Origin of the sequence: Bacillus sp. 165 (assembly GCF_017742235.1) — a bacterium.
In the GTDB taxonomy this organism is placed as follows: domain Bacteria; phylum Bacillota; class Bacilli; order Bacillales; family Bacillaceae_G; genus JAGHKQ01.
Genome location: NZ_JAGHKQ010000010.1, coordinates 1 through 57,671, shown reverse-complemented (window position 1 = coordinate 57,671; position 57,671 = coordinate 1). Strand labels below are relative to the sequence as shown.

General features: G+C 37.5%; 50 protein-coding genes, 10 tRNA genes, 1 pseudogene, 1 riboswitch and 2 other annotated features. Of the genes and pseudogenes, 10 read left to right on the top strand and 51 right to left on the bottom strand.

All coding sequences use genetic code 11. The features are described 5' to 3' along the window. Positions 1 to 152: 152 nt before the first annotated feature. The 3 genes from J7Q84_RS14270 (at position 153) to J7Q84_RS14260 (ending at position 4,372) form a co-directional block, all read left to right on the top strand. On the top strand, positions 153 to 1,409 hold the full coding sequence (locus tag J7Q84_RS14270) for a VanW family protein (RefSeq protein WP_209095233.1): 1,257 nt from the start codon (positions 153 to 155) through the stop codon (positions 1,407 to 1,409). A gap of 262 nt (positions 1,410 to 1,671) precedes the next feature. After that, positions 1,672 to 2,712: an LCP family protein gene (locus J7Q84_RS14265; protein WP_481747558.1), complete on the top strand. Its 1,041-nt coding sequence runs from the start codon at positions 1,672 to 1,674 to the stop codon at positions 2,710 to 2,712. Between the two features lie 193 nt (positions 2,713 to 2,905). Then, positions 2,906 to 4,372, top strand: coding sequence for a nicotinate phosphoribosyltransferase (locus J7Q84_RS14260; RefSeq protein ID WP_209095231.1), 1,467 nt, complete (start codon positions 2,906 to 2,908; stop codon positions 4,370 to 4,372). A gap of 108 nt (positions 4,373 to 4,480) precedes the next feature. On the opposite strand, the gene J7Q84_RS14255 is transcribed toward J7Q84_RS14260, so the two are convergent. From J7Q84_RS14255 to J7Q84_RS14230, 6 genes are all read right to left on the bottom strand, one after another. After that, the gene (locus tag J7Q84_RS14255) at positions 4,481 to 5,722 is read right to left on the bottom strand and encodes a sensor histidine kinase (RefSeq protein WP_209095230.1); all 1,242 of its coding nucleotides are present in this window, start codon (positions 5,720 to 5,722) and stop codon (positions 4,481 to 4,483) included. Between the two features lie 11 nt (positions 5,723 to 5,733). Beyond that, positions 5,734 to 6,405 (bottom strand): response regulator transcription factor, encoded by a 672-nt coding sequence (locus J7Q84_RS14250; protein WP_209095229.1) that lies wholly within the window; start codon positions 6,403 to 6,405, stop codon positions 5,734 to 5,736. Positions 6,406 to 6,472: 67 nt separating this feature from the next. Further along, positions 6,473 to 7,612, bottom strand: coding sequence for an ABC transporter permease (locus J7Q84_RS14245; RefSeq protein WP_209095270.1), 1,140 nt, complete (start codon positions 7,610 to 7,612; stop codon positions 6,473 to 6,475). Next, on the bottom strand, positions 7,593 to 8,315 hold the full coding sequence (locus J7Q84_RS14240) for an ABC transporter ATP-binding protein (protein ID WP_247739285.1): 723 nt from the start codon (positions 8,313 to 8,315) through the stop codon (positions 7,593 to 7,595). Before J7Q84_RS14240 ends, J7Q84_RS14245 begins: the two co-directional genes overlap by 20 nt. A gap of 5 nt (positions 8,316 to 8,320) precedes the next feature. Beyond that, a complete protein-coding gene (locus J7Q84_RS14235) occupies positions 8,321 to 9,550 on the bottom strand; it encodes an efflux RND transporter periplasmic adaptor subunit (RefSeq protein WP_209095228.1) in 1,230 nt (409 codons plus the stop codon). A gap of 19 nt (positions 9,551 to 9,569) precedes the next feature. Further along, positions 9,570 to 9,794, bottom strand: coding sequence for a hypothetical protein (locus tag J7Q84_RS14230; protein ID WP_209095227.1), 225 nt, complete (start codon positions 9,792 to 9,794; stop codon positions 9,570 to 9,572). Between the two features lie 249 nt (positions 9,795 to 10,043). Here J7Q84_RS14230 and msrA point away from each other — a divergent pair, with 249 nt between their 5' ends. Beyond that, a complete protein-coding gene (gene msrA, locus J7Q84_RS14225) occupies positions 10,044 to 10,574 on the top strand; it encodes a peptide-methionine (S)-S-oxide reductase MsrA (protein ID WP_209095226.1) in 531 nt (176 codons plus the stop codon). A gap of 389 nt (positions 10,575 to 10,963) precedes the next feature. Here msrA and J7Q84_RS14220 read toward each other — a convergent pair whose 3' ends face one another. The 7 genes from J7Q84_RS14220 to J7Q84_RS14190 form a co-directional block, all read right to left on the bottom strand. Next, positions 10,964 to 12,331: an amino acid permease gene (locus J7Q84_RS14220; RefSeq protein WP_209095225.1), complete on the bottom strand. Its 1,368-nt coding sequence runs from the start codon at positions 12,329 to 12,331 to the stop codon at positions 10,964 to 10,966. Between the two features lie 111 nt (positions 12,332 to 12,442). Next, positions 12,443 to 12,671, bottom strand: a binding site (T-box leader). A 42-nt stretch (positions 12,672 to 12,713) separates the two neighbouring features. Continuing rightward, positions 12,714 to 12,940: a binding site (T-box leader), on the bottom strand. Between the two features lie 233 nt (positions 12,941 to 13,173). Then, the gene (locus tag J7Q84_RS14215) at positions 13,174 to 14,262 is read right to left on the bottom strand and encodes a nitric oxide synthase oxygenase (protein ID WP_209095224.1); all 1,089 of its coding nucleotides are present in this window, start codon (positions 14,260 to 14,262) and stop codon (positions 13,174 to 13,176) included. 279 nt (positions 14,263 to 14,541) lie between these two features. Beyond that, the gene (locus tag J7Q84_RS14210) at positions 14,542 to 14,859 is read right to left on the bottom strand and encodes a DMT family transporter (protein WP_209095223.1); all 318 of its coding nucleotides are present in this window, start codon (positions 14,857 to 14,859) and stop codon (positions 14,542 to 14,544) included. After that, a complete protein-coding gene (locus J7Q84_RS14205; protein WP_209095222.1) occupies positions 14,856 to 15,191 on the bottom strand; it encodes a DMT family transporter in 336 nt (111 codons plus the stop codon). The genes J7Q84_RS14210 and J7Q84_RS14205 overlap by 4 nt, the downstream gene beginning before the upstream one ends. A gap of 210 nt (positions 15,192 to 15,401) precedes the next feature. After that, positions 15,402 to 15,504, bottom strand: a riboswitch (guanidine-I (ykkC/yxkD leader). 66 nt (positions 15,505 to 15,570) lie between these two features. After that, positions 15,571 to 16,038 (bottom strand): PepSY-associated TM helix domain-containing protein, encoded by a 468-nt coding sequence (locus J7Q84_RS14200; protein ID WP_247739280.1) that lies wholly within the window; start codon positions 16,036 to 16,038, stop codon positions 15,571 to 15,573. A gap of 149 nt (positions 16,039 to 16,187) precedes the next feature. Beyond that, positions 16,188 to 17,504: a hemolysin family protein gene (locus tag J7Q84_RS14195; protein ID WP_209095221.1), complete on the bottom strand. Its 1,317-nt coding sequence runs from the start codon at positions 17,502 to 17,504 to the stop codon at positions 16,188 to 16,190. A gap of 80 nt (positions 17,505 to 17,584) precedes the next feature. Beyond that, positions 17,585 to 17,992, bottom strand: coding sequence for a MerR family transcriptional regulator (locus J7Q84_RS14190; RefSeq protein WP_209095220.1), 408 nt, complete (start codon positions 17,990 to 17,992; stop codon positions 17,585 to 17,587). A gap of 334 nt (positions 17,993 to 18,326) precedes the next feature. On the opposite strand from J7Q84_RS14190, the gene J7Q84_RS14185 reads away from it, so the two are divergent. Beyond that, on the top strand, positions 18,327 to 19,574 hold the full coding sequence (locus J7Q84_RS14185) for a DUF445 domain-containing protein (RefSeq protein ID WP_209095219.1): 1,248 nt from the start codon (positions 18,327 to 18,329) through the stop codon (positions 19,572 to 19,574). 158 nt (positions 19,575 to 19,732) lie between these two features. On the opposite strand, the gene J7Q84_RS14180 is transcribed toward J7Q84_RS14185, so the two are convergent. From J7Q84_RS14180 to J7Q84_RS14160, 5 genes are all read right to left on the bottom strand, one after another. After that, positions 19,733 to 20,302, bottom strand: a complete 570-nt coding sequence (locus J7Q84_RS14180) for a manganese catalase family protein (RefSeq protein ID WP_209095218.1) — start codon at positions 20,300 to 20,302, stop codon at positions 19,733 to 19,735. A gap of 14 nt (positions 20,303 to 20,316) precedes the next feature. Then, the gene (locus tag J7Q84_RS14175) at positions 20,317 to 20,580 is read right to left on the bottom strand and encodes a spore coat protein CotJB (RefSeq protein WP_209095217.1); all 264 of its coding nucleotides are present in this window, start codon (positions 20,578 to 20,580) and stop codon (positions 20,317 to 20,319) included. A 6-nt stretch (positions 20,581 to 20,586) separates the two neighbouring features. Further along, a complete protein-coding gene (locus J7Q84_RS14170; RefSeq protein ID WP_348519863.1) occupies positions 20,587 to 20,790 on the bottom strand; it encodes a spore coat associated protein CotJA in 204 nt (67 codons plus the stop codon). Between the two features lie 228 nt (positions 20,791 to 21,018). Next, on the bottom strand, positions 21,019 to 22,641 hold the full coding sequence (locus tag J7Q84_RS14165; protein ID WP_247739279.1) for an MDR family MFS transporter: 1,623 nt from the start codon (positions 22,639 to 22,641) through the stop codon (positions 21,019 to 21,021). Between the two features lie 56 nt (positions 22,642 to 22,697). Beyond that, complete coding sequence (locus J7Q84_RS14160; RefSeq protein ID WP_209095215.1) at positions 22,698 to 23,138, bottom strand: MarR family winged helix-turn-helix transcriptional regulator; 441 nt, start codon at positions 23,136 to 23,138, stop codon at positions 22,698 to 22,700. A 227-nt stretch (positions 23,139 to 23,365) separates the two neighbouring features. On the opposite strand from J7Q84_RS14160, the gene J7Q84_RS14155 reads away from it, so the two are divergent. Beyond that, a complete protein-coding gene (locus J7Q84_RS14155) occupies positions 23,366 to 23,548 on the top strand; it encodes a gamma-type small acid-soluble spore protein (protein ID WP_209095214.1) in 183 nt (60 codons plus the stop codon). A gap of 106 nt (positions 23,549 to 23,654) precedes the next feature. Here the strand turns inward: J7Q84_RS14155 and J7Q84_RS14150 are convergent, their stop codons facing one another. The 5 genes from J7Q84_RS14150 to J7Q84_RS14130 form a co-directional block, all read right to left on the bottom strand. Beyond that, positions 23,655 to 23,903, bottom strand: coding sequence for a spore coat protein (locus J7Q84_RS14150; protein ID WP_209095213.1), 249 nt, complete (start codon positions 23,901 to 23,903; stop codon positions 23,655 to 23,657). A 13-nt stretch (positions 23,904 to 23,916) separates the two neighbouring features. Continuing rightward, the gene (locus J7Q84_RS14145; protein ID WP_209095212.1) at positions 23,917 to 24,102 is read right to left on the bottom strand and encodes a hypothetical protein; all 186 of its coding nucleotides are present in this window, start codon (positions 24,100 to 24,102) and stop codon (positions 23,917 to 23,919) included. A 127-nt stretch (positions 24,103 to 24,229) separates the two neighbouring features. Then, on the bottom strand, positions 24,230 to 24,433 hold the full coding sequence (gene copZ, locus J7Q84_RS14140) for a copper chaperone CopZ (RefSeq protein ID WP_209095211.1): 204 nt from the start codon (positions 24,431 to 24,433) through the stop codon (positions 24,230 to 24,232). An 18-nt stretch (positions 24,434 to 24,451) separates the two neighbouring features. Further along, entirely contained in the window at positions 24,452 to 26,848 is a 2,397-nt protein-coding gene (locus J7Q84_RS14135) for a heavy metal translocating P-type ATPase (protein ID WP_209095210.1), read from the bottom strand. 21 nt (positions 26,849 to 26,869) lie between these two features. Further along, the gene (locus J7Q84_RS14130) at positions 26,870 to 27,181 is read right to left on the bottom strand and encodes a metal-sensing transcriptional repressor (protein WP_280635598.1); all 312 of its coding nucleotides are present in this window, start codon (positions 27,179 to 27,181) and stop codon (positions 26,870 to 26,872) included. Positions 27,182 to 27,800: 619 nt separating this feature from the next. Here J7Q84_RS14130 and J7Q84_RS14125 point away from each other — a divergent pair. After that, on the top strand, positions 27,801 to 28,331 hold the full coding sequence (locus J7Q84_RS14125) for a WGR domain-containing protein (protein WP_209095209.1): 531 nt from the start codon (positions 27,801 to 27,803) through the stop codon (positions 28,329 to 28,331). Positions 28,332 to 28,475: 144 nt separating this feature from the next. Here J7Q84_RS14125 and nagE read toward each other — a convergent pair whose 3' ends face one another. The 14 genes and pseudogenes from nagE to J7Q84_RS14055 all read right to left on the bottom strand — a co-directional run bounded on the left by nagE (position 28,476) and on the right by J7Q84_RS14055 (position 51,220). Next, complete coding sequence (gene nagE / locus J7Q84_RS14120; protein WP_209095208.1) at positions 28,476 to 29,918, bottom strand: N-acetylglucosamine-specific PTS transporter subunit IIBC; 1,443 nt, start codon at positions 29,916 to 29,918, stop codon at positions 28,476 to 28,478. Positions 29,919 to 30,091: 173 nt separating this feature from the next. Beyond that, positions 30,092 to 30,925 carry a PRD domain-containing protein gene (locus J7Q84_RS14115; protein WP_209095207.1) on the bottom strand — a complete coding sequence of 278 codons (834 nt, stop codon included), beginning with the start codon at positions 30,923 to 30,925 and terminating at the stop codon, positions 30,092 to 30,094. Between the two features lie 40 nt (positions 30,926 to 30,965). Continuing rightward, positions 30,966 to 31,454, bottom strand: coding sequence for a PTS sugar transporter subunit IIA (locus J7Q84_RS14110; protein WP_209095206.1), 489 nt, complete (start codon positions 31,452 to 31,454; stop codon positions 30,966 to 30,968). A 481-nt stretch (positions 31,455 to 31,935) separates the two neighbouring features. Further along, positions 31,936 to 36,018, bottom strand: coding sequence for a S8 family serine peptidase (locus J7Q84_RS18625; RefSeq protein ID WP_209095205.1), 4,083 nt, complete (start codon positions 36,016 to 36,018; stop codon positions 31,936 to 31,938). 861 nt (positions 36,019 to 36,879) lie between these two features. Further along, positions 36,880 to 37,083, bottom strand: a pseudogene (locus J7Q84_RS14100) (DUF444 family protein); the annotation flags it as partial. Positions 37,084 to 37,241: 158 nt separating this feature from the next. Continuing rightward, on the bottom strand, positions 37,242 to 41,465 hold the full coding sequence (locus J7Q84_RS14095) for a S8 family serine peptidase (protein WP_209095204.1): 4,224 nt from the start codon (positions 41,463 to 41,465) through the stop codon (positions 37,242 to 37,244). A gap of 382 nt (positions 41,466 to 41,847) precedes the next feature. After that, positions 41,848 to 42,162, bottom strand: coding sequence for a hypothetical protein (locus J7Q84_RS14090; protein WP_209095203.1), 315 nt, complete (start codon positions 42,160 to 42,162; stop codon positions 41,848 to 41,850). Positions 42,163 to 42,290: 128 nt separating this feature from the next. Next, entirely contained in the window at positions 42,291 to 43,466 is a 1,176-nt protein-coding gene (gene yhbH / locus J7Q84_RS14085) for a sporulation protein YhbH (RefSeq protein WP_209095202.1), read from the bottom strand. Positions 43,467 to 44,112: 646 nt separating this feature from the next. Beyond that, positions 44,113 to 46,008: a PrkA family serine protein kinase gene (locus J7Q84_RS14080; protein WP_209095201.1), complete on the bottom strand. Its 1,896-nt coding sequence runs from the start codon at positions 46,006 to 46,008 to the stop codon at positions 44,113 to 44,115. 1,115 nt (positions 46,009 to 47,123) lie between these two features. Then, on the bottom strand, positions 47,124 to 48,131 hold the full coding sequence (locus J7Q84_RS14075; RefSeq protein WP_209095200.1) for an IS1595 family transposase: 1,008 nt from the start codon (positions 48,129 to 48,131) through the stop codon (positions 47,124 to 47,126). 65 nt (positions 48,132 to 48,196) lie between these two features. After that, positions 48,197 to 48,685 (bottom strand): tRNA (uridine(34)/cytosine(34)/5-carboxymethylaminomethyluridine(34)-2'-O)-methyltransferase TrmL, encoded by a 489-nt coding sequence (gene trmL / locus J7Q84_RS14070; RefSeq protein ID WP_209095199.1) that lies wholly within the window; start codon positions 48,683 to 48,685, stop codon positions 48,197 to 48,199. A gap of 138 nt (positions 48,686 to 48,823) precedes the next feature. Beyond that, on the bottom strand, positions 48,824 to 49,720 hold the full coding sequence (locus J7Q84_RS14065) for an amidase domain-containing protein (RefSeq protein WP_481747557.1): 897 nt from the start codon (positions 49,718 to 49,720) through the stop codon (positions 48,824 to 48,826). 162 nt (positions 49,721 to 49,882) lie between these two features. Then, positions 49,883 to 51,031 carry a tRNA epoxyqueuosine(34) reductase QueG gene (gene queG / locus J7Q84_RS14060; RefSeq protein WP_209095198.1) on the bottom strand — a complete coding sequence of 383 codons (1,149 nt, stop codon included), beginning with the start codon at positions 51,029 to 51,031 and terminating at the stop codon, positions 49,883 to 49,885. Positions 51,032 to 51,146: 115 nt separating this feature from the next. Further along, a tRNA-Gly gene (locus J7Q84_RS14055) sits at positions 51,147 to 51,220 on the bottom strand. 283 nt (positions 51,221 to 51,503) lie between these two features. Here J7Q84_RS14055 and J7Q84_RS14050 point away from each other — a divergent pair. Next, positions 51,504 to 52,268 carry an MBL fold metallo-hydrolase gene (locus tag J7Q84_RS14050; protein ID WP_209095255.1) on the top strand — a complete coding sequence of 255 codons (765 nt, stop codon included), beginning with the start codon at positions 51,504 to 51,506 and terminating at the stop codon, positions 52,266 to 52,268. A gap of 63 nt (positions 52,269 to 52,331) precedes the next feature. Here J7Q84_RS14050 and J7Q84_RS14045 read toward each other — a convergent pair whose 3' ends face one another. Genes J7Q84_RS14045 through J7Q84_RS14035 form a run of 3 tightly spaced genes read right to left on the bottom strand, consistent with a single transcriptional unit; the run spans position 52,332 to position 53,553 of the window. Further along, positions 52,332 to 52,616 carry a hypothetical protein gene (locus J7Q84_RS14045; protein WP_209095197.1) on the bottom strand — a complete coding sequence of 95 codons (285 nt, stop codon included), beginning with the start codon at positions 52,614 to 52,616 and terminating at the stop codon, positions 52,332 to 52,334. 17 nt (positions 52,617 to 52,633) lie between these two features. Continuing rightward, complete coding sequence (locus tag J7Q84_RS14040) at positions 52,634 to 53,179, bottom strand: DUF6241 domain-containing protein (RefSeq protein ID WP_209095196.1); 546 nt, start codon at positions 53,177 to 53,179, stop codon at positions 52,634 to 52,636. 29 nt (positions 53,180 to 53,208) lie between these two features. Continuing rightward, positions 53,209 to 53,553, bottom strand: coding sequence for a DUF4181 domain-containing protein (locus J7Q84_RS14035; protein ID WP_209095195.1), 345 nt, complete (start codon positions 53,551 to 53,553; stop codon positions 53,209 to 53,211). 360 nt (positions 53,554 to 53,913) lie between these two features. Between J7Q84_RS14035 and J7Q84_RS14030 the strand changes: the two genes are divergently transcribed. Then, a complete protein-coding gene (locus J7Q84_RS14030) occupies positions 53,914 to 54,729 on the top strand; it encodes a DUF6944 family repetitive protein (protein WP_247739277.1) in 816 nt (271 codons plus the stop codon). A gap of 351 nt (positions 54,730 to 55,080) precedes the next feature. Here J7Q84_RS14030 and J7Q84_RS14025 read toward each other — a convergent pair whose 3' ends face one another. Together J7Q84_RS14025 and J7Q84_RS14020 are read right to left on the bottom strand one after the other, a co-directional pair. Continuing rightward, positions 55,081 to 55,614 (bottom strand): C40 family peptidase, encoded by a 534-nt coding sequence (locus tag J7Q84_RS14025; RefSeq protein WP_209095194.1) that lies wholly within the window; start codon positions 55,612 to 55,614, stop codon positions 55,081 to 55,083. Between the two features lie 62 nt (positions 55,615 to 55,676). Then, positions 55,677 to 55,973: a hypothetical protein gene (locus tag J7Q84_RS14020; RefSeq protein WP_209095193.1), complete on the bottom strand. Its 297-nt coding sequence runs from the start codon at positions 55,971 to 55,973 to the stop codon at positions 55,677 to 55,679. Between the two features lie 348 nt (positions 55,974 to 56,321). Here J7Q84_RS14020 and J7Q84_RS14015 point away from each other — a divergent pair, with 348 nt between their 5' ends. Then, positions 56,322 to 56,690, top strand: coding sequence for a VOC family protein (locus tag J7Q84_RS14015; RefSeq protein ID WP_209095192.1), 369 nt, complete (start codon positions 56,322 to 56,324; stop codon positions 56,688 to 56,690). Between the two features lie 153 nt (positions 56,691 to 56,843). Here the strand turns inward: J7Q84_RS14015 and J7Q84_RS14010 are convergent. The 9 genes from J7Q84_RS14010 to J7Q84_RS13970 all read right to left on the bottom strand — a co-directional run bounded on the left by J7Q84_RS14010 (position 56,844) and on the right by J7Q84_RS13970 (position 57,666). Beyond that, positions 56,844 to 56,924, bottom strand: a tRNA-Leu gene (locus J7Q84_RS14010). Between the two features lie 21 nt (positions 56,925 to 56,945). Then, positions 56,946 to 57,031, bottom strand: a tRNA-Leu gene (locus tag J7Q84_RS14005). Positions 57,032 to 57,049: 18 nt separating this feature from the next. Further along, positions 57,050 to 57,123: transfer RNA gene (locus tag J7Q84_RS14000), tRNA-Cys, on the bottom strand. Positions 57,124 to 57,129: 6 nt separating this feature from the next. Further along, positions 57,130 to 57,204 (bottom strand) — tRNA-Gly (locus tag J7Q84_RS13995). Positions 57,205 to 57,209: 5 nt separating this feature from the next. Further along, a tRNA-Gln gene (locus tag J7Q84_RS13990) sits at positions 57,210 to 57,284 on the bottom strand. A gap of 49 nt (positions 57,285 to 57,333) precedes the next feature. Continuing rightward, positions 57,334 to 57,409 (bottom strand) — tRNA-His (locus J7Q84_RS13985). Positions 57,410 to 57,421: 12 nt separating this feature from the next. Next, a tRNA-Trp gene (locus tag J7Q84_RS13980) sits at positions 57,422 to 57,495 on the bottom strand. Between the two features lie 5 nt (positions 57,496 to 57,500). After that, positions 57,501 to 57,585 (bottom strand) — tRNA-Tyr (locus tag J7Q84_RS13975). A 5-nt stretch (positions 57,586 to 57,590) separates the two neighbouring features. Continuing rightward, a tRNA-Thr gene (locus J7Q84_RS13970) sits at positions 57,591 to 57,666 on the bottom strand. Positions 57,667 to 57,671 lie beyond the last annotated feature (5 nt).

The following is a 57,671-nucleotide window of genomic DNA, read 5'->3' as shown; positions in this document are numbered from 1 at the left end:
TGCTTCCCAAAGTGCTCATTAGCTGTATAACAAAATAATTACAATTGGTAACAAGTTTTATTTTTGTATTACAAGAGTAACACATTAGTAGTATACTAGTAATTATTAAATTAATGACCTTCCTTTAGTATGGAAGGATTGGGAGGTAAAAAATGAAGCTGCGAAATTGGATTATTGGCGGCTTGCTTGTTATTGGCATCGGAGGCAGTATTGCTGGCAGCGGTGTATATCACTATACAACAAAGTTAAACAAACAATTGGATACATATGTTTTAGGCGATGTTACCTTTAACGGCATCTCATTACAAGGTAAAACAAAACAACAAGTAAGTAAAATTGTACAAGATAAAGTTAACCAACTTAACAAACAAATCATCACTCTTCGTTTAGGCAATCAAGCGGATACCTTTACATGGGAACAAATCGGTGTAGAATACAAAGGAACAGAGATTGCTGAGCAAATTTTCAAGCAACAAGAGGGTACCATTTCCGAACGCTATAAATTACGCAAAGAAGCTGAGGAGGGTCACTTTAAACGAAACTTCCATATGGAAGCATACTTAAATCAAGCAAAATATGACATGTTTATACAAGATAAATACAACAATAAATTAGTACAGCCTCTAAATGCATCGTTTAATATCACAGGTACAACAATCAATATTTCTCCAAGTAAAAATGGACAAACCGTAGATAAAGAGCAGTTAAAATTACTCGCCACTCGGGCTATTACAGAGAAAAAACAAACCATTCAAATTCCTGTAAAGGAAGTTCGTCCAGAGAAAACAACAGAAGACATTCAACATATGGGATTAACTGGAGTTATTATTGAAGAACGTACTTCTCTTGCAAAACGGAATGCAAATCAAGTCTATAACATTCAAAGAGCTGCACAAAGACTAAATGGAGCACTTGTAGCACCCGATGGAATATTAAGTTTTAACGCTAAAGTGGGAAAAACAAATGCAGCAAATGGTTATAAAGTCGCAGCAGTTTACTTGAACGGAGAAATAAGTCAGAATGCTGGAGGCGGTGTATGTCAGGTAAGCAGTACATTATATAATGCCGCATTACGTAAAGACTTATCTATTGTTCAACGAAGCAATCATACCTTTCCTGTTGGCTATGTCCCATTAGGACTAGATGCTACAGTTGCCGATAGCGGTCCAGATCTCAAAATTAAAAATAGTACGAACCACTACCTATATGTACAAGCCTTCATTGAAAATAAGGAGCTTGTCGTTCGTTTATTTGGAACTGACAATGGGAAAAATGCGAATTTAACAACTAAAATCGAACAAGAAACAGATGAAAAAATTATTGTAAGCACATATAGAACCGTTACACAAAACGGGAAAATCGTATCCAGCGGGCATATCGCGAAAAGCACTTATAAAAAACATGTATAAGTCCTCCCTATCGAGAACCCATTTCTCGACGGGGATTTTTTACTTTATAGAACTTTTTTATCAGTTAGCTTGTTATGAAGAATGTTAGTTCTCCCTCTTCTTTCTTAGTAATATAGAATTTAGTACCATCATATGGATGAGATTATCCTATTTCCTTATTTCTCCAACCACTAACAAATAGTTACAAAATAAAAAAATCAATGACATGAAGCACATTTTATGTCAAGATATATGTTGTATAAAAATATAGTAAGGAGGGCTGTTGATGTCCCCAGATGTACGATATAGCATTAGTAAAAAGAAAAAAAGACGAAGAATTGCTGTACTCTTAATACTCCCTCTTTTAATTCTTCTATTTGGAGGAGCAGGTTATACAGCATATTTATATAAAAAAGCACAAAATGTGGCTAAAGCTGCCTACAAAGGCTTGGATCGTGGTGAAAAATCGGCTAAACGATTAGAAGCAGTAAAGCCATTAGAAGATAATATCTCTATTCTTATTATGGGTGTAGATGAAAGTCAAGAACGAAAAGAAAATCAAAAAGAGTTCGGTAATGCTTTTCGAACAGATGCATTATTGTTAGCTACACTAAATAAAGATGATAAGTCTATTAAACTAGTAAGTATTCCTCGTGATACACGTGTATATATTCCTGTTAAGGACAAAGAAAACAAAATTACTCATGCCTACGCATACGGTGGCGCAAACTCTACAATTGAAACAGTAGAAAACTTTTTAGATGTACCCGTAGACTATTATGTAAAATTTAATTTTGATTCTTTCGTTAAAATTATTGATACATTAGGAGGCATTGATCTAGATGTACCTGTTTCTTTTACAGAAATGAATAGTAAGGGAGTCAGATCTATTCACTTAAATAAAGGCTACCAGCATTTAGATGGTGAACAAGCTTTAGCTTTAGCAAGAACACGTCACATCGACAATGATTTTATGCGCGGACAGCGCCAACAGCTTATCATTGAAGCAGCGGCAAAAAAGGCTCTTTCTTTGAATTCCGTACCAAAAATGGCAGATCTAATTGACGCTGCTGGAAGTGATATGGAGACAAACTTAACTTTTGATGATCTTATTGGCATTGTAAAAACAATGTTAGGTACACAGTTAAACATGGAAAAGATGCAAATCCAATGTACAGATGAATATATCAATAATGTATATTATGCAGAACCTGATGAAGAAAGTGTAAACGAGATTCAAACAATTTTAAAGCAGCACCTTGGCTTAGAAGATTCAACAGATTTCACTGACAATGACAAAAAAGCAAAAAATGAAAATCCATAACAAATTTAAAATACCTAAAGAGGCAAATGAGAAAATTCATTTGCCTCTTTTATTTAAATTAACCGCTAAATAACCCCAAATATTCTTATAAAAATCAGCTTTCGAGTACATAGACCTTTTCATTGGCAGGTTGTATATATATTGGTAAAATGTAGAAAATATTTTATAATTGTTAAAATCGGAGGTTATAAAAATGACAGGCATATATGAAGATGATGGGTACGCTTTGCACACAGACTTATATCAAATCAATATGGCAGAAACGTATTGGGAAGATAATATACATAATCGCCGCGCTGTGTTTGAGTTGTATTTTCGTAAGCTGCCATTTGGAAACGGATATGCTGTTTTTGCTGGATTAGAAAAGGTTATAGACTATCTACAAAGCTTCCGATTCACAGAAAGTGATCTTACTTATTTGCGTAAAGAGCTTGGATATCAAGAGGATTTTATTTCTTATTTAAAAAGCCTTCGTTTTACAGGAACTGTGTATTCGATGCAAGAAGGAGAATTAGTATTTGGCAATCAGCCTATCCTTCGTATAGATGCACCCTTAGGTGAAGCGCAATTGATAGAAACTGCTCTCTTAAATATTGTTAACTATCAAACATTAATTGCAACGAAAGCAGCACGAATGAAGCATGTCGTAGGGGACGATATATTAATGGAATTCGGAACGCGACGTGCACATGAATTTGATGCAGCTCTTTGGGGAGCACGAGCTGCCTTTATTGGCGGATTTCAAGCAACTAGCAACGTACGGGCAGGTAAAAAATTTAATATCCCTGTTACTGGAACTCACGCACATGCTTTAGTCCAAACATATCGTGATGAATATACTGCTTTTAAAAAATATGCAAGCCGGCATAAAAATTGTGTATTCTTAGTTGATACATATGATACGTTAAAATCCGGGGTCCCCACAGCGATCCGTGTAGCAAAAGAGCTGGGAGATCAAATTCACTTTGCAGGTATCCGCTTAGACAGCGGCGATATGGCGTATCTCTCGAAAGAAGCCAGAAAAATGCTGGATGAGGCTGGATTTACTGACACAAAGATTATCGCTTCAAGCGATCTTGACGAATATACAATTATGAACTTAAAAACTCAAGGAGCTAAAATTGATGTTTGGGGTGTGGGAACCAAGCTCATCACAGCATATGACCAACCTGCACTAGGAGCTGTATATAAGCTTGTTTCTATTGAAAACGAAAACGGAGATATGGTAGACACAATCAAGCTTTCTTCTAATCCAGAAAAAATTACTACCCCCGGCTTGAAGAAGGTGTATCGCATCATCAATCTCGTCAATCACCATTCAGAAGGGGACTACATTGCTTTAGAAGCGGAGCACCCGCAGCAAGAAGAACGCTTGAAAATGTTTCACCCTATTCACACATTTATAAGTAAATTTGTGACAAACTTTGAAGCACGTGAGTTACATCAAAATATTTTTACCCACGGTGAGCTTGTATATCAATCTCCCGCTGCACAGAGCATTCAAGCCTACACTGAGCAAAACCTGCACCTATTGTGGGAAGAATATAAACGTACAATGAATCCTGAAGAGTATCCGATAGATTTAAGTCAAGCTTGCTGGGACAATAAGATGGCGCAAATCCAATCTGTACGTGAAGCTGTAGCAAAAATGTCAAAGTAAATAATCCATTATATTACAAAAATGACGTGCTAACCTTTTTCAGTTTGCACGTCATTTCTCCCTTAAGCTTCATTATGCAGCCATTTAATTCTCTACAAAAATAAATAATTATTTTTGATTTTTTGGAAAAGTGATTTCAAAACATGTTCCCTTTCCAAGCTTACTATCTATTTTTACTTTTCCATGATGCTTATCAATAATCCACTTGGCAATGGCAAGTCCCAATCCCGCGCCGCTTTCTGCCATGCGTGACTTGTCTACTTGATAAAAACGATCAAACACCTTTGAGATATGTTCTTCCTCTATTCCAATACCGTTATCTTGCACTTTTATAACAACAGTATGAAGTGTCTGGAAGCAAGAGACAACAATCCTTCCCCCTTCTTGTGTGTACTTAAGAGCATTATCTAATAAAATAACAAGCAACTGATATATTCTCTCTTTATCCCCCATAAAGGAAACCGAAGAAGCTACATCTAGTTCCAAGATTTTCTCTTGATATACAGCAATTTCAGAATAATGCTCCTCCATTTCCTGTAACAAGTTGCTCAGCGAAAACTCTTCCTTTTCCATCTCCAACTGATTAGAGTCGGAACGAGCTAATGTTAATAAACTAGAAACTAGTTTAGATAAGCGGCGACACTCTTTAGATATAGCAGAGATGTCTACTGCCTTATCCTGTATGGTAGCGGTAGGGGCACGCCATAATAAATCTGTTTTAGCTTGAATTACAGCTAAAGGAGTTCGTAATTCGTGAGAAGCATCAGACACAAACTCCTGCTGTTTTTGCCACGCTTCTTTAATTGGAATAAGTGCTCTCCCAGCTAAAAAGAAGCCTATCCCAACCGCACAAACACTGCCAACGCTGCTACCAACAATTAAGATTAATAACAACGTCTGAAGCATACTTTGCTCAGATGTAATGTTTCGCACAAGCTGTATTGTTATTTCTTCTGATTCAATATATCCACGTACTGATGTTGTTTTATATCCCTTCATTGAAATTGCTCTAAAGTAAAACCCTTCGGCTTGTATATCTTGCAGTTTATTTAGGTCCTTAGGACGAAATGCCTCTGGATTATCGGTAAAAACACTTGAATCCTCATTCACAGTAAGCATTTCATCGTTTTTGTTCCAAATCAACACAACAATACGCGGATCCCTTGGTCCTCTTGGCAATCCCCCCTTATCTTGCTGAATTCGTTGTACCGCTTCATATAAGTCCTTATTCACATCATAATCTAAACGAGACTGGGCATACGAATAAATAACGGTTGCTAAAATGCCAATCAGTACGATAAAAACTAACGAGTTTAAAATAGTAAGTCTAATACGAGTCCGTTGAAACATAGTTTTCTCTCCTATTGCTCTTTCAGCATGTATCCTATACCTCGTACTGTCTGAATATCCTTATGATAACCAAAGGGTTCTATTTTTTTCCGTAGCTGATGAACAAATACTTCTATAATCCCTATAGTCGTATCAGAGTCAAATCCCCATACACGATCGTAGAGCTGCTCCTTTGTTAAAATAGCTCCCTTGTTTTGAATCATATATTCAAGCATCTCATACTGTTTTAGTGTTAGTTTTACAGATTCGCCGTCTACTACAATATCTTTTTCTTTTCCAAATAACTCGATTCCACGATATTGAATCGTTTGATTTGTCGTTAAGCTTCCACTTCGCCTTAGCAGTGCTCGGATTCGCGCATGTAGTTCAGGTGCTTGAAACGGCTTCGTCAAATAATCATCTCCGCCAAAATCCAAGCCTCTTACTCGATCTTCTAACGAATCCTTAGCTGTCAAAAATAAAACAGGCGTTTGTATTTGTTCATTTCGTATGTTTTGTATAACTGTAAAGCCATCCATTTCCGGTAGCATAACATCTAGGACAATAAGGTCATAAATATTTTGCAACGCCATAAACAAGCCTTCTTCTCCATTTTCTGCACAATCTACTTCAAACTCTTCAGATAAAATTTGTTTAATGGACTGCAATAAAGATATATTATCTTCGACAACCAATATACGCATTACACCACCCCTTTACTATATAATAACGAAACAAAGCGCCCGCAGCACGCGATCGCTTTGTTTTGCTCTATTCATATCGAAGAGCTTGAATTGGATCCAGTTTAGAGGCTTTATTCGCTGGAAATACACCAAATATAACTCCAACCAATAAAGAGAATGCAAACGATGACAATATAACAGGCACAGAATAAGCTATAGTTGTTCCCGTTGCTACAGTAAATATTTGAGCACTTATTATTCCAATTCCAATTCCAATGATTCCTCCAAGTGAGCTTAAAACAATTGCTTCAATGAGAAACTGAAGCAGGATATTTCCGCGTTTAGCTCCAATTGCTTTTCTAATACCAATTTCTTTAGTCCGTTCTGAAACTGATACAAGCATAATATTCATAATACCGATACCGCCTACAACAAGAGAAATAGCTGCACTCCCACCTAGCATTAAGGTCAATGTTTTATTGACAGACGCTGCCGTCTCCATCAGATCTTGTGGACTAGATACACTATAATTATCAGCATCACCAATAATTGTATACATTGCTTGTTCAATACGGCGTGATATGAAATTGACCATATCTTCATTTTCTATCTTTACATATACTGATTCTATGTTTGTAGTAGAAGCTAGACGCTGCCCGGTGCTAAGCGGAACAAGAATTGTGCTGTCTCCGCTTGTCCCTAATGAACTACCTACAGATTTCAGAACCCCAATAACTTTATAAGACGTTCCATTTACCTGTACAGATTCGCCGACCGGATCACCTAATCCAAATAGTGTTTGTGCAGTATCAGAACCAAGCACTGCCACTTTTGAGTGATTATCATTATCTAAATCTGCCAGGAAACGTCCAGATTGAAGCTCTAAATTACGGACATGTAAATAAGAAGCTATTGTTCCTGTCATTGATACTTGTGAATTCGTTTGCCCATTTTTTACGGTTACTCTTCCTGACACAGTTGGAGCAATTCCTTCTACTCCGTCAACATCCTGAATCTGTTTTGTATCCTTTTCCTTAAAGGTAACATCCGAACCTGTGATTCTTACGGTTAAAACATCCGTACCTAAACTGCCGATTTGATCCTGTACTTCTTTTGTAGATCCCTGTCCTATCGCAACCATGACAATAACAGACGCTACACCGATAATAATACCGAGCATCGTCAGAATTGCTCTTATTTTGTTTCCTTTAATGCTCTTCAGTGCCATTTTTATAGTCTGCAAACCACCCACCCCCACTCTCATACAGTTGTCCATCGTGTATATGAACTATACGGTTTGCTTGTTTGGCTACCTCTAAATCATGAGTAATGAGAATAATGGTATGTCCCTGCTCATTCAAAGAATGTATAATTTTTAAAATTTCTGTACTTGTTTTGCTGTCTAACGCACCTGTTGGCTCATCTGCCAGTAAAATAGGCGGATTTCCAGCCAAAGCGCGCGCAATTGCGACACGCTGCTGCTGTCCTCCAGACAATTGGGTTGGCAAATGATTTGCCCGATCCGCTAGTCCTACTTTTTCTAAAGCCTCTAAAGCAACTTTTCTTCTTTCTGTTGTTTTCATTCCTCTGTATATAAGAGGAAGCTCTACATTCTCAGCTGCTGATAGCTTCGGTATTAGGTTAAAGTTTTGAAAAATAAATCCTATTTTTTCATTTCGAATCACTGCAAGCTGTGAGCTTTTCATCTTCCCTACCTGTTCACCATCCAGCAAGTACTCTCCTGTATCTGGGCGATCTAAACATCCAATCATATTCATAAATGTTGACTTTCCAGAACCTGATGGACCTATGATAGAAATAAAATCCCCTTGTTGAATAGTGAGGGAAATATCCTTAAGAGCCATTACTGTTTCCCCGCCAAGCTCATACTTTTTCGTCATGGAGTTAATTTGAATAATTGACTCTGTCATATTCATCAATTCCCTCCTTGTCTGCCGCCTGATGGAGCTCCTCCACCTGGAAATGACGGCTGCTGTCCGCCCATTCTATTTCCACCGTTGAATCCGCCAAATTCTCCTTGCATCATTCTCCCTTGGGAGGAATTATTGCTCGACTGGACTCTCGGTATTTCAACTGCTTCTCCTTCTGTCACACCGCTTGTAATTTCGACACTTGTATCATTAGAAATACCCGTTTCTACGGTTACTTTTTTTGTTGATTGTGCGGAATCATCCGAAGACACAGGAACGAGTACATATTTTTCATCTCCGCTTTTATAAACCGCTTCTATTGGTACATATACTGCGTCATCTTTGCTTTCTATTAAAATACTTGCCTCTGTTGACATACCAATTTTCAAGCTTTTTGGATCTGTGATTTGTACAGTTACATCGAAATTAGATACTCCATTTGATGCTGTTCCTTCTGTCGCTACTTTGGTTACTGTTCCTTCAAACGTTTCATCTTTAAATGCACTTGCTGTGATGGTTACCTTCTGTCCATCTTGTACCTTTGTAATATCTAATTCATCAACACTAATTGTTGTTTGTAATTTACTGTAATCTGTTATATGAGCAACTGTCGCTGAGCTTTGCACAGAGTCTCCGCTTACCACATCAAGGCTTGTAACAGTACCGGCAACTGGAGCTTGTAGGATGCTTCCATCTGTGAAGGTTACAAGAGTTGCACCTGCTGCTACATCAGCACCTTCTTTTACACTCACAGTATCTACCGTTAAGCCGCTTCCACTCGTACTGCTGCTTTTATCAGCACTTTCCCCGCTGTCTCCTTTTGTTACAGGTGATGTGATTCCATCTTCATTTTCGATACGAAGAAGGACTTTTCCATTAGAAGCTCCACTTCCGCTTTTTACATTAACTGCTGTAATTTCTCCGTCATATGGCGCTGTTATAACATCACCATTCTTAAATGTTATAAGCGTGTCTCCTTTATCTACTGTATCTCCTGTTGCTACACTTACACTATCTACAAGAAGAATTGTATTAGCAGCTGTTATATCTTGATCTGTAATAGCTGTTACCGATCCAGAACCACTGACTGCGACCTCTAATTTTCCTTTTTTAACTGTTGTTGTTTGGACTGCAGCTGCAACGTTTTGAACCTGATCTTTTTTTCCTACAAAAAACCAACCGCCTGCCCCTCCGATTACAACAACAATTATCGAAATCGTTATCCACTTTTTCAAGATGTTATCCTCCTTTCAATTATTGAGCTTGATTCGATTGAGTTTGATCTGATGGATTGTCTCCCGACTGGAATCGGCCATTACCTGGCATCATCTGTCCATTCCCTCTTTGACCCATATTTGAAAAGTTTGGTGTTTCATTCTGTTTGTAAGCCACATATCCTACTCCGATAGCTGCACATGTGCTTATTGCCAAATTGATAATGAGTAAAATTTTTATTAAATTTTGTTTAGTTGATTCCATCTGTATTCCTCCTTGTTTCTTTTTGATAAGCTCATTATGAATTTTGTTCCTTAATTTTTCCTTAAAAAACTTAATTGCAAGTACCAAATGAATAATATTCTAATTAATAAAGAAGAAAACAATAGGAGAAGCTTTACTAAATAGAAAGCTATTCCCCTGTAAACAAATTAATTGGTTATAACAAAAAGAAAGTATATAATAAGGCAAACCATTATATACGGTTTACCTTTGAAAGGAGCAAATAGCAGAATGAAACAAAGGAATGTGGAAAAAGCAATGTTTGCTGGGGGTTGTTTTTGGTGTATGGTTAAGCCATTTGACGAACAGCCTGGCATTTATAGTGTCATTTCCGGCTATGCAGGAGGACACGTAGAAAATCCAACATACGAGCAAGTAAAAACAGGAACGACCGGACATTATGAGGTAGTACAGATTACCTTTGATCCAATCGTTTTCCCTTATCAAAAATTACTGGATCTTTACTGGCCTCAAATTGATCCAACGGATGATGGCGGGCAATTTTTCGACCGTGGTCCTCAATACCGTACGGCGATTTTCTATCATACAGAAGAGCAAAAACAGCTGGCTGAACAATCTAAAGATCAATTGGCTGCAAGCGGCCGTTTTCAAAAGCCGGTTGTAACTGAAATTCTTTCTGCAGCACAGTTTTATCCTGCGGAGGAATATCATCAGCATTTTTACAAAAAAAACCCTGAGCACTACGCAAATGAGCGCAAAGAATCTGGAAGAGATGACTTTATTAAAGAAAATTGGGAATAAAAACTTCCATTAATATAGGATGTAACTATTTTTTCTTTTCCCTTTATTTTTACTTCCTTGCAATAAGGGAGTAAATGAGAGGTAACATGCCAAGAACAGTGTACTTTCATAGAATAGGGATTAATCTTCACTGAAAAGGAAAACTTGGGGTAAAAATCAATCAGTTTTAGCAAGTCTATTTTCATGCATTCTAACTTTAGAATTTTTAATAGGATACAGCATTATAACTCAAGATGTATCAACTTCAATTGAAGATTCCTCTGAACAAATGAAAGATTATTATCACTGTTATAGATGTCCGGCAGATAAAAGAAAGAGCACTCCAATAGGAGTACTCTTTCTTTTATCTGTATTATTTTATTAACGACTCTATTCTCATTATGCTGCGCTTATCCTTGAACCTTGCTCTTTAATATAGTATTCTCCTCTGTCAGTACTACTTTTTTTCCTGCAAAAACAGAGCACACAGTCAACAGAATCACAATACCTAAGCAAATAAAAATACTTACTCGGTTCTCCTCACTGAAAGTAAATACTACACAGCTCACACTTAAGGCTATTGCAGTAAATAAAGTCACGTATGGAAATCCCCACACTTTAAAATGAGCTTCCTTTGTATAAGTCTTTCGAAGCTTCAATTGTGCCAGACATATACTTATCCATACTATTGATACCGTAAATCCCGGAATTGCCATCAAATATCCAAAAACACGGTCTGGTGAAACGTACGCTACAAACGTCCCTGCGATAAGAACAATAGTACTGAAAATCACACTATATAATGGAACACCATTTTTAGAAACATATGAAAACCTTTTTGGCGCTTCTCTGTCAATCGACAAGGAATGCAACATACGAGTACAGCCATAGATACCAGAATTGGCTGCAGACAGCACGGCCGTGATGAGGACGAAGTTCATAATGTGTGCTGATCCTTGTAATCCTACTGCACCTAATACTTGTACAAACGGGCTTGCTTGGCTGCTGATTTCATTCCAGGGAATTAATCCGCAGATGATGAGAATAGGTAAAGTGTAAAACAATACAATCCTCCCAATCACCCCTTTAATCACTTTAGGCAGTATTTTTTCTGCACCTTCCGTTTCTGTTAATGTCAAACCAATCAACTCCGAACCCCCATAAGAAAAAATGACAATCAGCATCGCAGAAAATATTCCTGACCAGCCATGCGGGAAGAATCCTTGATGTTGTACATAATTAGACGCGTATTCAGATCCATCACTCGGAATGACGCCGAGTAATATAGCTGCACCTAAAATAATAAACAAAACAATCATTGTAATTTTAATTCCTGCAAACCAGAATTCAAACTCTCCATAATGTTTCACATTCATAAAATTGATTGCAGCAATAAACAGTGCACAAATAAAGCTTAAAGACCATAAAGACATAGAAGGAAACCAATATTGTAAAAAGCTTCCTGCCGCTATTACTTCAATGATACAAACAACTAACCACATAAAACAATATAACCAGCCAATAACAAAAGACACATTCATTCCAAATGCTTTATGAATAAATCCTTTCATATTCATTCCTGGATATGCAATTGCCATCTCCGCAATTGCTCCCATCACAACAAGAAGGAGCAATCCTGCAAACAAGTAAGAAAAAATAACAGCTGGTCCTGCTATCGATACAGTTTCAGAAGTGCCTTTAAATATCCCTGTCCCAATTGCTCCTCCAAGTGCCATTAAACGGATATGACGTGGCAATAACCTCTTTTGTAATTCCATAATTCCTCTCTCCTCTTAAATTAATATATATAAAATAATTAATAATAAAGTGAATTCTCCATACTATAGACTCTTGTATTTCTTAATAAAAAAATCGCCCCTGTCCTAAATGACAGGGACGATTTACACCGCGGTACCACCCTAATTGCAAACATATAGTCTGCCTCTTAATTGTGTTAACGATCTTTTGACCGTCTTATTCTTCATAAAGGTCTCCCTTTACTTTGAAAAAGATGCTCCAGGATTGAATTTCATACTTATCTATGTACTGGTTCACACCTTCCACCAGCTCTCTGAAACAGGGAAATAAGTCTTACTATATTCCTTTCATTGCATATACTCTATTATGTTTTCAAAATAAAAAGTCCCTACTGATTATATCAGTAGGGACGAATATATCGCGGTACCACCCTAATTGCAGACTTAGTCTGCCTCTCAGCTTTGTTAACGATCGTTCGACCGTCTTTCCCTTCATAAAGGTCTCCCTTTACTTTGAAAAAGATGCTCCAGGATCGAATTTCATCCTTATCTTTGTACTGATTTGCACCTGCCATCAGCTCTCTAAAACAGTGAGATAAGCACTACTTGCATTCCCTTCATCGCTCAATTTTATATCGTATATTCATGTTCTTCAGTAAGTATGATTTGTATTATAGATGCTATATTAATATTCTGTCAATGTTTTTGCCTAATATTTATTTAGCATTTTTTTACTATAAAAAGATTTATTGCAGATAAAGTGAACCTGCCATCAGCAAGAGGCTTGCTTTCCCATTACTAGAGGATAGAATTAAAAGACTAAAAATCCCCTGTTAGCCACTATGTTACCTCCTAGTTCTTTCTTACGAATAAGGTTTACGTTGATAAAAATAATTTGGTTTCACTATTTCATCCCTATATTGTTTATGAAAAATATGAGTTGCAGCCGGTGAAACGGGAGGAATTAACCACGACCAATCTCCAGTCAGCTTTCTCCCTCTTTCTGCTTCTTGTTGCTCAAACATCAAAAATTGCTGTGCAGCAGTGTGGTGATCTACTATGCTCGCACCAGCTTCTTTAAAAGAATGAATAACGGCTAGATTAAGTTCTATCAGCGCCTTATCCTTCCACAATGTCGTGTTTCTCGATGTATCGAGCCCCATTAATTTCGCTACACGCGGTAGCATATTATAACGGTTACTATCGGCTAGATTTCGGGCTCCTATTTCCGTTTCCATATACCAGCCATTAAAAGGTGCGGCAACATAATCAATTCCACCTATTTCCAGTCTCATATCAGAAATCATAGGAACTGCATACCATTTTAAGTTCAAATCTTCAAACCAATCAAATTCAGGGTGCTTTAGAGGAACTTCCAGAACGTACTTACCCGGAATTGGGAGCCACTTGGGTAAACCCTCATTCACCTGAATGACTAAAGGAAGTACATCAAAATGTGTCCCTTCTCCCTTCCATCCGAGTGTCGAACAAATATGAGTAAAATCCACAGAGGCAGGGTCACCTATAATACCATATTCTGTTTCATAGCCAGCATATCGAATCAATTGATGGTTCCAAATTCTGATTTGCTCATTATTTATTTTTGGTTTAAAGATTGTGATAGTTGGCCGAATTTTCCCTTCATTGGTAGCAAATTCAATATGATTGAGCAAAGCATTGAATACTTGCTCTTCTGTATTTACGTCTCTAGCATCAAATACCTTCAGCATGTTCCAAAATAATCGGCCGATACATCGATTGCTGTTTCTCCAAGCCATTCGAGCACCATACTCTAATTCCTCAAAGGTATGCACATAATATCCATGTGTTTCGATTTCCTCTTTCACCTGATGTAATCGTTCCTCTATTTCTACTTCCGTCTTATTTAATTCTCTATAGGATAAAGCAATAAAGTTCTCGGCTTCTTGCAGCAATAATTCTTTCTGTAACACGTTATCCCCCTCAATGTATAAAACGCAACTTTTATATTCATGGTTGTAGCAATAATCTATATTACATCTCTAAATACCTATCATACCATTTGCTTCCTTAAATTCTTAGCAAGATACAATAGAAAATGTTAACAAATCATGACAATCCCCTTATCCTCTCTAGCATTCCACAAAAGCTTCATCTAAACCAAGACATTAGTCTACTTATAAAAAACTTCTCCCAAAATAAAAGTATAGGTTCTCATTTTTTAACACTGCCTTTGAATGTTTCCTTTTCCCTTACGCAATTACCTTCAGACCGATTGTTGCACTAAGAATCATAATGATAAATAGAATTCGCAACCCATTTTTCGATTCTCCATACAACAGCATTCCTAAAACAGCTCCCCCGGATGCTCCGATTCCTGTCCAAATAGCATACGCTGTTCCCATTGGCAAAGACTTCATCGCGATAGCAAGAAAACCGAAGCTAGACCCAAAGCTTAAAAGTAATACTATAAATGATTGCCAAGTGCGATCTTTATGAAACTTATTTATCATGACAACACCTGTCATTTCAAATAAACCAGCTAATATAAGATATACCCAAGCTGTCATGTATCTGCTCCTTCTCTATCGGTAGTTTTCGTTACTAACTTCAAACCAATAACACCACTAAGCAATACAAAGATTAGAAACACCTTCATAATATGGAATGCTTCTCCGAAAAAAAACGTTTCTGAGAAGACAGTACCTGCTGTTCCAATTCCCACAAAGACTGCATATACAGTCCCCACAGGTAGTCTTTTCCCCGCATCAATCATGAAATAAAAGCTGATACTTATAGCTAGTATCGTTCCTCCCCATTCCAATGTATTGTCAGCATGCTTCAAGCCAATAACCCAAAACACCTCAAAAAGAGCCGCTATAAATACTTTCGCCCATCCCATGCGATCCCTGCTTTCTATTTTATATCTTGCGTGTATTTTTTGACTTTTAATTTTCAGCATGCTTTTAACAGCATTTTATTTCTTCTTTCTCCACCTTTTCATATTGCCTAAACAATCCTCTCTCCGTGCTCCCTTCCTAGAACAGCCTTAAAGCAAAATTTTACTTCCTAATAAAATAAAAAAGCCCGGAAAAATATCATTAATCAGATATCCTCCCGGGCTTTTATCCCTCCGTGTAACATAGGGCAGCTGCAATATGCATTTTCTCTCGGACCAGGCCAGCCAAAGCTGTGGAACCCTAGAAAATTTAAATATTTAAGTTGGTATATAACGCATCTTAACAAATCCGTACTCTAAAATCAAATTCATTTTGAATAGCTTATGACTGAGATTCTGCTTTGAGTGCTTGCTTCTTCTGTGCCTTTCTTTGTCTTAGTAATACTTTTACAGATAAATAAATACCAGATATTGTAAGAAAAATCATAGAAACTGCTGCTATATCAATAACCCAGCTTATATCCATATTTCCTAATCGCCCTTCATGAAGCCCTCTAATTATCCCCATCAATGAATTTGCCGCTCCGCCTCTTTCCATTCTTCCATTTGGAACCATATTCCCTTCTTCAGCACCTATATTATTGGGCGGCTGGAAATCTCCGTCAAAGCCTGATCCTTGCTGCGAATTAAATCCCCCTGCCCCTCTATCCATACTCATTTCGGTATGACGTGTCCCTTCTCCAATAAGCCACGGTTCCGTCATAATAAGACCCGTTATCGCTTCCATCAAAAGAAATGCGGAAGTAATAATTCCAATCCATAAGTGGGCTTGTCTAGTTTTTTTCATCATGTTAAACCTCTCCTTTTTATTATTTTCTTAGCAGGTGTTTGACGCATCTGAAGAATACAGTAGTTATTATGAAAAACTTCTCTTAATTTCTCCTTAACTTTTTAGATATTATCTAAAATTAGATTTTCAAGCAAAAAACAAGCTGCCACCTAAACGGTAGCAGCTTGCTCTTTTACACTTATTTGTATTTCAACTGATTTGATTTGATGAGAATCCTTAGAAAGAACCTTAAAAGAGTATCCTTCCGCCTCTACTGATTCTCCTTCTTGTATTTCATGATTTTGCATCATAATCCATCCGCCAATTGTATCTACATCTTCATCTTCCATATGAAGACCTAATATATCATTAATCTCACTTATTAACACTTTGCCCTCTACAATTTTATGACTATCGCTAATATGCTGAATCGGCGGACGTTCATCATCGTCATATTCGTCTCTGATTTCCCCAACAATTTCTTCTAAAATATCTTCTAATGTTACAATACCGGCAGTTCCTCCATACTCATCATACAGAACAGCAAGAGGAATACGCTTTTTTTGCATTTGAAGAAGCAAGTCATGAATAGCAATTGTCTCCATAACTTCAATAACCGGACGGGTATATGATTGAATATTACCAAGGCTTTCCTTTTCCCCATTCATATAAAGAATAAAGAAGTCCTTAACATTTACCATCCCAATGATGTCATCCTTATCTTCACCAAACACTGGGTAACGTGTATATTTTTCTGTGCTTATAATTTTCATATGTGTTTCAATAGAATCCTCTGCGTACAGTCCGATAATTTCTGTACGCGGCACCATAATTTCTTTCGCGATCCGATTGTCAAATTCAAAAATATTTTCTACATACTTATATTCAGCTTGGTTAATTTCTCCATTTTCATAGCTTTCCGTCAGAATTAAGCGAAGTTCCTCTTCCGAATGGGCTACTTCATGTTCAGAAACTGCCTTCAATCCAAACAGTCTCGTGAACATACGAGCTGAATTATTTAATACCCAAATAAACGGGTACATGATGCGGTAGAAAACAATAAGCGGTTTTGCAAATAATAAACTTACACGCTCTGCTTTTTGAATTGCCAATGTTTTAGGCGCCAATTCCCCTACTACTACGTGTATAAAGGTAATCGATGCAAACGCAATAATAAAAGATAACGTACTTGCAATAGCAGGCGTGAAATTCCAGCTCTTAAAGACTGGTTCCAGCATGTCGTGCACTGTAGGTTCCCCTAGCCAACCAAGTCCTAATGCCGTAATTGTAATCCCTAACTGACAGGCTGATAAGTATTCATCCAAGTTTGAAATCAACTTTTTTGCAGCCAATGCTCCTCGCTTTTTTTCCGCAACAAGCTGATCTATGCGTGTGCTTCTAACCTTCACAATTGCAAATTCTGCTGCAACGAAGAAGCCTGTTAATGCGATTAAAACAGCAACTAGAACTAAATTCAATATCTCCAAAGAATTCCCTTAGTCAGGTGACTAAGGTATTCACCTCCTGTATATTTCCATTCTCTCTTTATTTAGTTACAAATTCATACTTATATTAAAAATAATAATAGTGTTTGGGTCAAAGCAGACATCCGGCCAGACAAATGCTTGATCATCATTTGGCGCTGTTCATCATCCATCCTGTCAAGAATTGGCTTTAAATCCACTAATTCCCTTTCCAATTGTCGAATATGCTTAGATACTTCATCCACTTGGTCTAATACAGCAGCATCTACTGCTGTTTGCTGCCTCTGTTGAATCACTTGTTTAATTTCACAAAGCGGCATATGCATTTTTTTACATTGCTCGATAAAGCGCAACGTGTGCAACGCTTTCTCATCATAATAGCGATAATTTGAATCTGAACGTTCCGCTTGGAGCAGTCCTAGATTCGTATAATAATCAATGGTGCGTTTCGAAACATGAGCCACTTCCGACAACTCTCCGATTCGGTACACGATCCCAACGAACTCACTCCTCTCCTACTATAGTATATATGATAAAACAACCTGAACTGTACAGTCAAACGTTATAGTTCATATAGATGTTATAAAATAATTCTCCATCAGCAGAGTGTGTCACTATCTTTCAGAATAAACACCGAGAAGGTTTGCTTTCACATTCACTATCGCCTCTTTTAAGAAAATTACAAAACTGATCATATATTCTTTGTATTGAGACAAAAGTTTTGCACCATTATCTACGAAAACAGGCCATTCACTTGAAAAATAGTGAGTTATTGCATATCCTTTGATTATCATGACTTTATTTTGAAAAGGATGAGAGACAAATATGTCTATACAGTCAAAATATTTAGCCGGCATTTCACTTACAGTAATGGGGGCAGGCTTTGTTGGAACCCTACCATTTCAAGGCTCCTTGGCAGGAGAAATCATCCAAGGCGGCTTTGAAGCTGGACTAGTTGGCGGATTAGCTGATTGGTTTGCAGTTACAGCCTTATTCCGTCATCCATTAGGATTACGTATACCCCATACAGCTCTGCTTCCTAAAAATAGAAAAAGGCTTACTAAGGGTCTTATTAATATGTTAGAAAATGAGTGGCTTACGAAAAAAAGTATTACTGCTAAATTGCAGCAAATGCATCTAGCCGAAAAAATCTTAAATATATTAGAGAAAGAAATATATTCTGATTCCTTTAAAACAGCCATTCAAGCAATTGTAAAACAAGCTATTCTTCATATTAATGTACAAAAAACAGCTATTTTTGCGGAAAAGGAGCTTAAGACCTATCTATACTCTGTTAACACTACACCGTTGTTTCAATCTGCAATCGATCAAATACTTACACAGGGATATGATGAAAAAGCGCTAGATTATTTTCTTCTTAAAGTTAGAGAATGGACTGAAAAAGACGATTCCCGCAAACAACTAGGCACTTTAGCGATGAGAGCACTCAACAATATTGAATTGGATGGTTTTATGCAATTCGCACTAAAATCATTTATGAATATTATTGATGAGGAAAAGCTAGGAAGTATTTTACAAAACTTCATTTTGAAAGGATTACATAGCCTTCATGAAGCTGATAATGGTAATCGAATCGCTTTGCTTCGCCGAATCCAAACGGAGCTCACAAAACTAAAAGATAACGAACAGCTTCATACTGAAATAGAAAACTGGAAAAAGAAACTCATTGATGGCTGGCATGGTGAAGAACACCTTACCAGTATTATTGAAGAGCTGAAGCAAAGAACCTTAGCATTTGTACAAAAAGATGATTTTGTTACTTTGCATATTCTTCCTTTTGCAGCGAGTACATTAGATAAAATTAAGAACAACCCCACTTATATGGCGAATTTCGAAAAGTGGATTCAAAGACAAATCATTCATCTCGTAGAGAGCAATCACTCTAAAATAGGGAAACTTGTACAAGAAAATTTGGACAAATACGATGATAAAGCACTGATTGCAATGATGGAGAACAATGTAGGGAAAGATTTGCAGTGGATTCGTGTGAACGGAGCGGTTTGCGGATTTATAATCGGAATCGTTTTAGAAGGATTCAAAATGTTTATCTAGTTAAATAGTACTGTTGTTATGAGGCTATATCTTGTAAGAATAATCTCATATTACCTGCATACTTACGACGTGTAGCTCCCTTTTGGAGCCAAAAAGCCTTCCGTACAGCTCGTGTATGGAAGGCTTTTTGGTTTTAGTATCATGTCTTAATTCATCATCTAAAAAATTCTTTTTTCATCTTTCGCCTCTTTCAGTAATTCAACAGCCTCACGAAACCTTTGAGAATGAATTATTTCCCTTTCCCGTAAAAAACTTAACCCGTCGTTCAAGTCCGGATCATCTGACATATTGATAATCCATTGGTATGTAGCACGAGCTTTTTCCTCAGCGGCTATATCTTCATATAAATCTGCAATGGGGTCTCCTTTTGCTTGAATAAAAGTAGCTGTAAATGGCACACCGGCCGCATTATGATAAAACAAAGCACTATCATGATTGGCATAATGAGCATCTAAACCAGCTTCGCGCATTTGCTCCGGCGTCGCATCTTTGGTTAGCTTATAAATCATCGTGGCGATCATTTCTAAATGGGCGAATTCTTCTGTTCCTATATCCGTTAATAAACCGATTACCTTATCTGGAAGAGTATAGCGCTGATTCAAATAACGCAACGCCGCTGCGAGCTCTCCATCTGCTCCCCCATATTGCTCAACTAAAAACTTTGCAAGCCTCGGATTACATGTACTCACTTTAACAGGATATTGTAACTTTTTTTCATAAATCCACATGTCCAATCTCCTTTCTATACCTGCCAAGGCCATGGTCCACTATGCCAGCTCCATTTTTCATCGGAGTAGCTGCTGCCATATTGCTGAAGCGGACCAAATTTTTCTTCAAAAGCTTTTTGAACTTGCTTTTTATAATGAGCATATTGGTTAAATTGATTGATAGCATTCATATCTTGAGGATGCGTGTCTAAATATAACGTAAGCTCTACCAGTACAAAATCAACAGCCTGCAGCTCCTCTAACAGCTGATAATATTCTAGCGGCAAGGGTTGTTGCATATTCTATTACCTCCTGCCTTTATAAGGATTTTCATAAGAATCATAAAAAATCGGCCACAAGGTTCCCTTTTTTAAAGCTTCTTTATAGTTAAACTGCTCTAGATTCTCAGGCTGAAAGCCTACGTATAGCTGCGGGGGCGTAAAATAATATTTTTGACCAATGGATGGACAGGGATCCTGAGGGCTATGGTAAGGTGTATAAGATTGGATGGATGTATAATTCGGCTGCTTTCCATTCAAGTATTATCACTCCCTCTATAAAAAACATGATTTTTCTTCTCTCCTTATTCCCTTTCATTGTATTCAGCTATTCTCCGCCTAATGAGTAAAATAAACCTTTTTTAATCTATTACTAAATTAGCAAGGGACGTTATCTAAAAACCAAATAGCAAAAGACCTATGGTTCAATACCATAGGTCTTTATGCTCTACATCTTAATTAATCGGCAACAGATACTGCAGCTCGTTTGTCTGCATCTTCTTCATCTGTCGCTTCTTTTTTTCTGCCTGACAATTTAATTTGCTTTACAAATAGAGTAAATATTGCCCCTACTACAATAAATGATAAACCTACAAAAAATACGCTGTGAAGTGAATCCATTAAAGATGTTTTTAAAATCGGAACCATTTGTTCTGCTAAAGCAGCAGGTATTTGCTTCAAGGCTTCGGGGCTGAACAAAATTTGGAATAGTCCTTCAGGATTCGTCGCAATCATCTCTTTAAACTGAGATACCATAGAGCCCGCTTCGGCTGGTAATGTGTCTAAGAATGGAACAAATTTATCTTTTAGAAGCGTACCAGATCTATTGTTCATGACCGCCCCTAAAATTGTAATCCCGAATGTTCCTCCAATGGAACGGAAGAATTGGCTTGAAGAAGTGACAACTCCTAGTTCTGCTTTTGAAAAGCTTTCTTGTAGAGCCAACGTCAGAATCGGCATGACTAATCCCATCCCTAAACCGATGATAGCCATATAGGAGGTTGCTACTAATTTTTTCGTATCTAGATCTAATGTTGTTAATAAAAAGAAGCCGCCTGCCATAATTAACATACCTGTTATAATTTGCGGTTTAATTCCTACCTTATAGACAACTTGACCGCCGATAATACTGGAAATAATCATAGCAATCATCATTGGTGTCATAATCGTTCCTGACTCCGTCGCACTCACTCCAACAATCCCTTGCATAAAGAACGGAACAAATGTAATAGCTCCGAACATTCCTATAGCCATAAAAAAACCAATCAAATTCAACATGGTAAATGTTCTGTTTTTGAACAAGTACATAGGAAGAATTGGCTCTTTTGCCTTCGTTTCAACAATTACAAAGCTTACTAAACTAATAATAGCTAATGCGAATAACCCAAGAATCTGCCATGAATCCCAAGCATAGTCCTTTCCTCCGAAGCTAAGTGCAAGAAGAAGGCTGACTACTCCGACAATCATGGTAAACATACCTGCAATATCAAAGTTAATTGGTCCTGTTTGCTTACGTCCCTGTAATCCCATTGCGATAAAGATTGTCGCTATAATTCCAACAGGCAAATTGATATAAAATACCCATTTCCAATTTAAAGAATCTACAATCCATCCACCGATTTGCGGGCCGATTACAGATGCAAGACCATAAATACCACCGAAAACCCCTTGAAATTTTGCGCGTTCTTTTCCTGTAAATAAGTCCCCAATAACAATCATTGCCATCGGCATCATAACACCGCCGCCAATTCCTTGAATACCGCGATATATAATTAATTCCGTCATATTATTGGCCATGCCGCAAAGTGCGGAAGCAGCCATAAAAATGATAAGCCCTGTCACATAGACTGTTCGTCTGCCCAATAAATCAGCAAGTTTTCCTGCAATGGGAACTACTGTCGTGGACGTCAGTAAGTATGCTGTTGTTAACCATGTCATCATGCTTAACCCGCCAAGATCTCCAACAATTCTAGGCATTGCTGTCCCTACAATCGTACCGTCAAGTGCAGAGAAGAACATGGCAATAATTAAACCGATTAACAATAGCGTACGGTTTTTAGTAGTATTCATTGATGTACTCATCTCATTGTCTCCCTTTATTTGTAATCTTTTTTATTTTAGGGCTAAGAATGTCCCCGTTATCTCATCGCTATAACAGCTTCTGCAAGCTTCTCTGTAATATCAGCCATAAACGAGAGCTCCTCATCATTCAAATAACCAAGATACCGCTCCACAATAGCCTTTCGATCTTTAATAACTTTTGTAAGCTTCTCTTCTCCTCGCATAGTCAAACTGATATTAACAACTCTTCTATCTTTTTTATCATGCTCTCTCTGAACCAATTCATTCTGTTCTAATCTATCCACCATAAAGGTAACGGCGCTCGGCTTTACGTCCAATTGTTCTGCCAATTGGGAAACTTTGCAGCTGCCTTGTTTTTTCAAATAGACAAGAACAAAAAACTGTGTAGGAGTGATACCTTGAGCGTGCATGCTTTCAAGTATCTCTGGTTGCATCTTGTGAATAGTAGTATGCAATGCAGATTGAATACGCTCAATATAGTCATTCATCTCCTTCATAAATTAATCCTCCTTAATAATTATTTTACCTAAATATATAACTTCATTAAATATTTCACAAAGTTAAATATATAGTTTGAATAAATAAATGTCAATATAAAAAAGTAAAAGACGTATAGCCAAAGTACTCCTTAATCATCTATTAAGCGACACATACCTCTTCATATAATTTCCGCGTCTATTTAGACAGCACTGGGCTCAAATTATCCATAAGGAGGTAATTATGGATGAACAAAAATTCCTTTCTAAAAAATACAAACCAAACAGCTTCTGGAACAAGTCTGCAACAGATTACCGCACAAAATGCAGAATACACTCAAGAGTTTTCCAATGAGATGGGCGTTCAACATATAAAACAACAAAATGCAAAAGCTGGATTTAACAAGAATCACTTCAAAGATAACAAATAATCCTCTAGAAAAACCTTAGAGTCAATATCCGTATGGACCAAAACAGACCTTTTTATAAGGTCTGTTTTGGTCCATAGTATCTCGTCCTGAAGCAGTGTATCTAGGTTTATTGGGAGCTTAATTCACTTTTCAGTTGCTCTGCTACATTAGGATCAGCCGGAGCTGCAGGTTTATAATACCCTTTTTGTAACGCATATTCATAAACATTACGTTGCTTAGATTCACATTGATTTCTAATTTGAATCAATGCTTGGCGCAGCTGTTCATTATCAGACTGAGTTATATAATTGGCATAACCGGTGAGACTGGCGTTCAAGCCGGCTAAATAATCATTGACCATATCTTTATCATTCATGCTAAACACCTTCCTATCCTAAAAAAGACATCAATGTTTGCTTTGTATTCCTTGCTGCCCGCGCATCTTGCTGTAACATTTGTTTAAGCATTGGATCACTGCAAGCTTGAGCATACTGATCCAATTTATTAGCAACTGTTTCATGTCCTCCAATAAGATGACGTAAATTTTCTAGTTCCAGTTCCGTTAAATGTTGCATGATAAAAGCCTTCCTTTCTTAATCACTCCATTTCCATTTTATTATTTAGTACGGGTAAAAATTATATACCCCCCTCAAATGAAAAGTAAAAGGTGACCGATTCAATTAACCAGTCACCCTTCTTTACTTATTTCACATCATAGCCTTGATCTTCTATAGCCTCTTTGACTTTATCAATATTTACTTTTGTCTCATCAAAATCTATATCTACTTTCCCTTCTCGCAGATGTACCTCCGCTTTTGTTACTCCTCCCAATTCCTGCAGCGCATTAGTGACTGCCGCCTTACAATGATTACAAGTCATTCCTTTTACGTGTAATGTGATTGTCATTATGTCTTCCTCCGATTTCTATATTTTTACGCGTTTCAAGCGAAGCGCATTTGTTATAACAGATAAGGAACTGAATGCCATTGCGGCACCAGCAACCCAAGGCTCTAATAATCCTGCAGCTGCAATTGGGATGCCAATTGTATTATAAAAGAGTGCCCAAAACAAATTTTGCCGGATATTGTTCATCGTCTTTCGGCTTAATTCAATGGCTTTCGGAATATGAGCCAGATCTCCTCCAACCAATGTCACATCAGCAGTTTCAATAGCAACATCAGCACCAGTACCGATTGCCATACCAATATCTGCTTGCGCAAGAGCAGGGGCATCATTAATACCATCGCCTACCATCGCCACAATATTGCCTTTTCGTCTCAGCTTTTCCACGATATTTACCTTATCAGCCGGCAGTACCTCTGCATATACATGTTCAAGATTGACCTGCCTTGCAATTGCTTCAGCAGTTCTCTTATTATCGCCTGTTGCCATGTATACTTTCACACCTAATTGTTTTAAGGCTTGGATTGCAGATTTTGAGCTTTCCTTGACTGTATCTGCTACAGCAATGATACCGGCAAGCTGATTATCAACGGACACCATCATAACAGTTTTTCCTTGATTTTCAAAATCTGTCATACATTTTTCATATTGAAAAACCTCTACCCCGCGTTCTTTCATGAGTTTACGTGTGCCTACAAGAACTGTTCGTTCGTTTATAATTGCTTCAATGCCATTTCCCGTAATAGCCTTAAAATATTCTACAGGCTTCAAATCAATAGCATTATCCTTTCCATATTCTACTATGGCATAAGCTAATGGGTGCTCAGAAGAATATTCCGCAGATACCGCATACACTAACATATCGTCTTGAAGGTTTACTACATCTGTCACTTCTGGTCTTCCTTTTGTGACAGTACCTGTTTTATCTAATAAAATCGCACTCACTTTATGCGTACCTTCTAAAAATTCTCCTCCTTTAAAGAGGATACCATTTTCTGCACCTTTTCCTGTACCCACCATGATGGAAGTCGGTGTGGCTAATCCGAGCGCACAAGGACAGGCTATAACTAGAATGGCGATAGCTACTTCCAAGGCTTTTGGCAAATCGCCAGGCAAGATGAAAAAATACCAGGTCAAAAAGGCAATAAGAGATATTGCTACCACGATAGGAACAAATATGCCCGATATGATATCAGCCATACGCTGAATCGGAGCTTTGGAACCTTGGGCCTTCTCGACAATCTTGATAATACCTGCAAGTGCAGTATCTTTTCCGACTTTTTCAGCTCGCATAGTCAATAATCCATTAGTGTTAATGGTTGCACCGATAAGAAATTCTCCTGGTTGTTTATCAACGGGAATAGATTCCCCTGTAATCATGGATTCATCGACAGAAGACATACCTGATAGAACGATACCGTCTACAGGTATTTTTTCTCCAGGCTTAATCACAAGCGTATCTCCAACAACTACATACTCTAACGGTACTTTTACTTCTTTTCCCTCTCGTATAACCATAGCTTCTTTTGCCTGCAGACTAAGGAGCTTGGACATCGCCTCCGTTGTTCTGCCTTTTGCCAATGCTTCAAAATATTTTCCAACGAGAATAAGTGTAATGAGTACCGCACTTGTTTCAAAGTATAAGTTTGGTGCATACGAAGAGTTTTGAATTGTTTTAATTGCTTCATATAAACTATAAAAATACGCAGCCGATGTTCCCAGTGCAACCAACACATCCATATTGGCACTTTTATTTTTAAGCGCTCGATATGCCCCTGTATAGAAATGACCGCCAATATAGAACTGAACTGGTGTAGCCAGCACAAGCTGAAACCATGGATTCATCAATAAATGTGGCATAGGCACCCTTGTAGCAAACGGCATATGTGCCAACATAGTGTATAGCAATGGTAGAGCTAGAATAACGGAAATCCACAATTGAAGCTTCTTCTCCTTAAGTATCTTTTTGTGTCTTCCTTCAGCATCTAACTGCTCATTTCGCACGCTACTTTTATAGCCAAGCTTTTTTATTTTTTCTAAAATATCCTCAATTGAGATAACGGTCTCGTCATACTCTACCACTCCACTATTAGCAGCTAAATTGACAGAAGCTTGTGAGACTCCCTCTAAACGATTTAAGCCTTTTTCAATTCGAGCAGAGCAAGCAGCACATGTCATACCCTCAATATCAAGAATGACTTTCTCAGTTTCAATTCCATATCCCAGTTTTTCAATTCTTTCTTTAATGCTCTTCGCTTCTTGCTTAGATGGGTCATAGGTAACCGTAGCCTTTTCCATAGCTAAATTCACATTGGCCTCTACCCCATCCATTTTATTAAGCACTTTTTCAATGCGAGCAGAACAGGCGGCACATGTCATACCAGTTATTCCAACTATCATTTGTTTGTGCCTGCTCATGATGATATCCTCCTTCTACTTTTACTTCGAAAATTGCTTAATGACGCTCATTAGTTCCTTAATAGATTCTTCTCCATTGCCTTCTTGAATAGCTTTTGACACACAATGGTTTGTATGTCGCTCTAATAAGGAAAATCCGACTTTATTTAATGCTGCATTAATCGCAGAAATTTGTACTAAAATATCTACACAATACCGATTATCTTCTATCATCTTTTGCACACCGCGAACTTGTCCCTCAATTCGTTTTAAACGTTTAATGACATTTTCGATTTCCTCTTCTGTCCTAGGAACCATTCTTCCATCAGTATTGCCATCTTCACACCGATTCAAAGACATCACCTCGTAGCTTAGATTTAACAACCCTTTATATACATTATACCTGTATGGGGTATAATATGCAAATTGTAGTTTTATTAAACAACCTACTCTCCATACAGTTAATTGTGCACAATTAATACAGTACAGCACTGTCCAATATGGATTTCACACCATTTCTACACTTTTTTTCAAATACCTTAAAAAGCTCCCTTTAAAGCAGAGACAAGAGATTTCAAAATGTCTATACCCGCTTATTCTTATAAAAAAAAACCGCTTTCATAATAACGGGTTCTCCTTTGGGAGAGAAAAGCATAAATTAAACATCCAATTGACAGACCAAATAACAAAATTTCGGTCTGTCTTTTTATTGTTAAATCAAGGTTTTAATTGAAATCGCAATTAAAATAGCAGACAATTAACACATAAAATAACATTGGGCAATAACTATTGTCTTTGCTAATTATTGTGCTGTTTTAAAGCGATTTCGAATGATAAAAATTATGATATTTATATCTTATTAAACACCTGGCTTTGATAAACTTACTCCTGTACAAAGGCTGGGAATGACTAACAAGGTTTTTAAAATAAATGATATAATCTAGCTAAGATAAAATAGTGTGTGGTGTTGGTCTTGATTAAGATGGTTAAGCAGATTGATGATGAGGTTTTGTATTGGGAAGTTTGGCAAGATGGTAAAACACTATTTATTCATTACGGTACTGTTGGAGATACTGGTGAGACTGAGGAAAAGAAATTATCACTATTTCAAAAGGCAGAAAAATTGATGGATGAATTAGCAGAAGAAAAAGCTAATGAAGGTTTCGATTATTTAGATGAAGATGAACTATTCGAGCTTGTTGTTCAATACAGCTATGAAGAAGACCAAATGGAAGCAGCTCTAGAAAAGCGACATCACGTTGAGGATTTAATGAATGAATGTTTAGGTTGGACAGGTAACGGTTCTTGCGATGGCGGGGATATAGGTAGTGGTACAGCTAATATTGTCAACTATGTTGTAGATGTTGAGAAGGCAACGCAAACAATCATAGAAGAACTAAAAAATAACAACCTACTTGAAGGAGTAAAAATAGCTTATTTAAACCCTGAAGACGAGGAATATATCGCTTTGTATCCAGAAGGAGCCGATTTTGACCTAATGTAAAAGAGCATCGAGACATCTCAATGCTCTTTTTTCTGTTATTTACTGTGTAAATTGTATTGCTAAAACAGAGTGATTTAAGCAATTCAAATTTACTTTCCCTCCGAAAAGAGAACCCGTTACTTTCATAAGCGGTTCTTCATTAATTTATTTACGAATTTTTTCAATTTCATCAGCTACAAATTGTACTTGTGTTCCCACGATAACTTGGATGCTCTGTGATCCCACTACATTGATTCCAGGTACACCTGTTGCCTTAATTTTATTTTGATTTACATTATTCATATCCTTTACTTCTACTCTTAAACGAGTAATACAATTATCAACAGACACGACATTAGCATCTCCGCCTAAGCCGTCATAAATCGCGGCAGCCATGGCTGCATACTCATTTCCAGCTTGCGCATGTGATGTTTCCATTACTTCTTCACCATCTTCTTCTCTTCCAGGAGTTGGAAGATTAAACTTAACAATTAAGAAGCGGAATAACACATAGTAAATAACTGCGAAAACAAGTCCTTGAAGAAGAAGCATATAAGGTTGGTTAGCCAACGGCAGTCTTGAACTTAAAATAAAGTCTACTAGTCCTGCACTAAAACCAAAACCTGCTGTCCAATGAAACAAAGCAGCAACGGCTAATGAAATACCTGTTAACACTGCATGCACTACATAAAGCCCAGGTGCTAAAAACATGAATGAAAACTCAATAGGTTCTGTAACTCCTGTAAAGAATGAAGCGAAACCTGCAGCTAGCATCAATGAAGCAGCTTGTTTCTTCTTTTTCGTTTTTGCAGTATGGTACATCGCAAGCGCTGCAGCCGGTAAGCCGAACATCATGATTGGGAAGAACCCAGCCTGATACATCCCTGTAACTCCCTTTTCTCCATTACCTGACCAGAAGTTACCGATGTCATTGATTCCTGCCACATCAAACCAGAACACTGAGTTAAGCGCATGATGTAATCCCGTTGGAATTAATAATCTATTAAAGAATCCATATAACCCTGCACCAAGAGCTCCTAATTTACTAATACCTTCACCAAATGAAACTAATCCTGTAAAAATAACCGGCCAAGCAAAGAATAAAACTGCTGAAACTACGATCATCGAAACCGCTGTCATAATTGGGACTAATCGTTTTCCACTAAAGAAAGACAGCGCGTCTGTCAGTTTCACATGACTAAAGCGATTATACATTGTTGCAGCTACAATACCTGATAAAATCCCTACAAAAGCATTTCCTATTTTCCCAAAGGCTGGACTTACATCGGCTACATCAATTCCTTGCAGCAGAGCTACTGAATTTGTAGAAAGCAATGTTGTCACTGTCAAGTAAGCAACCAACCCGCTCAATGCAGCGGAACCATCTTTGTCTTTTGCCATACCTAAAGCTACACCTACAGCAAATAAAATTGGTATGTTATCAATAATAGCTGCTCCTGCTTTAATTAAAAACGCAGCTACTGGGCTGTCTGCGCCCCAGCCTGAAGGGTCAATCCAATAACCAATACCCATTAGAATAGCTGCAGCGGGTAGCACTGCTACAGGGAGCATCAATGAACGGCCCATCTTCTGTAAATACTTCATCATTTTGATCATTCTCCTTCTCCAAAATTTTTATAATTCATATCTATTTATAAAGACTTTCATCCCTAAGGACTTTGCTGTCCATAAATCTAAGGTGTAATCCAATTAAAAAATTATAATTTCGTTAAACGTAAAAGAATTTTTTTATAGCTTTATAGGCGCTTCTCAATCTGTCCTTACTTGTTAAAAGTACTATTCTCTCTTAGCCTTTCAATATGAAGGGTAATATACCCTAATTCTTGCTCTGGCAGCTCAATGCCATGTACTAGAGATAGATCCTTTGCTACTTTCGCTGCACAATTGTAGGGAAGCGGGAACTTCTTTTTAATCATTTCCAACATTTCCTCATCCATCGTGTGATGTTCATAATGACTAAGCCTGTCTAAAGCAAATCGAAGATGGGTAATCAGACGCTGATAAGACAAATCCTCTTCTTCAATCGTGATATTCAAGCATTCCTTAATCATTTGAATCATGTCTCTTACAATAGTTGTCTGCTTCACAGTTTGACGCAAATCACCTCCTTGCAGTTTCATTGTGTGAATATGCAAAGCAATAAAGGCTGCTTCATCTACAGGCATATCAATATACAATGTATCTTTAATATGCTGAATAGCCCAAAGGCCTATTTCAAACTCTCTTTTATATAAAATTTTTATTTCATGCAACAGCTTGTTTTTTAATTGAATGCCTTCTCTTTCTCTTTCAATAGCAAATGAAAGATGGTCGGTGAGAACGATATGAATACGTTCATTCAGCTTTGTACCAAGGTGCTTTTCTGCGTAGGTGATTATGTCATTTGATATGGTAAAATGCTCTTCTGGAATACGGCTTAGCAGCTGCTGCAGCTTATCATTTTCCTTCATAACAAAAAGCTTTTCGATTTTGTGGATATTCACAACATCATTTTTCGTTTTGTTAAAAGCAATGCCAGCTCCAACTGCTATTTTCTCCTGCTGGCCGTCCATTACTATAACAGCATTATTATTCAAAATTTTGATTATTTTCACCTAACATTCCCTCCTCGTTTTCACTACACTAAACAGTGTGTTACTTAACGGAGGCTGTTATAATCACCGTCTTTCCTGGTATCCCCTCCTTTTCTCCTGTAACAGCATACTGTTTATTACCTTGCTGACTATTCGTTATTACAATGGGTGTGATAATACTTTTTGCATGGGCACTAATATACTCCCAATCCACTTCAATAAGACTTTGACCTACGGAAACCTTGTCTCCTTCACCTGTAACTACGTTAAAACCGTTCCCCTTTAATGCAACTGTTTCTAGCCCAACGTGAATAAGAATTTCAGTCCCGTCCTCAGCAAGAATACCGACAGCATGTTTAGTAGGTGCGATTTGAATAATGGTTCCTGCTACAGGAGCACAGATATCTCCCTTCGCAGGTATTACTGCTGCTCCTTCTCCCATCATCTTTTGATTGAAAACCGGATCAGGAACCTCTTCCAGTGGTACAATTCTTCCTTGAACTGGAGTGTATATTTGTAATTTTGCTTTTTTAAACATATTCAGCAGCATAGTTATTTCTCCTTTATTATTCGATAAGACACTGATTCACAATACTCAATTTCTGTTGCTGCTCGATATTCTGTAGCACCTTTGCCGCTTATACCAGACTTGAGAACAACAAAAAAGGCATGGGGGTACAATAAAAAGATTAAATATCTTTTTACCTTACCACCATGCCTGATCGTATCAGTAACATGTGATCCAATATTAAATTACTAAACTAATAGTAGCATCAAACGCTACAAAAAACAAGATGAAAGCGGTAACTTTTTCTTCAAAGGATTTAACCTGCGTTGTGCACTATGATAAAAAAGGGGTGCTTTTTTCAAGCACCCCTTTTTACTTCTTATTGCCTTAGTTCCCGTCTGAGTTCTTTCAAGATTTCTTTTTAATTGTTTCTTTAGGCTGTTTCATGTTCTTCGCATTAGGACCGAGACACGTTCCACAAAACAGATTAGCGTCTCTATGTTTACTATTAAGTACCTTACAATCAGTTGATACCTAATTCTTTCTTTATATCTCCCAATGTTTGCCCTTTATAGGTTCTCTTAGGATGCGGTGCATCGTTAACTCCCGGATCTGTTTCAAGATAGTTGTATTCCACTAGCTCAAAGTCTTTTGCATCGATTACTCCGTCGAAATTTAAATCAGCTTCTTGGTTATTAGATCCCCAACTTTCTTTTATCGCAACGGCATCCAAAATATCTATTACACTATCCTGATTAACATCTCCAGCATCTTGTTTACGAAGAAGCATTTCGCGCCAAGTTCCAATCACTCTGTCTCCACGTTGTTCATAAAGTGTAAACGATGTATGAACTGGAAAATGCCCTGGAATATTGACTTCCATCTCGAATGGTCTATCAGTTACAGGTAAGCCTGTTACTGTAAAGTCGTTTCTTTGCATTGTTCCATCATATTTCTTTCCATCTGCATCCGTTACTTTCACAGATATCGGTGCATTAGAGAAGTCTATATCATAATCATACTTCCCATCTGCACCATAAAACCCTTGTGCTAGAATGCTGCCTCGTACTTCTGAATAGCTGCGTAATAATTCTGGATTATCTCCCGCAAAATAGCCTTTTACATTAGTTACTTTTCCATCAGTATCGATGTACGTTGCTGATGGCGACGGGGTTTTCAAAGCATTCCTTTTTCCGAATTTAGCCTCTTTTGCTTTTACTATCACGTCTATAACTGGCACATGTCCTGTTACTTCAACTCCTGAACCTTCGCTAATTACAACTGTTGTATTTAACTGGTTAGTGGGCTTTCCTTGTTGATCTATAACTTCTTTTGTCATAGTCGATTTCCCATACTTTAAGAACTCTGGATTTAGTTGCACATCCACTAATTCCATTTCATTTTTGTCATACGTAACAGAGAAGTTTCCTTGCTTTAATTTCTCCATATTGTTAGCAGTTAATGTGAGCTTGATTAAATCGCCTGCTTTCACTTCTTTCTTGTCCATCGACGCCGTTACATATGGAGTACCTTTAGGAAGAAAATGATTGATAATCGGCCCACTGCTCGCAAAGTTCCCAACGGAATCAAATCCAAAGAAGGCAACAGGATATCGATTTAAACTTGCACCCATTAGAATCTCATCGGAAAAATCGCCATTAGCATCTGTAATTAATGGTATAGGATTCGGGTACGGTGATCCCCAATAATACGTGATATAGTTATTAGATTGAGTAACGTTAAGACCCGCAGCTTTCATATCATCAATGCCTTTATCATACAGTTTCATTGAAACCGGTACAGTAGTAGTTCCCGGCTCATATTCATACACACCAGTCGGTAAGCTGCTCGAAATTTCTGGAGCTGTATTGTCGATAAACGTATCTGTTTCTGCAGTAAACGTTTTTCCTTTTGCATTTACCCCTACAAGCTTCAGCTTATAATGTCCTTCTGGTGCTAGTGTAGGATTCACAGAGATAGGATTTTTTGCATTTTCTGTGTAAGGATAATAGTAACCACTAAACATTGAATATAAAACAACCCTTATTCCTTCTCCTATCAGTGTTGGATCTAGTGTCCCCACTAGTCCTAAATCTTTATTAGTTTTTGGATCTACTAATACAAGACTGAGCTGCTCCATTGGAGATCTTAATACAAAGGAACCAGGTGTAAAATTAAATACTGATCCAAATTGATTATTAATTTTTGTTGAAAAGTTAAATGCTTCAATATCTTCTATACCCTCTTCAGTTACTCTCACAGCAAACGGAATTTGGTATTCTTCAGACGAATCTGCTGTATTTACATACTTCACATATCCTTCGTAATACCCTTTTTCAGCTGTTTGTGGAATATTTAAAGAGATGTTCGTTTTCATTGACTTGCCGGCTTTTACAGTCAATTGTTTATCGAAAGATAAAGAAACACCATTTTCTTGACCGTTTAGCGAGCGTTTTGTAAATTTAACGCTGGCTTGGAACGTTTTGTTTGTATCACCCGTATTCGTTATTTCAATTGTTCGCTTGTCACGAAGGTCCTTATCATCTATATAACGCAATCCGAAGCTCATAGCGCCTGTTCGGTCAGCTATTGTAACCTCTTTCCCATCTTCAATGTTTTGCGTTTCATCAACGACCTGGAAATTCATATGTGAATGAATGGCTTCATATGGATCTACTCTGCCAGCCCCAACTTCATACACGCTGTAATCGCCATTTAGAGGGTCAGCTGTATTCATTAAAATAGACTTAATATCCGCAGGTTTATAATTTTTATTTGATTGTAAAAGAAGGGCCGCAATCCCTGCAACATGTGGAGAGGCCATCGATGTTCCAGATAACCTTGCATACGCATAGTCATATGTACCGTTTGTTTTATCGTTTATATAAGAAGGGACGGTAGATATCACACTTACTCCAGGAGCTACGATTTCGGGTTTAATATCATAGTTCACTCTAGAAGGTCCTCGGGAACTGAAACCTGCAAGACGGTCACCTTCCATTGTGACTTGTCCCATATCATGAAATGTCAAATTCTCAGTAGATTGAAGGCTGCTTTGCAACGCTTCTCCTTCTTGTTTCGTTAATGAGAAGGTTGGGATAAAGTCCATTCCTTCTCCAAAGTAATAAGGAATTTGTCCTTCCGCTTCATTATTATTATAAAGAAGGACTGCTTTGGCACCGCGTTGTTTTGCTACTGTGATTTTATCTACTAAGGCACCATCACCACGGCTGATGAGTACAATTTTGCCGGAAACATTTGGTTTACCGACATAGTCAGTGCTCTTTCCTAAGCCTACATCAACAATTGGTAAGTTCATACCTTCAAAATCTGCTAGCTTATCAGAATAATGCTTCGCCATTAATTGCAGGTTGATAGAGTTAGAGCCATATTGTCCTTTAAAGGTCGTGACATTCCGCGGAACATCGCTTGCCCCTACTGTAAGAGCGAGGGCCGATGTTCCTGGAGACCCTACGGTAAAGGAATTACTGCCAGAGTTTCCTGCTGATACAACAGCTGTTACACCGCTGAGTACGGCATTGTTAATTGCAACACTTGTTGGATAAAAAGGATTATTGACTGTTGCTCCAAGAGAGAGGTTGATTACATCCATACCATCTGTAACGGCTTGTTCGATACCCGCAAGGACTGCTTCAGTCGTTCCGCTTCCATACGGGCCTAAAACACGATATGCATAAAGGTCTGCATCAGGTGCAATTCCCATTACGCTATAATCACTGCTATTGTCTCCTTGACCTGCAATTGTTCCGGAAACGTGGGTTCCGTGTTCCGTATAGTAGCTGTTACCTCCCGAAATTTCTTTTTTTCCGGATTTTTTCCAATCTTCATAGGTTGTTTCCATCGGATCATTGTCATTGTCTACAAAGTCATACCCGCCTTTGTATACTCCATCAAGGTCAGGATGGTGGTAATCAATACCAGTATCGATAACACCTACTTTGATTCCTTTTCCTGTAAACCCTTCATTATGCAGTTTGTCGATGCCTAAAAAAGGTAAGCTATCCACGATTAGCGGTTTTGCATCTGTTTGTGTTTCATTTTTCTCTTGAACAGGAGGCTCTACCTGTACTGTAGCATCGCTCCAAATAGCTCTAACTACTTTTAAATCTAATAGTTCTTGTACTTTATTGGCAGGTAATTCCATAGAAAACCCATTTAACGTACGGGTATAAGTTTTCTTAATTTTATAGGCACCGTTGCTTTTTCCTTTAAACATCTTAGCAACATGATTTTTAAAGGCTGTTTGGTCATCTTCAATATTTTTCTTAGCTTGATCGGAAGAAAGCGCTTTCCCTTCTAGTTGCGCTTTAAGCTGAGCAACTTTTTCAGGGTGATGATCGAGCTGGACGATGACTTTAATAGTTTCATTACTTTCTAGATCTACTGTCGATGATAAATATAGCCCTTCTGTTTCCACCGCTTGCAGCTGCTTGTAGTTTTCTCTTTGTTGAGGTGTTAAATTGGAGAGTACAGATTCTAATGAGGTTGGTTTTTCTGCTAGTACATTAACAGCTGGGACATTAGCTGAGCTAAGGACTAATCCTGCTCCTAGAGTCAATACTAAAATTTTTTTGTTTTTTGACATCGGTATCCTCTTTTCTTCTATTTTTTCTAAAAAATTACAATATTTATTTTATTATTTTTTTAAATTTTCAGATAATAGATAACGGTTATAATGATATAAACGAAATTTATACATATAAAATTATATATATAAATAACTTTACGGTTAATAAAGGATTTTCAGGCTGATTATGGAATAAATTTTCCTTTCTCCTACCTAGCACAAACTTGTTTAGAATAGTAATCTTAGCATATCAAAGATTTAGAAATTACTTGCAGTTCTTTTGCAGTTAATCAGAACCAAAAGCACTTTCCATATGGTTATATCATAAAGTAGTAAATACCGCCTTGACTCAGTATCATTTCTTTCACTTAATCAAAAAGTAAAGGAAACTGCTTATGTTAATGCCTTTTCTTAGCCTCCATGAGTTGTGACGAAATATAATCAAGGAATTCCAAAGCCTATCTCCTATGTAACCTAACTCAAATTCACTATAAATTATCTCAAATCCGTTGTGCTGCGCAATTCTTACTCCCTGTCCTCCTATTGAAGCCAACGCAATTTTTTCAACATAGCTTTTAAATATAAAATCTTGCATAGAGCCCCAACTAGAAAAAATATATAAATATCATTCAAGCAGAAAATTTTATTCATTTATAATCCTCGCTTTAATTGATGTGATTTTTTATTATTCATCTCAATTATGACAAAAAATACTCTTATGCCAATATGTTACTGATATGTATGTAGATTATATTTTCATACCAAAAGAGCCCTGAGTACATGCTCCCTTTGTACTCAAGACCCTTACGTTCATCCAATTCTCTCATTTGTTTCTGCTCGGAAGAAGCCCTTCATTGCATTAAAAACATCGGCTTTTTATTTGAGAATATAATAACGGAACTTTTCATCATTGATATTTTTGTAAGCCGACATTAACACTGAATGCCGATTATACTGATTTACTTCTCCATACCCAAACATATTAGATACTTTCATCAGTTCCGTTACAAGCTTTACACAGCGTGCATTATCTGAGGTGAGATTATCACCGTCTGAGAAATGGAACGGATAAACCTGATTGCGAAATAAATAAACCTAGTGGTATCAGTAACATGCAATCTAATATGAAACTAACAGGATACTTTTAGCATTAAACACTACAAAACATGAGATAAAAGAGGTGAATTATTGTGCACCACGTAAAAAGGGATGCTTTTTTCAAGCATCCCTTTGTTTACTTCTTATTGTTTTGGCTCAAGCCCCAGTTCTTTCAAGAAATCACCTAAGCCTTTTTTATTGATTGTTTCTTTAGGCTGTTTCGTGCTCTTAGCATCAGGACCAATGCGTAAGAAGTTTTGTTCCACGAAACGAATATCCGCTTCATTTACTGTGCCGTCGCGGTTGATGTCTTCTTGTACTATAGTCGCAGAACTTGTACCATATGCATCCGCAATCAATTGTACATCTCGAATATCAATTACTTTATCCTTGTTCACATCACCTGCATACGTTGAAGTAAAGTTCTGATTAGAATAAGAGTGACCTATCCATTCTCCGCCCTTTTGTGTGCCGAATTTCTTTGTTATTACACTTGTTAAATGACCTGGTACTTTCAGATACAATGTATACGGCTCATCTGAAGCAGGAACTCCATTAATAGTGTATGCCCCGCGTGAATTAATCGTACCCTTGTACACTTTTCCATCTGTTGCCTTTGCATATACTGTTGCACCAATAGCAGAATAGTCAATTTTATTGTTTAAAGATCCAGTTGCAGTCAAGAAGCCTTCTGGTTTAATGTTTCCTTGTATTTTTGAATGCGTTGAAATCAACTTAAATGTTTTACCAACAAATAAATATGGAATGCCGACTGGCTTTTCTTGTCCTGCTTGCATATAAGAGAAAGTAACACCTGTTATAGCTGCAGCACCGTCGTAATATTCATCTTCTATTAACTTAAAGGTTACATCCAAAAACGGCATATTTCCGTCCATTCCTGCAAAGTTACTTCCCTCAAGAGCTGCTCCTACTTTTACTGTGTTCTTAGTTGAACCTTCTGTAATTGCAGCTTCTTTTAGGTTAATAGAAACGTTATTCTTCTTCGCGTATTCTTTAAATTGCTTGTTTACCTTTACATTCAAGAAGTTGTACAGATAATTTTCATACTGTAGGCTAAAGTCTCCAGACAGAAGCTGCTTCACATTATTCACATTTAATGTCATAGTGACTGTATCGCCTTTTCTAACTTCCGTTTTATTGTACTCACTTGTTACATATTCCGTTCCCTTTTTTACAAAGTAATAAAATTTGACTCCACCAGGATAATCCGCTGCTGATGCATAGTCAGCTGCAAGCACACGCACGCCATAAGGCTTCGTTGCAATGTCTTTTGGTTCTATGCCGAATTTGAAATCTCCATTTCCTTGTACTGGGAACATCATTGGGAACGGTGAATTCGGATAAACCGCAAGCGTATTTGTAGATTGATCAATATTAATACCTTTTTCTTTCAGTACATCCACTGTAGAATCATATACATTACCGTGTACCCATAATGCACGTGCGCCATCTTCTTCTGTATACATAGAATCATCTATCTCGATTACATTTTGATCATAATCCTTCATCGTGATCTTCGGAGCAGTATTGTCTACAATAAATGGTTGGCTGATAGGATATGATTTTCCATTTTCGTCATAACCAAGCAGTTCAATCTTATACTGTCCCTCCGGCGCTTTCACTTTTTCACTGCTGATTGGGTTTTGAGAGTCATTTGTAAATGGATACATATCGCCATTAAAAAGTTGCAGCATGGTATATGTTACATCTGGCTTCATCGTACTAGCATTAATTGTCCCAAGGAAACCGATTGCTTTATCTGTTTTTTCATCTTTTAAGACAACATCAATCGTTTGCAGTGGGCTTTTCAGTTTAAGTTTTGCTCCAACAAATGGAGAATAAAATGGATGAGCTCTTACATCATTCGCCGCTGCATATTTTGATAATGCTATAGATTCTATTCCCTTCTCTGTTACACGAATGGCAAATGGAATTTGATATGTTTCTTCTGGGTTGCTTGCATTTGTCACATGAATATAGCCTTCATAACGGCCTTCTGCCGCACTTTGAGGGACTGTAATTTTAGGCTGCATGCTTACTGTTTTGCTGCTTGCAACTGTGATGCTGCTTGGCACGTCGAGCGTTACACCATTTGCTACGGCATCTTGAATACCTGTTCTCTCTCCATGGTACTCTACTTCTACCTTGAATGTTTTATCTTCTTCCCCATGGTTTTTGATGACCATCTTGCGGCTGTCTTCAATTGAGCCATTATCCTCTTTGTAATGACTTCCGTATGAGATCGATCCTGTTTCATCAGCAATTTCTACAACCTGGTTGTTTTCAATGGTTTGTGTAGTATCCATCACTTTAATCGAGATATCCGTGTGCACAGCATTGTACGCATCGATACGTCCTGCACCTTGTTCGAATACGGAGTTATTGCCTTTTAAGTCTACTGAGGTATTCATTAAAGCTGCTTTTACATCAAATGGAGAATATCCTGGATGTGATTGCAGAATCAACGCTGCTACCCCTGCCACGTGAGAAGTTGCCATCGATGTTCCTTGCAAACGCGTATATGCATTTGTATAATCCACTCCATCTTCTGGACTGTTAACATATTCAGGAATCGTAGAGAAGATCGCTACCCCTGGTGCCACTACATCCGGTTTAATATCGTAGCTGCCTTCTACTGGCCCTCGAGAACTGAAGCTTGCCAGACTATCGCCTTCCGTTTTTGTGTTTGCCAATGCGCCTAATGTAAGCGAAGCGTTATCACCAAGTTCTCGCAAGCGCTCTCCATCTGCTTTTGTTAAACGGAAGGATGGAATGAGCCCCATAGATTCTCCTAAATAAGCAGAGATTTCTCCTTCTACATTGTTATAGATGATAACTGCTTTTGCACCTGCTTTTGCCGCACTTTTGATTTTGTCAACAAATGCTAGTTCTCCACGTTCAATCAAGGCAATTTTGCCAGTAAAATCTTTTCCTTCGAAATCAGTCGGTTTGCCAAGACCGGCGAACATAACCTGCATCGATTGGTTTTGGAGTGTTTCCAAATTGTCTGTAAAGGTTTTGCCTAACAGCTTTACATTCTCAAATGTTTGGCTACCTGCAGTCATAGAAGTAAAGGTTGGAATATCCATCGCAAAATCACTTGCACCAACGGTAATACCAAGTGCGGATGCTGCTGGAGAACCTAATGTTTTTTCGTTTGGACCACTATTTCCAGCCGCTACTACTGCGACTACACCAGACAGCATCGCATTGTTAATCGCAACAGATGTTGGGTATAGTGGGTCATTTAAAGAATTCCCAAGAGACAGGTTGATGACATCCATCCCGTCTGCAATAGCCTTATCGATACCAGCAAGAATACCTGATGTAGCACCAGCACCATAAGGACCAAGTACGCGATAGCCGTATAAATCGACATCAGGAGCTACTCCTTTTACCGCATAGTCTACATTATTTTTTTGTTCCCCAGCGATCGTACCTGATACGTGTGTACCATGCTCTGTATAATAAGGAGTTCCAGAATAAGGGTTGATTTCTGGTTCATTGGAAGCTTGCCAATCTTTATACGTCGTTTCCATTGGATCCGCATCGTTATCAACAAAGTCCCAGCCTTTTACCATTTCTGGCTCAATTGCTTTCGGATCTGTTCCAAAGGATGAACGGTACCCTTGATACGCATATTTTAAATCAGGATGATTGTAGTCAATCCCTGTATCTAACACACCCACTTTAATACCTTTTCCAGTTACTTTTTCCTCATGAAGCTTGTCCACTCCGATTTGCGGAATACTGTCCATCATTTTCGATTCGGAAGCTGATTGTGTTTGTTCCGGAAGATCAAGCTGTACTGTGTCGTCTTTCCATACACGCTTCACTACACCACATGTTAGTAACTCTTCGATTGCTGCACCTGGAATTGTCACCGCTACGCCTGTTAAAGCTGTGCGATATTCTCTCGTAATCTTTGCATCTTTTAACTGTGGGCTTGCACTCTTTTGGTTTTTTAACGCTTCAAAGCTTTGTTTAAACTCTTGATGAGCTTGTTCTACCTTGGCAGCTGCCGCTTTCGTAGTCGTACGCAATCCTTTTGCCGCTTGCTTCATCACTTCTACTTTCGCCGGTGCTTGATTAAACTCGACGATAACGTTTACCTGTTCAGTGCTAGTTGTATCAATATTTGGTGAAATAACAAAACCTGGCTTTGCATCCAGTTGTTCCAAAGCTTGTCGTTGTGTATCTGTTAATTTCATTAATACTTGTTCAACATTATCAACTTGCTTTACTTCAAGCGGAGTTTGTGCCAATGTATTGAATGGTACAGAACCTGTAGCTAATACACCAGCTGTCAATGCCCCAGCAAGAACGCGATTGAATTTCTTCTGCATAGTACCCCTCCTAAGTTGTATATACAAGCAGCTATCAACAACTGCGAGTTACCTAATTTACTAGATTTATTAGGAAAATTTCTCACAAAAATATAACGATTCCTACTCTATTTGCATAGCTGTTAATTCTTGTTGTGAGTTATTTATTATTTAAATTGTACTGAAAGAATCAAATTCTGTTAATTGGGAAAATTCAAGGCAATCACCGTCTAAATTTGTCATTTTTTCGAATATTACACCGAAAAATAAGACAAAATATGAGCATATACAACGGCTAAGAGCTCTTTAGAAGGTTGGGAAAATTTTATGAAACCCGTTGAATTATACGGATTTATGTAACTCAAATAAAAAGAACCGCTCATATAAGCGGTTCTTCTTCAGCCTAATTCAATGCACCTAAGATATCCTCCAGCCTTTTACCATTCGCATTTTCACTCGGCTTTTTGGAAGGCTGCACCGTAGGGTTTTCAAGCAAGTAATTCTGCTTAATATAGTCCATATCTTTCATTTTCACATGCAATAAAGGAAGTATGTCTGTTGCTGAAATAGAGCCTTGCAACGCTTTAACAGTAACCGCCAGAACGCTGCTTGTTTCTGCTGTTTCCACTAAGACCTTACCTGTCAACTCTTTAGAAACTTCAATTCCCTCTACTTCTAGATACGCTTTATTAAACTGGTAGTTCCATTTTGCTTCCATCCAGCTGTTACTATTTCAGCTATCATAAAAGACATACTTGCTCCTATATTTGACTGACATGTAACCTGTATTTGCACAATAAAAAAAGCCCTGAGTACATACTCCCTTTGTACTCAAGGCTCTTACATTCATCCAATTCTCTCATTTGCTTCTGCTCGGAAGAAGCTCTTCATTGCATTAAAGACATCAGCTTTTTGTTTGAGGATATAATGACGGAATTTTTCATCATTGATATTTTTGTAAGCGGACATTAGCGTTGAATGACGATTATATTGATTCACTTCTCCATATCCAAACATATTGGATACTTTCATCAGTTCCGTTACAAGCTTTACACAGCGTGCATTATCTGAGGTGAGATTATCACCGTCTGAGAAATGGAACGGATAAATATTATAGCGTGACGGTGAATATTTTGTTTCGATTAATTCTAATGCTTTTCGATAAGCAGATGAACAGATAGTCCCCCCGCTTTCTCCCTTAGAGAAAAACTCTTCTTCTGTTACTACTTTTGCTTCTGTGTGGTGGGCAATAAATTCGATATCGACTGTTTCATATTTTGTACGTAAGAACCGTGCCATCCAGAAGAAAAAGCTGCGTGCCATATACTTCTCCCAAATTCCCATAGAACCGCTCGTATCCATCATGGCTAATACAACCGCTTTTGATTCTGGTTTTAATACTTCATTCCATGTACGGAACTTTAAGTCCTCTGGATGAATTGGATAAAAGGACGGTTTCCCGCTCATCGCATTTCGTTTATAAGCAGACATCATGGTTCGTTTTTTATCAATATTCCCCATCAATCCAGTCTTTCGAACATCATTGAATTCAATATGCTCGATGCGATTTTCATCCGTTTCTTTCTGTTTTAAATTCGGTAACTCTAATTCTTTAAATAATACTTGTTCCAGTTCCATAAGTGATACTTCAGCTTCGTAATAATCTTCCCCTGCCTGATCACCTGCACCTTGCCCTTTGCCTGGTCCCTTTTTTTGCCCGCTGCTGGAACCGTCTCTGGCAACGACATCCCCAACCTTACTGTCACCGTTACCCTGACCAACATGCTTATTTTTATCATAGTTGTAGCGAATTTTATACTCATCTAACGAACGGATTGGAATTTTTACTACATCTTTTCCATTCGACATAATAATACTTTCTTCAGTAATTAAATCTGCAAGGTTATTTTTTATAGCCTCCTGTACTTTATCCTGATGTCGCTGTTGATCATCATGTCCTTTACGGTGGAGGGACCAATTTTCCTTTGCAATAGTATAATTATTCTTATTGTCTTCACTCACTGACCTTTCCCCTCCTTCTTGTATACTATGCGTTCACAAACTCTGTTTCAAACAACCGTTTTTCTAATAATATAATTTTTTCATCGGTGCAGCTTTTCACGTTTACGCACTGATAGCTAAAACCAATCGGGTTTTACAGGTAATGGCCCTTTGCTTAAACGTCTCATTTGATTAGATCTAACAATTCAACCAAACTATTTTCAAAATAACGGATTTCTAAACCCTCAAAATAAAGAAAACTTGACTAACACCAAGCCTGTAGGCGCTGGCGATTGCCTAGTTACACTTTCTTATCACTAAAAAAGTCCGCTTTTCTCTTCACGTTTCAACTTTTTAAGCACCATTTTTCCCGGTACAGCATATGGTATCGTGTCGGTCTTTTTTATTTTTACTTTGAATGGTTGGTTACTCTATCTTATGCCAGCAATAATAATAATTGACAAATAATTCATAAAATTTATTCAAGGTATTTTATAGGACAAGCACCTTATAGAGAAGGAGAACTTCCTCTAATACTGAATCAAATGCAGGGGGAATAATGTTATACAGAGAAAACGAAACCAGCTGCAGTTTATATAATCGGAGCTGGTTCGTTCATTTGTATTTTTGCAAAAAAAGCATGCCCGAGAGCATACTTTTTTTACCTTTAACGATTGAGCAGGCTTCCTACATATCGAAGCAACTCGTTGGCAGAAGAGGAATTGTATCCATATTCATCTATCAAACGTGCTACAACCTCATTTATCTTCTTCAATTGACTTTCATCAGGAGTTTTGGATGATGTTGTAATTTTCACTACATCTTTCAGATCTGCAAATAATTTCTTTTGAATCGCTTCTCGTAAACGTTCATGAGAATTATAGTCAAATCGTTTTCCTTTTCTTGCATATGCCGAAATCCGAATTAAAATCTCTTCACGGAATGCTTTTTTCGCATTCTCCGAAATTCCGATTTGTTCTTCAATAGAACGCATAAGCTTTTCATCCGGGTTCATTTCTTCACCTGTTAATGGATCCCGCAGCTTATTTTTATTGCAGTAAGCTTCGACATTATCAAGGTAGTTATCCATCAATGTTTTCGCTGATTCCTCATAAGAGTAAACAAAGGCTTTTTGTACTTCTTTTTTCGCAATATCATCGTATTCTTTTCTTGCGACAGAAATGAAGTTCATATACCGTTCACGATCTTCACTGCTAATGGATGGATGCTGCTCCAACCCATCTTTCAAGGACCGAAGAACGTCCAGCGCATTTATCGATGGCACCTCTTTTCTGATAATTGTAGACGAAATACGATTGATTACATAACGAGGGTCAATACCACTCATTCCTTCATCTGCATATTCTCTTTGCAGCTCTTCGACATCAACCAAATTGTAGCCTTCCACCATTTCACCATCATATAAACGCATTTTCTTCACTAAATCGATATCGCCTCGTTTCGGCTCTTTCAATCTAGTTAAAATAGTGAACATCGCTGCTACACGAAGCGTATGAGGTGCAATGTGAACATTAGATACATCACTTTCTCGAATCATCTTTTCATAAATATGCTCTTCTTCACTAACTCGTAAATTATATGGGATTGGCATGACAATGATACGGGAATGTAGCGCCTCATTTTTCTTATTGGAGATAAAGGAACGATACTCCGTTTCATTCGTATGCGCTATAATTAATTCGTCTGCTGAAATTAAAGCAAAACGGCCTGCCTTAAAGTTTCCTTCCTGTGTTAGTGATAACAAATGCCATAAAAACTTTTCATCACATTTCAGCATCTCTTGAAATTCCATCATGCCTCGATTCGCCTTATTAAGCTCTCCATCAAATCGATATGCACGAGGATCAGATTCTGATCCAAATTCAGCGATAGTCGAAAAGTCAATGCTTCCAGTTAAATCTGCAATATCTTGAGATTTTGGATCGGATGGGCTGAAGGTTCCAATACCAATGCGCCGATCCTCTGATAAAAATACACGCTCCACAATTACATCTTCAATGCGGTTATTATATTCTTGTTCAAGCCTCATTAAATTCAGAGGAGATAGATTCCCTTCAATTCTAACGCCGTATTCTTTATAAAAATCTTCCCGTAAATGCTGAGGAATAAGGTGTAAAGGATCTTCATGCATCGGGCATCCTTTTATAGCAAAAATTGCGCCGTTTTCTGTATAGGTATAGGCTTCTAATCCTCTCTTTAACATCGTTACCAGTGTGGATTTCCCTCCACTTACAGGACCCATTAACAGTAAAATTCGTTTTCTTACGTCTAAACGCTTTGCTGCTGGATGAAAATACTCTTCTACCAGCCGTTCTAAAGCTGTCTCTAATCCAAATAATTGATTGCTAAAAAAGTTGTACTCCCTACGCCCATCTACTTCCTCGATTCCAGCATCCCTAATCATATTATAAATGCGCGAGTGAGCTGTTTGAGCTACCCACGGCTTCTCTTTGACAATCTCCAAATACTCAGCAAATGTCCCTTCCCATTGCAATCGTTTTTCTGCTTCTCGGTGCTGTTCAATTTTTCTTAGAATATCCATACTGGACCTCCCCCATCATCTTGTTCAAAAAAGGATTATTACACTGTATGCGAGGATGTCCGCAAACATTCTAATTAAATCATTACATTCTAGGTCATAATGGGGAGGATATCTTTATTATGGAGAAGGTATATGAAGTAAAAACATTATACTTAGAAAGAAAACTTTTGGAATTGGCAGAAAGAATTCGCTATAATAGAAAAAGCGGGGATACTATAGAAAGGGAGGAATAACCATGCGTTTTTTACTTTTAATGGGTGTAATGGTCGCATTTTTAAGCGCCATCTTCACTGCTGGATACAACGATAAGCCAGGTGCTGGTAAATAAAAATAAGCTGACGTCTAGCATGACGTCAGCTTATTTTTTATGCTTATTCAAACTAAAGAGAATTGGCTTATTTACAGCTAGTAACCTGTCCTCTTTTTAATAATTAATTTCTTTATTTAAGGCTGTTTTCGTAAAGTTTGTTGCTTTTATAAAATAATGACTTAATAAAGGAAAATTATTGTTAGTTGTAGAATATTAATCATTGGTCCTTATTCAACTAAATGGCAGGATAGTTGCGTAAAAAAAGGTGTTTTTTATAGTTCCATCGAAATAAATATAATAAACTAATTCAGAGGGAATTTGAGAATGAAAACCTATTTACTTAATAGATATAAACATTATTTAATGGTTTTAATCGGTGGATTAATCGGGCTATTGTTAGCTTTTATAGTTAATAAAAAAATAATTCTAGATTCTGATAATATCTACTTTTTAAAATGGGTAGGATTTGGATTAATAATAAGTGAGCTCGTCTTCTTTTTTAATTGGATATTTAAAAAGAACAAAACATAATGTAGCTATTCAACTAAATGATGCTTTAGTTGAACAAGACATATTAAATAGCTGAATAGAAATATAATGTACAAGTAGTTCTATTAAAGAACGGAGGCTTGGGAGATGAAACGAGTTCTTTTAGGTATAGTGGTAATTATGATAATTTTAATTGGAATGTACTATTCGACTAATATTGGTTAGGAGTTATTCAACTAACTGATGCGTTAGTTGAATAACATTCCTTTAAAGTCATATCAATTGATATGGCTTTTTCGTTCTAATCCAACTATATTTATACTTCTCGTAAATACTTAACTGTAATGCAATTAGGATTTTGACAGGAACCTAACATCATACCCTTTACTCTATCCTTAGTAGCTAACTTCTTATTTTGTTGTAAGAATTTGAACCAGTATAGGTAGTTATCGAGATATTTAGTGGCTACTCCTTGAAATCTATCCATCCAATCTCCAAGACGTTTATGAAAGCTATTGACATGCTGAACATGGTATATGCCTTTTTTTACATACCCTTCTTTACTGACATTAATTGTTTCGTGTTTTAGACCTTTATTCAATGCAAACTTTTTATAGTTCGTTGCGGTATCAGTGCATAACAAAGCAGAGGGGTCTATATACTCCCCAATTACCGCATCTATTTCTTCTGCTCGGACACGCCCCCGACCAGCTTTTCTAACAACTACTTGACCATTACGGTCTTGTGCAACTACAACTGCAATTTTAAGATTACTAATACCTCTTTTTGGGTCTTTTCCACCACGTTCTTTTGGGTCTCTACCTTCAACTTTACGTCCTTTAAATGATTCTTTGAAAAAGGTCTCGTCGCTTTCAACGATACCCTTTAAACCTTGAAATCCTAAAGAACGCAATGCAAATAAAATCTTATGCCTCCAATAGAAACAAGTTGATATGTGAATTTTAAGCTCTTCAGCAATTTTTGGTAAGGTGTAGCCTTCAATCATCATACGAAAATATTTAGCCCATTTTCCAAGATATCGTGAACCTGAAATCGGAGTATTTGTTAGGTCATTAAATGACTTGCAGCAATCATGACAGAAGTAACGCTGTCTTCCGCGATATTTTCCGTTTCGCTTAACCTTTACACTTCCACAATGAACACAACCAAGACCTTCGCTAAAGCGAGTTTCTCTTATCGTAGTGTATGTATCTACAATTTCATCTTCATCATTAGAGAAGAACTCTGATTTTAAGCGATTAAATAACTTGATTTGGTCTTGTTTCGATAAATCAGTAAAGTCAGCATAAACATGTTCCAACATTGAAAAACCACCTCCCAAACAAGTATTTTAGCACCCTTTAGGAGTATGGTCAAAATAGCAACAATCTATGCGAAAAGAGCCTTATTTAATTCCGGATAATTTTGTTGGCGAAGTGCTTCATACACAAGAATAGCAGCTGTATTAGATAAATTTAATGAACGTACATGCTCATTCATCGGTACACGCAAACAACGGTCAAAATTCTCTTCAATTACATTTGCCGGCAAGCCGTTGGTTTCTCTGCCGAACACAAAATAATGCTCCTTATCTAAATCACTATAATCAAAATGAGAATGTGCCTTCTCACCGTATTTTGTTAAATAAAAAAACTCTCCACCTTGATTTTTCTCATAAAATTCATCAAGAGAAACGTAATGAATTACGTTGACATGTTCCCAATAATCTAGTCCTGCTCGCTTCAGCATTTTATCATCGGTAGAAAATCCAAGCGGATGAATCAAATGCAGCGTAGTGCCCGTAGCAGCACATGTACGAGCGATGTTCCCCGTATTTGCCGGAATCTCCGGTTGATATAATACAACATGTATTCCCAATATACTCACCTCTATTTATTATCTACAACGTATTTTATATCATTTCCTGCTAAAAAGAAAAGTATTGGCTTCCATCATACTTATTAAATAGCGGTCTATTCAATAATTTTTCATAAAAATAGAGCAGCCTATGCTGCTCTATTCATTATCCACAATATGAAAAAACTTATATTTCATACGAGGAGTATATTTATTAGAATCTTCATAAGTCCAATAACGTTTTCGGCTGTCTGAAGAATGAGCATTTACAAGCGGCATACCATTTGCATCCTTCGCCACCACCATAGTTGTGTGATTCCATCTGCCGTCATTTTCAAAATCATAGGCGATTATATCGCCCAAAAGCAATTCTTCGGGTTTTTCAACTTGTTGAGCACGTAAACCGACTGTCGCCCCCGACAAATACCAATGAAAAGAATGAGCAACTGACCAACTCCAGCTCCATTGCCCATTTTGCTGCCACCATCCCTTTCTCACAGTAGGATATCCTGTCATCGGTACTTCTCCTGCTCGGATACACTGAGACACAAAATTTGTACAGTTATCTGGGAAGTTTTTATATGCAGGGTTACGGCCATTCCACCATGCTTCAGCATATTTTACTGCTTCAAGACGATTGTATTTATATGGAATATACTGCCCCTTGCCTTTTGTAACATCTCGTTCTAAGAACTCCATTGGCTCAGGTTCACTTACATATTCAATATACGAATCATTTACAATTTGTTCTTTTTCGAGGATGATGCGGCGCTCGACACGCTCTTCTTCCACATATAACAGTCCTATTTGGTCTACTAAATATTGAAAATGAACTATATAATCTACTTCTTTTCGAGCTCCAAATGTTAATTCACGCACAATAGTAACTTGTGCCTGACATTTGACAACCTCTGCCTTTCTCGTCTTAATAAGCTCTTTTTTACGTGTAATCACATCCTGTATTTCTTTAGATGTATAAGTAGTAACAGAAACATTTCCCACTACAAATGCTAACTGCTCATTGACCATTTGTTCTAAAATAGCCTTTATGGACAAAGATTCTCACTCCCCTCAATACAAAAAGCGGACACGGCCCGTCTAACTTTCTACATAAAGAGTGCTCTTAACATTCAGCAGAAAAAAAGGATACAATCATTTGTACATCGTGTACTTTCTTTCCTTGCAAGGCGCGGTTATTATTACCATATGTCCGAAGGTTTAAGAATCTGCCTGTCTTTCCTTAAGCAGCTGCAATCCTTTTTCCATTTCTGTTAAAACTTCCTCATCCAGCTCCTTGTCTTTCGCCTCTAAAATCGCATACTCAGCTTCTTTTTCCCCAATTTTACCCAATGCCCATGCGGCCATACCTCTCATGACTGGTCTTGGATCCTTTTTCATTACTTGAATCAAATCTGAAACCGCTGTTTCGTCTTTATAATGTGCAAGTGCAATAATGGCATTTCGCTGAATTGGCTTTTTCCCTCTCCATGAACCTGACATTACTCCAAACTTCTCTTTAAATTCTCGATTTCCAATTGTAAGAAGCGGTTTTAACAATGGCTTTACAGCTTCCGAATCAGGCTCCATTTCCGGATGCAAATGAAAATCTATGCCTTTATTTTTTGGACAGACTGTCTGACACGTATCACAGCCATATAGCCTGTTCCCCATTTTTATCCGGTATTCGTCTGCAATAAAACCTTTTGTTTGTGTTAAAAAGGCGATACACTTTTGTGAATCCAACTGCCCGCCTTGGACTAAAGCACCAGTCGGACAAACCTCTATACATTTATTGCAAGTCCCGCACCCATCTTCAATTGGCGTATCAGGAGGAAAAGGGATATTTGTAATCATTTCTCCCAAATACACATACGATCCAAATTCGGGAGTGATAATAGAACAATTCTTAGCGCTCCATCCAATGCCAGCACGTTCTGCAACCGCACGGTCACTCAATTCTCCTGTATCTACCATAGATTGTAGAGCAGCAGCCGGGACCTTCTCTAAAATAAAATGTTCCAGCTTTTGCAGCCGGTCACGTAACACATCATGATAATCCGCTCCCCAAGATGCTCTGCAAAAAATCCCACGTCGTTCTCCTTTTTTACTTTGAGGAGCATTTTTTAATTTAGAAGGATAGGCAAGTGCAATAGCGATGATAGATTGTGCACCAGGTAATACCAACTCTGGCTTCACCCGTTTCTCAATATCCTTTTCCTCAAAGCCCGAAGCATAACCGAGTTCTTCATGCTGTATGAGACGCTGCTTGAGTTCCTTAAATGGTAAGGCAGTTGTAAACCCGATTTTATCAATGCCAATTTCTTTGCTGTACGTGATAATATCTTGTTTCAGCTGTTCTACATTCATTATTGCACCCCCTATATGGTAAGTGTAGACAAATAAACATTAAAAAACGCAATGCCCCGTTTTATTGTATAAACGAAACACTGCGTTGCTTATGAAGTAAGTAATTTATATTTTTTGGAGCGGGTGATGAGAATCGAACTCACGACCAGAGCTTGGAAGGCTCTTGTTTTACCACTAAACTACACCCGCAAATTATAAAAGAAATTAATGATTTTTATTAACTTTTCATTAACTTATGTTAAGAATTATAGCACAGCATAATATAGGTGACAAGAATTTTGTCGAAAAAAATTAAATTTATTTTATAGAAAAATCCCTCTAGATTTAGAAACTTCTTGCTTTAGTTGTATTGTAATAACTGCCTACGAGAGAGGCCAACACTCACTTGCGACAATTTCATTTCATCTCAATAGTAAAATAAGATCGGTACATAATAAGAGAGGGATTTCTAATTGGGAGGAAATAAGAACAAATAAAACCGATCGGACACAAGGTAGCTGAAGATGTTGTTTCTCTAAGGCTTGCGATTTCAAATATATGCTTCGTAGGGTATCGAAATCATTGGGTTTTAGTCGATACAGGTGTGCCTGGCTCTGCTAATAAAATTTGGCAAGCTGCTCAAACGTTATATGGAGAAAACTGCTGTCCAAAAGCTATTATCCTAACACATGGTCACTTTGACCACATCGGAGCTGTAAAAAAGCTAGCACGATATTGGAATGTCCCTGTATATGCTCACATGCTAGAGCTTTCATTCTTAACAGGACAAGCGAACTACTCTCCTCCCGATTCATCTTCTGGAGGTTTAATAGCCCCTCTAGCTCCGTTTTACCCAGGTAAAAGCGTTCATCTAGGACATTATACCCGTCCTTTGCCTGAACACGGTCGCATCGCAGAAATGCCTGGTTGGCGCTGGATCCATACATCTGGGCATACTGCAGGGCATATCTCCTTGTTTCGTGATTCTGACGGCATTCTTATTGCAGGAGATGCTTTTACAACTGTCAAGCAAGATTCTATTCTTTCTATCCTAACTCAATATAAGAAAATACACGGCCCCCCTGCGTATTATACAACTGACTGGCAGGCTGCTTGGAAATCAGTAACAAACTTAGAAGCCTTAAAACCATCTGCTGCCATTACAGGACATGAGCTTCCTATGTTTGGAAAGAAGTTAGCTCATCAGCTAAAAGCACTCGCACGTCACTTCGATCGATTGGCTATCCCTGAGGCATAACCGCTAACAAAATTCAAGGGTTCTCACGATAGGAGAGAACCCTTGATGCATTTATAGCTTCTATCACTCTACACTATCTAAATGTATGGACACATCCACATCTGGAAACTGTTGTTTAAATACCCCAGCTAACGCCTTCGCTCTTTGTTTTACAAGAGCTGCTGAATGAACTTGTTCAAGCAGCATATGTTGCTGTGCTTCTTCTGGTATTTTTTCATAATAGGCAGAAGCGAAAATTTTATAGTATGTATATTCATTTAATACAATTAAGCGCAAGGATATAGCTTTTCCAAAGGCCGCTTCTTTTTGTTTAATTTTAGAAATCACTTCACCCGTTTTATCTGTCACAGTGACACCCTCCATCTTTATTTCTTGCTTTTACTGCTTATAAAATCTTGTTCTTCTTGAGCTGTCGCAAGCCTAGTCGCTTTTCCAAGCTCTCCGCCTTCCCACTCCCATATTTGATTATGAACATAGACGCAGTTAGAAAAATCACCTGCTTGCCATTTATGCAGCGCCTCTATATAAAAATCATAATGCTCTAAATTATCGTTACTGTATTCAACTAGCTGTATTGTAGTTTCGATACTCTCAGGCGTCATTGGAATGTAACCCCAACGTTGTTCGGCAATCACTTTTTGATGAGTCATTTCATGCATACGATGCTGAATATCTTCATCCGTTGATTTTTCTGGTTGAGTCTCTACAACTGGAGCTGGCTGAGGGGGAGTTACTGATTCTGCTGGCTCCTCAAGTTCTACACGATCTACAACAATTTCCTCATCAGCTTCCTCAATGATGTGGTTCTCCTCCCAATTGTTTATATACGATTGAACAGCAATAACTGCAGAGGCTAGAATTCCAATAGAAGCAAACGTTCCTAATATACCTTTTTTCGTGAATTTAAACATTACAATCCCTCTTTTTCATTTTTTGTATTTTAGAAGAGGAACATTAATACAAGCAACACAAGGAGCAAAAATATAAACGCCATTATAGAAATTACATACTCTTTTGACTCTCTATCATACTTCCACTCCATCCATGTACGAAAAATATAAAATGTAATAAAAAATGCAGGAATTATATATTTAACATTTATACCACTAACTAGCAAACCCATGTATACAATTAAAAGAACCCGTTCTCCCCATTTTTGAATATTATTGACGGGTTGATAAATATAACCCTTTTTAGGTATATTCAACTTTTTTCTCATCAGTCTTTCTAGTAAATACCCGAATACTATTACTCCCACAAAAATAATGACTTGTATAGCAACCATATTGTGTCCCCCAAAAGTATTACTGAAGATATTGTTTAGGAATTTCTGTTAAGTATCTTTTTACTAAAAATTGAAAATCTACAATGACATATTCCTATGCCTCCTTTTACTATCTCTCTACTTTAGCTCTTCTTCCATTTTTTTGTATTTCATCTTATCCATCATTTCTCTCCCCATTCGTTGCCCAGTTTTAAAATTCTATTTCTACAAGCAGTAGTTACAACCCTTTAAGTCAATTTATAAAGATAATCAAATGCTGCTGCAAATAAATAGAAATTGTGAAACTAAGTCGCAGATAATCATTGGAAAACCTCTTTGAATATGATTTAAATAAGTACCTAATGACAGGATAGGTTACAAATGGAGAAGCAAATTAACAAGATTTTCGACACTAGAGAGGATTTTGAAGCTGTAGAGGCTTTCGAAGCTACAGAGGTTTTTGGTGCCTTGTTAGTGGCAATAGGAACAATTACTGCCGCAATCGGAAGTACACCTTTACAGTTTATAAAAAGTAGCTTAAGACAAGATTTCAGTTTGGTGGGAAATGTTTTACAATCTGTTGGAGGTGCGGTACAAGCTAATGCATTTGAGGAATTCGAGGATGGCTCTCTGGAGACTATCGGAAATGCAATTCAATCATTTGGAAACATATCAGTAATAAGTGGACTTATTATCAATTTTAAAGACGAGACACAACAAAAATTAATAATTAACGGAAATTGGTTACAAGCTTTAGGCGGAGTTGCTTCATTTGGAGAGGAAATTGAAAAGGCTTCAAGTTCGAATAATCCAGAAAGTAGTTCCAACTGGTTAGTGCAAGCCATGGGAAATATACTGCAAGCTATAGGAAATTCATTACAGGCCATAGATGGAATACAAGTATTGAAGGAGAGCCAAGTAGAGAATAATAAAGATAGTAAGGAGAACGAAGAAGATACAAACCGTGTAGAAAACGAAGAAAATGAAGATAAATGGTCATTAGACACTACCGGAAGCTGGATACAAGCGACTGGTTCTATCATCTCTTTAATTGGTCAAATAAAACAAGCAGAAGAAGTGGAAGAACAGGAAGCTAAAGAACAAAAAGAACAGATAAATACGGATAAACAAACCGAAAAACTTACGAATCAAAATGACTGGCACTATTCATCATTTAGGCTCGTATTTAACAATTAAATTTTCTCCATCCCAAGAAGAAGATAATTTTTCATTCAGTTAAACATTGCTTCACACACCAATTTATCGTAAATCTTCTAACAATAGACGTTTATGACGATATAAGTATTTGATCCTTCTTTTTTCAGTGCAACAAAAAAGGCTTACAGACTCTTTCATTACTCTCTATTGTGTTCGATGTTGAAACCCTTGCAGATTAAGGAGTTGAAAGAATACTAGTAATGCCTTTTCTAAATACTCATGCAATGCGTGAGTTTCTTGTTGTAGCTTTACTTTATATTAAATGTCTTTTTCTTATTTTTAGTTCATTTATCTGATTTTCTATAATGATTTTTTCTTCACGTTAATAATCTATAAATTAAAATTCTCTTTTTCACTAATATCAATCACAGTTTTCCCTTCATTATACGTGAATAAATGCTTCATATATATTGAATTCATTAAATCCAGAGGAGTAACATCACCAGTCACTTTGTGATCAACAAGATCGATTCCAATATGTTGATATGCTTTATCTATTATTTCTGAGCAGATATATCGGTCTTGTGCATGAATGATAAGATTCAATCGAAAGTATTTTTGGAGAAAAAGTGAAATAATTCTCCACCAATCGTATCCCTTAGATGTACTACATTTTTTCCTTAAAAATACTAAGACATTTTTCTTTTGGACTTCGTTCAAGGTTGGCTCTAGACGATATACGTCATATTCTGAATAAGGGTTTTTCATAATTTTCATTTTAGTAAATAAATCAACTTCACATATATGTTCCTCATCTGTAGCAATCGTTACATGAGTATAATCCGATTTTAAGAAAAATCTAATTAAAGGGCTTGCATAGCAATCTCCCTTAATAAATAACAGATCTCCTGCCTCTATCTTCACTTAAAGCACTCCTTCCTCAAATACAATTATAAAATATACTCAGCGTGGGTATCTTGGTGCATTCAATCACTACTTTTCATGATAAATAAGGATTCAATTTCTTCCGTGAAAGTTTCGAATTGCATAAGTCTTTTCGCTGTCTTCTTATGAAGCTTGCGATAAAATTTTAGGGCATCTTCCTTTTCCTCGAAGATATCGGAAAGGTGATGTGTCCCGTCTATAGCTTTGTTGATTTCTTCTTTTGCGTTCAGTTCAGCATACTTCGTTAGGTACGTCCCGTATTTTAGCAACGAAAGAAGTTCCCTTACCTTTTCCGCTTCTATCATGACGTTACCATCTTTAATTTGTATCCCTATCATGTAAACTCCCCCTCAAAATATCGTTTCCACTAATGTAACGAGTTTTCCTTTACATTTTTACATATTCATCAAAATTTCATTGCAATACTTACTATTATTCACCTTACTAATAAGCTAACAGGATTCACTGTATATTACTGACAAATACGTTCTTAGTATCACAAAAAGACCGCTTCCAATATGGAAACCGTCTTTTCTTAAAAGTTTTGCTATTTGGATAATATATTTATAAAATAGAAGTCATATCCAAAGTTATAAAATCAGCATTGTGAATTTTCTTAAAGGATGAACAGAAACGTTGGTTCCGTTACAATTATTTATGCAATAAAATATTAGGAGGTCTATAAGATGAGTAAAGTGATTAGATTTGAATTTCAGGTTCCAAATCCTGAAGAAGCTATTGAATTTTATTCAAATAGTTTTGGTTGGAAGTTCGAAAAAATGCCAGGTCCCATAGATTATTGGTTCATCATTACCGGGGATGATGATAAAGCTGGTATTGATGGTGGGTTAATGAAATCTCCTGATGGGGCTACCAGAACTACTAATTCAATTGAAACACCTTCAGTAGATGAATACATAAAAAAAGTTACTGCTAATGGAGGAAATGTAGTTGTACCCAAAACAGCTATTCCTAATATAGGTTATTTTGCTTACTGTTTAGATAATCAAGGACTTCTTTTTGGGGTGTCTGAAGTTAATACAGAAGCAAGATAAACTTAATTTAATATGTATTTAAAAGGCGATTTCCAAATTCAGAAATTTTGCATACCACTTTTCAAGTGGAAATCGTATGCAAGGAACAATAAAAAGCGGTTTGACTTAGTTGTCAAACCGCTTTTTATATAGTGTTTCTCACACTATTTTTGATACCGGTGGTCGGGGTCGAACCGACACTCCAGAGGAACACGATTTTGAGTCGTGCGCGTCTGCCAATTCCGCCACACCGGCGTAGCAATATATAAATCAAAGTGCCGAGGGCCGGTCTCGAACCGGCACGGTAGTCACCTACCGCAGGATTTTAAGTCCTGTGCGTCTGCCAATTCCGCCACCCCGGCAGGACTTATATTCAATAATGGAGGCGGCAACCGGATTCGAACCGGTGGTAAAGGTTTTGCAGACCTCTGCCTTACCACTTGGCTATGCCGCCTAATTATGGAGCGGAAGACGGGATTCGAACCCGCGACCCCAACCTTGGCAAGGTTGTATTCTACCACTGAACTACTTCCGCATATATGGCTGGGCTAGCTGGATTCGAACCAACGCATGACGGAGTCAAAGTCCGTTGCCTTACCGCTTGGCTATAGCCCATTAATAAACTTCATATCCTTATTATATTACTTCACTTAAAATATGTGAATGGGGCGATTGATGGGAATCGAACCCACGAGTGTCGGAGCCACAATCCGATGCGTTAACCACTTCGCCACAACCGCCATTATATTATTTGGCAGGGGTAGTAGGAATCGAACCCACATTGGAGGTTTTGGAGACCTCTGTTCTACCATTAAACTATACCCCTATAAATGGTGGAGGGGGACGGATTCGAACCGCCGAACCCATAGGGAGCGGATTTACAGTCCGCCGCGTTTAGCCACTTCGCTACCCCTCCAAATATGGTGCCGACTAGAGGACTTGAACCCCCAACCTACTGATTACAAGTCAGTTGCTCTACCAATTGAGCTAAGTCGGCTTAAT

Coding starts and splice junctions, on each gene's coding strand:
- J7Q84_RS14270 (WP_209095233.1), top strand. CDS start 153: ATGAAGCTGCGAAATTGGATTATTGGCGGCTTGCTTGTTATTGGCATC.
- J7Q84_RS14260 (WP_209095231.1), top strand. CDS start 2,906: ATGACAGGCATATATGAAGATGATGGGTACGCTTTGCACACAGACTTA.
- J7Q84_RS14255 (WP_209095230.1), bottom strand. CDS start 5,722: ATGTTTCAACGGACTCGTATTAGACTTACTATTTTAAACTCGTTAGTT.
- J7Q84_RS14250 (WP_209095229.1), bottom strand. CDS start 6,405: ATGCGTATATTGGTTGTCGAAGATAATATATCTTTATTGCAGTCCATT.
- J7Q84_RS14245 (WP_209095270.1), bottom strand. CDS start 7,612: ATGGCACTGAAGAGCATTAAAGGAAACAAAATAAGAGCAATTCTGACG.
- J7Q84_RS14240 (WP_247739285.1), bottom strand. CDS start 8,315: ATGACAGAGTCAATTATTCAAATTAACTCCATGACGAAAAAGTATGAG.
- J7Q84_RS14230 (WP_209095227.1), bottom strand. CDS start 9,794: ATGGAATCAACTAAACAAAATTTAATAAAAATTTTACTCATTATCAAT.
- msrA (WP_209095226.1), top strand. CDS start 10,044: ATGAAACAAAGGAATGTGGAAAAAGCAATGTTTGCTGGGGGTTGTTTT.
- J7Q84_RS14220 (WP_209095225.1), bottom strand. CDS start 12,331: ATGGAATTACAAAAGAGGTTATTGCCACGTCATATCCGTTTAATGGCA.
- J7Q84_RS14210 (WP_209095223.1), bottom strand. CDS start 14,859: ATGACAGCTTGGGTATATCTTATATTAGCTGGTTTATTTGAAATGACA.
- J7Q84_RS14205 (WP_209095222.1), bottom strand. CDS start 15,191: ATGGGATGGGCGAAAGTATTTATAGCGGCTCTTTTTGAGGTGTTTTGG.
- J7Q84_RS14200 (WP_247739280.1), bottom strand. CDS start 16,038: ATGATGAAAAAAACTAGACAAGCCCACTTATGGATTGGAATTATTACT.
- J7Q84_RS14185 (WP_209095219.1), top strand. CDS start 18,327: ATGTCTATACAGTCAAAATATTTAGCCGGCATTTCACTTACAGTAATG.
- J7Q84_RS14180 (WP_209095218.1), bottom strand. CDS start 20,302: ATGTGGATTTATGAAAAAAAGTTACAATATCCTGTTAAAGTGAGTACA.
- J7Q84_RS14175 (WP_209095217.1), bottom strand. CDS start 20,580: ATGCAACAACCCTTGCCGCTAGAATATTATCAGCTGTTAGAGGAGCTG.
- J7Q84_RS14165 (WP_247739279.1), bottom strand. CDS start 22,641: ATGAGTACATCAATGAATACTACTAAAAACCGTACGCTATTGTTAATC.
- J7Q84_RS14160 (WP_209095215.1), bottom strand. CDS start 23,138: ATGAAGGAGATGAATGACTATATTGAGCGTATTCAATCTGCATTGCAT.
- J7Q84_RS14155 (WP_209095214.1), top strand. CDS start 23,366: ATGAACAAAAATTCCTTTCTAAAAAATACAAACCAAACAGCTTCTGGA.
- J7Q84_RS14150 (WP_209095213.1), bottom strand. CDS start 23,903: ATGAATGATAAAGATATGGTCAATGATTATTTAGCCGGCTTGAACGCC.
- J7Q84_RS14145 (WP_209095212.1), bottom strand. CDS start 24,102: ATGCAACATTTAACGGAACTGGAACTAGAAAATTTACGTCATCTTATT.
- copZ (WP_209095211.1), bottom strand. CDS start 24,433: ATGACAATCACATTACACGTAAAAGGAATGACTTGTAATCATTGTAAG.
- J7Q84_RS14135 (WP_209095210.1), bottom strand. CDS start 26,848: ATGAGCAGGCACAAACAAATGATAGTTGGAATAACTGGTATGACATGT.
- nagE (WP_209095208.1), bottom strand. CDS start 29,918: ATGATGAAGTATTTACAGAAGATGGGCCGTTCATTGATGCTCCCTGTA.
- J7Q84_RS14110 (WP_209095206.1), bottom strand. CDS start 31,454: ATGCTGCTGAATATGTTTAAAAAAGCAAAATTACAAATATACACTCCA.
- J7Q84_RS18625 (WP_209095205.1), bottom strand. CDS start 36,018: ATGTCAAAAAACAAAAAAATTTTAGTATTGACTCTAGGAGCAGGATTA.
- J7Q84_RS14095 (WP_209095204.1), bottom strand. CDS start 41,465: ATGCAGAAGAAATTCAATCGCGTTCTTGCTGGGGCATTGACAGCTGGT.
- J7Q84_RS14090 (WP_209095203.1), bottom strand. CDS start 42,162: ATGGAAGCAAAATGGAACTACCAGTTTAATAAAGCGTATCTAGAAGTA.
- J7Q84_RS14080 (WP_209095201.1), bottom strand. CDS start 46,008: ATGGATATTCTAAGAAAAATTGAACAGCACCGAGAAGCAGAAAAACGA.
- J7Q84_RS14075 (WP_209095200.1), bottom strand. CDS start 48,131: ATGTTGGAACATGTTTATGCTGACTTTACTGATTTATCGAAACAAGAC.
- queG (WP_209095198.1), bottom strand. CDS start 51,031: ATGAATGTAGAACAGCTGAAACAAGATATTATCACGTACAGCAAAGAA.
- J7Q84_RS14040 (WP_209095196.1), bottom strand. CDS start 53,179: ATGTTTAAATTCACGAAAAAAGGTATATTAGGAACGTTTGCTTCTATT.
- J7Q84_RS14035 (WP_209095195.1), bottom strand. CDS start 53,553: ATGGTTGCTATACAAGTCATTATTTTTGTGGGAGTAATAGTATTCGGG.
- J7Q84_RS14030 (WP_247739277.1), top strand. CDS start 53,914: ATGGAGAAGCAAATTAACAAGATTTTCGACACTAGAGAGGATTTTGAA.
- J7Q84_RS14020 (WP_209095193.1), bottom strand. CDS start 55,973: ATGATAGGGATACAAATTAAAGATGGTAACGTCATGATAGAAGCGGAA.
- J7Q84_RS14015 (WP_209095192.1), top strand. CDS start 56,322: ATGAGTAAAGTGATTAGATTTGAATTTCAGGTTCCAAATCCTGAAGAA.